At 64.0% G+C, this 57671-nt stretch carries 46 protein-coding genes (2 of these 46 cut by a window edge); 15 read left to right on the forward strand and 31 right to left on the reverse strand.

Annotated features, from left to right (window positions below):
- From QM797_RS20475 to QM797_RS20485, 3 genes are all read right to left on the reverse strand, one after another.
- Positions 1-8536: the beginning of a non-ribosomal peptide synthase/polyketide synthase gene (locus QM797_RS20475; protein WP_283277499.1), read on the reverse strand. It extends 12371 nt beyond the left edge of the window; only the first 8536 of its 20907 coding nucleotides appear in the window; it begins with the start codon at positions 8534-8536; its stop codon lies beyond the left edge, outside the window.
- A gap of 284 nt (positions 8537-8820) precedes the next feature.
- Positions 8821-9246: a PPOX class F420-dependent oxidoreductase gene (locus tag QM797_RS20480; protein ID WP_283277500.1), complete on the reverse strand. Its 426-nt coding sequence runs from the start codon at positions 9244-9246 to the stop codon at positions 8821-8823.
- A gap of 86 nt (positions 9247-9332) precedes the next feature.
- Positions 9333-10790: an amidohydrolase gene (locus QM797_RS20485; RefSeq protein ID WP_283277501.1), complete on the reverse strand. Its 1458-nt coding sequence runs from the start codon at positions 10788-10790 to the stop codon at positions 9333-9335.
- Positions 10791-10863: 73 nt separating this feature from the next.
- Between QM797_RS20485 and QM797_RS20490 the strand changes: the two genes are divergently transcribed.
- Positions 10864-11298, forward strand: a complete 435-nt coding sequence (locus tag QM797_RS20490) for an acyl-CoA thioesterase (protein WP_283277502.1) — start codon at positions 10864-10866, stop codon at positions 11296-11298.
- On the opposite strand, the gene QM797_RS20495 is transcribed toward QM797_RS20490, so the two are convergent.
- The 15 genes from QM797_RS20495 to mftE all read right to left on the reverse strand — a co-directional run bounded on the left by QM797_RS20495 (position 11274) and on the right by mftE (position 28592).
- Complete coding sequence (locus QM797_RS20495; protein WP_283277503.1) at positions 11274-13220, reverse strand: acetoacetate--CoA ligase; 1947 nt, start codon at positions 13218-13220, stop codon at positions 11274-11276. The genes QM797_RS20490 and QM797_RS20495 overlap by 25 nt on opposite strands.
- 31 nt (positions 13221-13251) lie before the next feature.
- Complete coding sequence (locus QM797_RS20500) at positions 13252-14868, reverse strand: AMP-binding protein (protein ID WP_283277504.1); 1617 nt, start codon at positions 14866-14868, stop codon at positions 13252-13254.
- 53 nt (positions 14869-14921) lie between these two features.
- Positions 14922-15698 carry an ethanolamine ammonia-lyase subunit EutC gene (gene eutC, locus QM797_RS20505; protein ID WP_283277505.1) on the reverse strand — a complete coding sequence of 259 codons (777 nt, stop codon included), beginning with the start codon at positions 15696-15698 and terminating at the stop codon, positions 14922-14924.
- Positions 15695-17107, reverse strand: a complete 1413-nt coding sequence (locus tag QM797_RS20510) for an ethanolamine ammonia-lyase subunit EutB (protein ID WP_283277506.1) — start codon at positions 17105-17107, stop codon at positions 15695-15697. The genes eutC and QM797_RS20510 overlap by 4 nt, the downstream gene beginning before the upstream one ends.
- Entirely contained in the window at positions 17104-18558 is a 1455-nt protein-coding gene (eat, locus tag QM797_RS20515; protein WP_283277508.1) for an ethanolamine permease, read from the reverse strand. Before eat ends, QM797_RS20510 begins: the two co-directional genes overlap by 4 nt.
- Before the next feature lie 135 nt (positions 18559-18693).
- Entirely contained in the window at positions 18694-19677 is a 984-nt protein-coding gene (locus tag QM797_RS20520) for a cation diffusion facilitator family transporter (protein ID WP_283277509.1), read from the reverse strand.
- A 34-nt stretch (positions 19678-19711) separates the two neighbouring features.
- Complete coding sequence (locus QM797_RS26270) at positions 19712-19876, reverse strand: GMC oxidoreductase (RefSeq protein ID WP_349307214.1); 165 nt, start codon at positions 19874-19876, stop codon at positions 19712-19714.
- Positions 19804-20952, reverse strand: coding sequence for an NAD(P)-binding protein (locus QM797_RS20525; protein WP_349307213.1), 1149 nt, complete (start codon positions 20950-20952; stop codon positions 19804-19806). The genes QM797_RS26270 and QM797_RS20525 overlap by 73 nt, the downstream gene beginning before the upstream one ends.
- A gap of 126 nt (positions 20953-21078) precedes the next feature.
- Complete coding sequence (locus QM797_RS20530; protein WP_283277510.1) at positions 21079-21618, reverse strand: DUF779 domain-containing protein; 540 nt, start codon at positions 21616-21618, stop codon at positions 21079-21081.
- Positions 21618-23141, reverse strand: a complete 1524-nt coding sequence (gene exaC, locus QM797_RS20535) for an acetaldehyde dehydrogenase ExaC (protein ID WP_121870459.1) — start codon at positions 23139-23141, stop codon at positions 21618-21620. The genes QM797_RS20530 and exaC overlap by 1 nt, the downstream gene beginning before the upstream one ends.
- Before the next feature lie 122 nt (positions 23142-23263).
- Positions 23264-24559, reverse strand: a complete 1296-nt coding sequence (locus tag QM797_RS20540) for a sigma-54-dependent transcriptional regulator family protein (RefSeq protein ID WP_283277511.1) — start codon at positions 24557-24559, stop codon at positions 23264-23266.
- A gap of 108 nt (positions 24560-24667) precedes the next feature.
- Complete coding sequence (locus tag QM797_RS20545) at positions 24668-24805, reverse strand: hypothetical protein (protein ID WP_165712752.1); 138 nt, start codon at positions 24803-24805, stop codon at positions 24668-24670.
- 80 nt (positions 24806-24885) lie between these two features.
- A complete protein-coding gene (gene mftG, locus QM797_RS20550) occupies positions 24886-26355 on the reverse strand; it encodes a mycofactocin dehydrogenase MftG (RefSeq protein ID WP_283277512.1) in 1470 nt (489 codons plus the stop codon).
- Positions 26356-26382: 27 nt separating this feature from the next.
- Positions 26383-27780, reverse strand: a complete 1398-nt coding sequence (gene mftF, locus QM797_RS20555) for a mycofactocin biosynthesis glycosyltransferase MftF (RefSeq protein WP_283277513.1) — start codon at positions 27778-27780, stop codon at positions 26383-26385.
- 125 nt (positions 27781-27905) lie between these two features.
- Entirely contained in the window at positions 27906-28592 is a 687-nt protein-coding gene (gene mftE / locus QM797_RS20560; protein WP_283277514.1) for a mycofactocin biosynthesis peptidyl-dipeptidase MftE, read from the reverse strand.
- Positions 28593-28663: 71 nt separating this feature from the next.
- On the opposite strand from mftE, the gene QM797_RS20565 reads away from it, so the two are divergent.
- The 3 genes from QM797_RS20565 to QM797_RS20575 all read left to right on the forward strand — a co-directional run bounded on the left by QM797_RS20565 (position 28664) and on the right by QM797_RS20575 (position 31797).
- A complete protein-coding gene (locus QM797_RS20565; protein ID WP_283277515.1) occupies positions 28664-29389 on the forward strand; it encodes a GntR family transcriptional regulator in 726 nt (241 codons plus the stop codon).
- A gap of 112 nt (positions 29390-29501) precedes the next feature.
- Positions 29502-31055, forward strand: coding sequence for an NCS1 family nucleobase:cation symporter-1 (locus tag QM797_RS20570; RefSeq protein WP_283277516.1), 1554 nt, complete (start codon positions 29502-29504; stop codon positions 31053-31055).
- A 10-nt stretch (positions 31056-31065) separates the two neighbouring features.
- Positions 31066-31797 (forward strand): aspartate/glutamate racemase family protein, encoded by a 732-nt coding sequence (locus QM797_RS20575; RefSeq protein ID WP_283277517.1) that lies wholly within the window; start codon positions 31066-31068, stop codon positions 31795-31797.
- 3 nt (positions 31798-31800) lie between these two features.
- Here the strand turns inward: QM797_RS20575 and QM797_RS20580 are convergent, their stop codons facing one another.
- Positions 31801-31968, reverse strand: a complete 168-nt coding sequence (locus QM797_RS20580; RefSeq protein WP_283277518.1) for a hypothetical protein — start codon at positions 31966-31968, stop codon at positions 31801-31803.
- A gap of 53 nt (positions 31969-32021) precedes the next feature.
- On the reverse strand, positions 32022-35795 hold the full coding sequence (locus tag QM797_RS20585) for an nSTAND1 domain-containing NTPase (protein WP_283277519.1): 3774 nt from the start codon (positions 35793-35795) through the stop codon (positions 32022-32024).
- 222 nt (positions 35796-36017) lie between these two features.
- On the opposite strand from QM797_RS20585, the gene QM797_RS20590 reads away from it, so the two are divergent.
- Positions 36018-36344, forward strand: coding sequence for a LuxR C-terminal-related transcriptional regulator (locus tag QM797_RS20590; RefSeq protein ID WP_283277520.1), 327 nt, complete (start codon positions 36018-36020; stop codon positions 36342-36344).
- A 13-nt stretch (positions 36345-36357) separates the two neighbouring features.
- On the opposite strand, the gene mftD (QM797_RS20595) is transcribed toward QM797_RS20590, so the two are convergent.
- Genes mftD (QM797_RS20595) through mftA form a run of 5 tightly spaced genes read right to left on the reverse strand, consistent with a single transcriptional unit; the run spans position 36358 to position 40410 of the window.
- Positions 36358-37539: a pre-mycofactocin synthase MftD gene (gene mftD / locus QM797_RS20595; protein WP_283277521.1), complete on the reverse strand. Its 1182-nt coding sequence runs from the start codon at positions 37537-37539 to the stop codon at positions 36358-36360.
- On the reverse strand, positions 37536-38714 hold the full coding sequence (gene mftD, locus QM797_RS20600; protein WP_283277522.1) for a pre-mycofactocin synthase MftD: 1179 nt from the start codon (positions 38712-38714) through the stop codon (positions 37536-37538). Before mftD (QM797_RS20600) ends, mftD (QM797_RS20595) begins: the two co-directional genes overlap by 4 nt.
- 16 nt (positions 38715-38730) lie before the next feature.
- Positions 38731-39966 carry a mycofactocin radical SAM maturase gene (gene mftC / locus QM797_RS20605; protein WP_283277523.1) on the reverse strand — a complete coding sequence of 412 codons (1236 nt, stop codon included), beginning with the start codon at positions 39964-39966 and terminating at the stop codon, positions 38731-38733.
- A 43-nt stretch (positions 39967-40009) separates the two neighbouring features.
- Positions 40010-40294: a mycofactocin biosynthesis chaperone MftB gene (gene mftB / locus QM797_RS20610; RefSeq protein WP_283277524.1), complete on the reverse strand. Its 285-nt coding sequence runs from the start codon at positions 40292-40294 to the stop codon at positions 40010-40012.
- Between the two features lie 2 nt (positions 40295-40296).
- On the reverse strand, positions 40297-40410 hold the full coding sequence (gene mftA, locus QM797_RS20615; RefSeq protein ID WP_080739146.1) for a mycofactocin precursor MftA: 114 nt from the start codon (positions 40408-40410) through the stop codon (positions 40297-40299).
- Between the two features lie 106 nt (positions 40411-40516).
- On the opposite strand from mftA, the gene mftR reads away from it, so the two are divergent.
- Together mftR and mftM are read left to right on the forward strand one after the other, a co-directional pair.
- Positions 40517-41122, forward strand: coding sequence for a mycofactocin system transcriptional regulator MftR (mftR, locus tag QM797_RS20620; protein ID WP_283277525.1), 606 nt, complete (start codon positions 40517-40519; stop codon positions 41120-41122).
- Between the two features lie 27 nt (positions 41123-41149).
- Positions 41150-41977 carry a mycofactocin oligosaccharide methyltransferase MftM gene (mftM, locus tag QM797_RS20625; protein ID WP_283277526.1) on the forward strand — a complete coding sequence of 276 codons (828 nt, stop codon included), beginning with the start codon at positions 41150-41152 and terminating at the stop codon, positions 41975-41977.
- A 36-nt stretch (positions 41978-42013) separates the two neighbouring features.
- On the opposite strand, the gene QM797_RS20630 is transcribed toward mftM, so the two are convergent.
- The 5 genes from QM797_RS20630 to QM797_RS20650 form a co-directional block, all read right to left on the reverse strand.
- Complete coding sequence (locus QM797_RS20630; RefSeq protein WP_283277527.1) at positions 42014-44212, reverse strand: HNH endonuclease; 2199 nt, start codon at positions 44210-44212, stop codon at positions 42014-42016.
- A 194-nt stretch (positions 44213-44406) separates the two neighbouring features.
- Positions 44407-45447 (reverse strand): tryptophan--tRNA ligase, encoded by a 1041-nt coding sequence (gene trpS / locus QM797_RS20635; RefSeq protein WP_283277528.1) that lies wholly within the window; start codon positions 45445-45447, stop codon positions 44407-44409.
- Between the two features lie 163 nt (positions 45448-45610).
- Positions 45611-46291 carry a MadR family response regulator transcription factor gene (locus tag QM797_RS20640; protein ID WP_283277529.1) on the reverse strand — a complete coding sequence of 227 codons (681 nt, stop codon included), beginning with the start codon at positions 46289-46291 and terminating at the stop codon, positions 45611-45613.
- Positions 46288-47661, reverse strand: coding sequence for a MadS family sensor histidine kinase (locus tag QM797_RS20645; protein ID WP_283277530.1), 1374 nt, complete (start codon positions 47659-47661; stop codon positions 46288-46290). The genes QM797_RS20640 and QM797_RS20645 overlap by 4 nt, the downstream gene beginning before the upstream one ends.
- On the reverse strand, positions 47658-48845 hold the full coding sequence (locus QM797_RS20650) for an iron-containing alcohol dehydrogenase (RefSeq protein ID WP_283277552.1): 1188 nt from the start codon (positions 48843-48845) through the stop codon (positions 47658-47660). Before QM797_RS20650 ends, QM797_RS20645 begins: the two co-directional genes overlap by 4 nt.
- Positions 48846-49194: 349 nt before the next feature.
- Here QM797_RS20650 and QM797_RS20655 point away from each other — a divergent pair, with 349 nt between their 5' ends.
- Together QM797_RS20655 and QM797_RS20660 are read left to right on the forward strand one after the other, a co-directional pair.
- Positions 49195-49968 carry an SDR family oxidoreductase gene (locus tag QM797_RS20655; RefSeq protein ID WP_283277531.1) on the forward strand — a complete coding sequence of 258 codons (774 nt, stop codon included), beginning with the start codon at positions 49195-49197 and terminating at the stop codon, positions 49966-49968.
- Between the two features lie 17 nt (positions 49969-49985).
- Positions 49986-50897 carry a D-isomer specific 2-hydroxyacid dehydrogenase family protein gene (locus QM797_RS20660; protein ID WP_283277532.1) on the forward strand — a complete coding sequence of 304 codons (912 nt, stop codon included), beginning with the start codon at positions 49986-49988 and terminating at the stop codon, positions 50895-50897.
- 8 nt (positions 50898-50905) lie between these two features.
- Here QM797_RS20660 and nac read toward each other — a convergent pair whose 3' ends face one another.
- Positions 50906-51829, reverse strand: a complete 924-nt coding sequence (gene nac, locus QM797_RS20665) for a nitrogen assimilation transcriptional regulator NAC (protein WP_283277533.1) — start codon at positions 51827-51829, stop codon at positions 50906-50908.
- A 265-nt stretch (positions 51830-52094) separates the two neighbouring features.
- Here nac and QM797_RS20670 point away from each other — a divergent pair, with 265 nt between their 5' ends.
- The 6 genes in view from QM797_RS20670 to QM797_RS20695 are tightly spaced (at most 9 nt apart) and all read left to right on the forward strand, a layout consistent with a single transcriptional unit that may run on beyond the window.
- Positions 52095-52880 carry a LamB/YcsF family protein gene (locus QM797_RS20670; protein ID WP_283277534.1) on the forward strand — a complete coding sequence of 262 codons (786 nt, stop codon included), beginning with the start codon at positions 52095-52097 and terminating at the stop codon, positions 52878-52880.
- On the forward strand, positions 52877-53554 hold the full coding sequence (locus QM797_RS20675) for a 5-oxoprolinase subunit B family protein (protein ID WP_283277535.1): 678 nt from the start codon (positions 52877-52879) through the stop codon (positions 53552-53554). The genes QM797_RS20670 and QM797_RS20675 overlap by 4 nt, the downstream gene beginning before the upstream one ends.
- The gene (locus tag QM797_RS20680) at positions 53547-54614 is read left to right on the forward strand and encodes a 5-oxoprolinase subunit C family protein (protein ID WP_283277536.1); all 1068 of its coding nucleotides are present in this window, start codon (positions 53547-53549) and stop codon (positions 54612-54614) included. The genes QM797_RS20675 and QM797_RS20680 overlap by 8 nt, the downstream gene beginning before the upstream one ends.
- Positions 54611-55957: an MFS transporter gene (locus tag QM797_RS20685; RefSeq protein WP_283277537.1), complete on the forward strand. Its 1347-nt coding sequence runs from the start codon at positions 54611-54613 to the stop codon at positions 55955-55957. The genes QM797_RS20680 and QM797_RS20685 overlap by 4 nt, the downstream gene beginning before the upstream one ends.
- A 9-nt stretch (positions 55958-55966) precedes the next feature.
- A complete protein-coding gene (locus QM797_RS20690; RefSeq protein ID WP_283277538.1) occupies positions 55967-56722 on the forward strand; it encodes an SDR family oxidoreductase in 756 nt (251 codons plus the stop codon).
- Positions 56715-57671, forward strand: partial view of an L-idonate 5-dehydrogenase gene (locus tag QM797_RS20695; protein WP_283277539.1) — the 5' portion only. It continues 81 nt past the right edge of the window; the window shows 957 of its 1038 coding nt (coding positions 1-957); its start codon is at positions 56715-56717; its stop codon lies beyond the right edge, outside the window. The genes QM797_RS20690 and QM797_RS20695 overlap by 8 nt, the downstream gene beginning before the upstream one ends.

Genomic DNA, 57671 nt, shown 5'->3' on the forward strand with positions numbered 1-57671 from the left:
CGCGCGCAATGACATCGAGTAGGTACATTGCGTCTCGGTGACCGTCGGGGACGGCGATGGCCACCGACGCGCCGTTCTGCAGGGCCCAGAAGAACTCCCACACCGATACGTCGAAGGTCGAGGGCGTCTTCTGCAGCACCACGTCGTCGGCGTTCAACTCGTACTCGTGCTGCATCCACAGCAGGCGATTGACGATTGCCTCGTGGGAGACCGCGACGCCCTTGGGCCGACCTGTCGATCCCGATGTGAAGATCACATAGGCAGTGTTGGACGGCCGCAGCGGGGCGAGTCGATCGGCATCGGTCAGGGGAGCCGACGACAGCGTCGACACGTCGAGCGTGTCGATGTCGATCGTTTCGACTCCGGCGAAGTCCACGTGATCGCGCGTGATGGACAGCACTCGGATCGGTGCAGCCGTGGCCACGATGTACTCGTTGCGGTCGGCCGGTTGCTTCGGGTCGATCGGAACGTAGCCCGCCCCCGCCTTGACGATCGCATACATGCCGACGAACAGGTCGAGGCTTCGACCGACAGCGAGTCCGACGAGGGAGTCGGGCTCGACCCCGATCGATACCAGATGGCGCGCAAGGCGATTGGCTCTCGCCGCGAACTCCGCATACGTCAGCCGCTCCCCCTCGAACACCAGCGCCGGTGCATCGGGAGTCTGGGCGACCTGACGGTCGAACAGGTCGACGAGCGTCATCTGCTTCGGCACGTCGTGTTCGGTGTGGTTCCACGCCGTCACGACTCGCGCGCGCTCGCCGTCGTCGAGAAGATCGATGTCTCCCACCGACACCGACGGATCGGCCACCACCGCGGTGAGCATCCGCACGAAACGATCGGCGAAGCCGCGCACCGTCTCGGCATCGAACAGGTCGGTCGCGTACGTCAACTCGGCGGCCATGCCCTGTCCGCGCCCGTCCACTCCGATCGACTCGGTGACGGTCAGCTGGAGATCGAACTTCGCCACCTCGGCGTCGAGCGCGACGCTGTCCACCGACAAACCTGGCAGGTCCACGTGCGTACGAGTGAGGTTCTCGAACGAGAGCATCACCTGAAAGAGCGGATGCCGTGCCTGCGAACGCGACGGATTCAGCACCTCGACCAGGCGCTCGAACGGAAGATCGGCGTGCCCGAACGCACCGAGCGCCACTTCCCTCGCGCGCCCGATCTGCTCCGAGAACGTGCGACCCGCTTCGATATCGGTACGCAGTACGAGCGTGTTGACGAACATACCGACCACGTCGTCCAGGGCTGCGTCGCCGCGACCGGCGACCGGAGTGCCGATCGCAATGTCCTCGGTGCCCGAGAGGCGCGCGAGCAACACTGCCAGTGCCGCGTGGACGACCATGAACAGTGACGAGTTGTGCGTGTGGGCCAGCACGGACAGGCCGCGATGGACCTCGGCCGGCACCTCGAAGCGGATCGACGAACCCTGGTAGGACTGGCGATTCGGGCGAGGCCGGTCGGTCGGCAGATCGAGCTGATCCGGCAATCCGGCCAGCATCTGGGCCCAGTAGTCGACCTGGCCGGAGATCAGCGACTGCGGATCATCCTCGGATCCGAGGACCGAGCGCTGCCACAGGCTGTAGTCGGCGTACTGGACCTCCAACGGCATCCATGCCGGGTTCTCCCAGGCAGTACGCGAGGCGTAGGCGATCATGATGTCTCGGGCCAGCGGTCCCATCGACCAGCCGTCGGCCGAGATGTGGTGCACCACCATGGCGATCACGTGTTCGCGTGGACCGATCTCGAACAGTCGGGCCTGGATCGGAACGTTGACGGTCACATCGAACGTCGTCGACGCGAGCGCGAAGACCTGCCGCTGAATGTCGGCCGCCGAGGTCGGAATCGGCATCAGGTTCGGCACCGTCTGAGCGGCGTCGAGAATGGACTGCTGCGGTCCGTGCGCGGTGTCGGGGTAGACGGTGCGCAGAGACTCGTGCCGGTCGATCACATCCATGATGGCGACCTGCAGTGCGGCGACATCCAAGTCGCCGGTCAGCTTCAACGCGAACGGAATGTTGTATGCGGCGGAGTCGACATCGAACCGGTTGAGGAACCACATGCGTTGCTGCGCCAGCGACAGCGGAATCCGCTCCGGTCGAACGGTCGCGACCAGCGCGGTGCGTCCACCCTCGCCCGCGGCTTGCTCGACCCGCACCGCAAGCAGCGCGACGGTCGAGGCCTCGAACAACATGCGCACCGGAACAGTTGCATCGAGCGCCACTCCCAACCGTGAGACCACCTGGGTGGCGATCAACGAGTTGCCGCCGAGCTCGAAGAAGTCGTCGTCGAGCCCCACCCGCTCGACCCCGAGCACGCTTGCGAAGACGTCGGCGACGATCTCCTCGATCGGGGTGGTCGGAGCGCGGAACTCGCGTACCTCGAACACCGGTGCCGGCAGCGCCCGGCGATCGAGCTTGCCATTGACCGTCAACGGAATGGCCTCCAGCACAACGAAGGCGGACGGCACCATGTATTCCGGAAGAGCTGCGCCGATACCGGCCCTGAGGTCCTCGATGTCGACGATCGGGCGGCCCTCGACCGCCGCGGAGACCACGTACGCAACCAGACGGGCCGCACCCGGCGAATCCTCACGAACGACGACGGCAGCCTGGGTGACCGTCGGCTGCGCGGTCACCGCAGCCTCGACTTCGCCCAGCTCGATGCGGAATCCGCGCACCTTGACCTGATCGTCCGAGCGTCCGAGGTATTCGAGCTCACCGCCGGCGTTCCATTGCGCGAGGTCACCTGTTCGGTACAGCAGCGACCCATCCTCGGACCCCGAGGCGAACGGGTTCGCCACGAAGCGGGTCGACGTCAGCGCTCGGCGACCCAGGTAACCGCGGGCGAGTTGTCCACCGCCGACGTACATTTCGCCGGGAACACCCACCGGAACCGGATGCAGTCGGGTATCGAGCACGAAGACGCGCAGACCGGCGATGGGCTTGCCGACCACCGACGCGCTGGTCCCGACGGACGCAGAACCGAGCTGTCGGTAGGAGACGTGGACGGTGGTCTCGGTGATGCCGTACATGTTGATCAGCCGCGGCGCGGTGTCCCCGTGCCGCTCGAACCACCCGGTGAGCCTGCGCTGTTCGAGTGCTTCACCGCCGAAGATCACGTACCGCAGCGACAGCTCACCGCCGTCGGTCACCGCGACGCGATCGGCCTCGGAGAGCTGATAGAACGCCGATGGCGTCTGGTTGAGCACGGTCACTCGCTCGTCGACGAGCAATCGGTGGAATGCCTCCGGCGATCGGGAGGTGAAGTAGTCCACGACCACCAGCGTGCCGCCGTTGAGCAACGGGCCCCACAGCTCCCACACCGAGAAATCGAAGGCGTAGGAGTGGAACATGGTCCAGACGTCGTCGGCACCGAAGCCATAGACCGAATCGGTGTTGGCAAGCAGCCGAACGACGTTGCGATGCGGAATCAGCACGCCCTTGGGGCGACCGGTCGAACCCGAGGTGTAGATGACGTAGGCGACGTTGTCCGGACGTAGGGGACGCGTCCGATCGTCGTCGGTGACGACAGCACCCGACATCGACGCCAAATCTACGGTGTCCATGTCGAGCAGCGTTGCGCCGGTGCGTGATTCGACATCCACCGGCAGCTCGACGCGGTCGGCACCGGAGTACAGCACGGTGGTGGGCCGAGCATCGTCGAGCATGTACTCGACGCGGTCGAGCGGGTAGCTCGGATCCACCGGAAGATAACCGCCGCCGGCCTTGACGACCGCGACGAGGGCGACGATGAGCTCTGCCGACCTCGGCAGGGCGACGGCAACCAGGCTTTCGGGGCCGACACCGCTGGAGATCAGCACCCGGGCAAGACGATTGGTGCGTGCATCGAACTCGGCGTACGTCATCGACGTGCCGTCGAAGCGCACCGCGACGGCGTCCGGATTCTCGGACGCCGCTGCGCCCAGGAGGTCGACCAGTGTGACCTCTCGAGAGACGTCGACTCCCGACGCGTTCCATCGCGATGCCACGCACTCGTATTCCGCGGCATCGACGATATCGACGTCACCGACCGGAACCGTCGGGTCGATGGTGACAGCGTCCAGAATGTCGAGGAATCGACGGGCGAAACTCTCGACCAGTTCTGCATCGAACAGATCTGTGGCGTACTCGAACACCGCGTCGATGCCTGCGGGCACTCCGGCGTCGAGATGCTCGGTCAGCCAAAGCTGGACGTCGAATTTGGCGATGGGAACGTCGAATTCGGCGGCCACCGCTCGGAGTCCACCGACCGTGAGCTCGCGCGACATCGCAGATTCCAACGAGATCGCAACCTGGAACAAGGGATGCCTCGACGTCGAGCGCACCGGATTGAGCACCTCGACGAGTCGCTCGAACGGCACGTCCGCATGGGCGAAAGCGGACAGGTCGGTGTCGCGGACTCGTTCGAGGAGTTCTTCGAACGTCAACGCGGGATCGACGTCGGTGCGCAACACCAGAGTGTTGACGAACATGCCGACCAGGTCGTCGAGTGCGGGCTCGCCGCGGCCCGCCACCGGTGCTCCGATGGCGATATCGGTGGTGCCGCTCAGTCGGGCGAGCAGCAGCGCGTACGCCGCCTGCATCACCATGAACAGCGAAGCGTTGTTCGCACGCGCCAGCTGTGCCAGCGAGGCATGCAGTTCCGCCGGAACGTCGACGCGCAGCTTGCTACCCGAATTCGAGGACACCGCGGGACGCGGCCTGCTCGACGGCAGGGCCAGCTGATCCGGCAGATCCTCGAGAGTCGCGTTCCAGTAAGCGATTTCGCGGGATGCCATCGACAGCGGGTCGGTCTCGGGACCGAGTACAGCCCGCTGCCACAACGCATAGTCCGCGTACTGGACCTCGAGGGGTGTCCATTCCGGTGCGCGCCCGTTGATCCGGCTCGCGTAGGCCACGAGCACGTCCCGGGCAAGCGGACCGAACGACGCCCCGTCGGCGGCGATGTGGTGCAGCACCATGGCGAGTTCGTGCTCGGTCGGTGAGATCTCGAAGAGTGCGATTCGGAAGGGTGTGTCGACCGTGACGTCGAATCCCTTCCCGACCAATTCGTGCAGGCGGCCGCCCAGGTCGCGGCGTTCGATGCGCACCGGCTGAATGGTCGCCGGGGTTCGTGCCGCCTCGAGCACGACCTGCTCGGGTGAGCCGTCCACCTCGGGGTACACGGTCCGCAACGTCTCGTGTCGATCGACGACGTCGGCGAATGCAGCCGACAGGGCGACCACGTCGAGGGGACCGGTGAGATGGACGGAGAAGGGCAGGTTGTACACCGCGGTGGTGGGATCGAATCGGTTGAGGAACCACATACGCTGCTGCGCAGGCGAGAGCGGGATGCGCTCGGGCCGTTCTTTGGCCTCCAACACCGGGACGTCCGCGCCGAGACGGGCCGCCGATTCTGCCCTGGCCGCGAGCGCACCGACGGTGGGTGCCTCGAACAGCTCCCGAACGCCGAGCCGCACTCCCAGTGCACTGCCCACTCGGGTCACCAACTGAGTAGCGATCAGCGAGTTGCCACCGAGCTCGAAGAAGTCCTCGTCCAGACCGACCTTGGAGGCCCCGAGCAGATCCTCGTAGATGCCCGCCACCACGTAGTCCGCACGGCTCTTCGGTGCCCGATACTTCTTCGCGCTGCTGAACACGGGTTCCGGCAACGCTTTTCGATCCAGCTTTCCGCTGGTGTTCAGCGGCAGAGAGTCGAGGACGACCACCGCCGCCGGCACCATGTACGACGGCAATGCGTGTCCTGCGAATTCGATTGCCGCCGCGGATTCGATGGATCGTCCCGGAGCCGCGACGACGTACGCCACCAACTGGTCACCGGTGACCGTCTGTGCCACCAGGGTCACTGCCTGCGAGATGGACTCGTGAGAGAGCAGAACCGTCTCGATCTCGCCGAGCTCGATGCGCTGGCCGCGGAACTTGACCTGGAAATCGGTCCGTCCTATGTAATCCAGCACTCCGTCGCTGCGCCAGCGCACGAGGTCGCCGGTGCGGTACATCCGGTCGCCGCCGATGCCGAACGGGTTGGCCACGAAGCGATCCGAGCTCAGATCCGGCCGGCCCACGTACCCGCGCGCGAGCTGCACTCCGGCGAGGTAGAGCTCACCCGACTCGCCGATCGGGGTTGGGCGCAAGCGACTGTCGAGTACGAACGCCTTCGTGTTCCATTCGGGCACACCGATCGGAACTGTACGACTGTCCTGCGGGCCGCTGGGGTAGTACGTCACCGAGACAGCAGCCTCGGTGGGGCCGTAGAGATTGTGCAGTCCCGCCCGGCACATGGCACGGAACGACGCAGCGGTCTCGACCGGCAGCGCCTCACCGATCACGAACACGTGTCGCAACGAACTGCACGTGTTCACCGGCGCATTGGCGACGAACACCGTCAACATGGACGGCACGAAGTCGGTGACGGTGACCCGGTGTTCGGCAATCTTGTTGGCCACGTACACCGAATCGCGATGCCCGTCGGGCGTCGCGAGCACCATCGTCGCGCCGACCCGCAGCGGAAGGAAGAACCCCCAGAGCGAGACGTCGAAAGTGGTGGCCGTCTTCTGCAGATAGACGTCGGAGGCGTCCATCGGGTACTCCGCGAGCATCCACTCCATCTGGTTGTGGATGGCCCGATGCTCGACCGCGACGCCCTTCGGCCTTCCGGTCGATCCGGACGTGTAGATCACGTAGGCGGTGTTCGAAAGTCGCAGTGGCGCAGTGCGTTCGGTGTCGCGGATCGGCGCGGCGGACCGCGAGGTGTAGTCGAGGAGATCGACCGCCACCGTCTCGGTTCCCTCGGGCAGGGCAACGTCGTCGGACGAGGAGATCAGCACGCAGCGCGGCTGCGCGGAGTCCAGGATGTAGGCAGTGCGCTCGGCGGGGTGGTCGGGATCGATCGGCACCCAGGCACCCCCGGCCGCCACGACGGCGTACATGCCGACGACGAGGTCGAACGAACGACGGATCGAGAGTCCCACGAGCGTCTCGGGGCCCACTCCCATGTCGATCAGGTGTCGAGCGAGCACATTCACCCGGGCCGAGAGATCGCCGTAGGTCAGCGCCTCGCCCTCGTACACCAGGGCTGTCGCATCCGGGTTCGCGGCCGAGGCGGCCTCGAAAGCGGACAGCAGCGTCCGCGGTTCGGTCTCGTGCTCGGTGGCGTTCCACTCGGCCACGACCTGTTCGAGTTCGACACCGTCGGTCAGCGCCAGATCCCACACCGCATCCTTGGGTCCCGACGCCACGAAGCGGGCGAAGAACTCGACGAATCGTTCGTGGTTCCGCCCGGCCTGGTCCGGTCCGTACAGATTGGGGTTGGACTCGAAGTCGATGTGGGTGGTGGACCCGACGACGCTGGTGTAGAGGTTGAGCCCGAAATCCTCGATGAGGCCGGTCGAGAGGATGTTGATGCCGCCGACCATCGAGCCGAGGCGCACCTCGCCGAAGAACAGCATGATGTTGACCCACGGGCCGAAGAACGACGCCTGACCGCTGGCCGCTCCGGCATCGCGCCGAATGTCCTCGTGCCGGTATCGCTGATGACGCAGGGCCCCGGAGACCTCGGCGTTGACGCGCGCGAGCAGCGTCTCGACGGTGGTGTCACCCGACACGTCGAGCCGTAGGGGAACGACGTTGGAGACCATGCCGCCGGAGCGGCGCAACACTGCGGTGGTGCGCGCGGTGACGGGGAGCGAGAGCACGACGTCCTCGCGGCCGGTCATCTGCGCGAGGTAGGCGGCGAAGCCTGCGATGACGATGGTTGCCATCGTCGTGTCGGTCTCGCTTCGCAGGGCCTCGAGCCGTTCCATTGTCTCGGGCGACAGAGCTGTGCTGTCGATCTGACTTTTCGCCGCGGGTGCAGCGGTGTGACCGGCGAGCGTGGTGACTCCGTCGATACCGTCGATTCGCGACGCCCAGTACTCGCGGTCAGCCTCGAAACGGGTCGAGTCGCGGTAGGCCACGTCGATGTCGTAGACCTTGGTCAGGTCCGATGCCAGGTTCTTACTCGGTTCGGTGCCATCCACCGTCGCGGTGTACAGCTCCGCCGCGCGGTTCATGAACGTGACGGCACCGAAACCGTCGAGCACCACGTGATGCACGCGCTCGTACCAGAACCAGACGTCGTCCTCGAGGCGCAAGACGGTCGCGGCGATCAGTCGGTCGCGGAGAACGTCGATCGGCGCGCTGTAGTCGCCGTGCATCCACGCCAGCGCCGCTGCCCGCGGATCGGCCTCGCCGCGTAGGTCCAGGTAGTTCAGAGAGTCGTCGAGGGTGGGATCGACGATCTGCCGGGGTTCGGCGTCGATCTCGACGATGCGCACGAATCCGGACTGCAGCTCCAAAGCCGCCTGTGAGGATGCTCGGCGGAGCAGCTCCACATCGAGATCACCGTGCAGTTCGATGTACTGGGCGATATTCGCAGGTACCGCCGGGTCCACGTGCTGCGCGAACCACATTCCCAATTGGGCCGGCGACAGGGGGAACGACGAATGCTCAGGACTGCCGACTCCGTCGTCGTGTCCAGCACCTTCCACACCTAGCGGGTCCAATCGAAGCCTCTCTTTCCCACAATCACACGCGCCCCCACCGGCTGCTGAACCAGCAGCGATCGGTGGGCACCGAACACGTCGAGCAAGTTGCTTACTTCGTTCTCTATTTTCTCACCGGCGACAACTCGAAGTTACCTTTCAGTACATATCCGTACGCACGTAACGAACCGTTACAAGTAGGTGCCCAATTCGGGTTCACCCGGCACACTCCCGACTCGATTCGGCACCCGGTCAATCTACAGTGCCGACCGCGGAGAGATCGTCGGTCGTCATGCGGTCATGTCGAAAGCGGCGATCACCTTGTTCGGCGTCACCCGAACGATCAATTCGCCCGGAACACCGTTCCTGGTGCCGAACTCCTCGGCGCGCTCGCGGCCCATGTAGCGGGCCCCGATCTCGGTTGCGGTGCGAACCAGTTCCGCCGGGTCCTCGTCGACCGACGCGATGCCCTGCACCTGGACGAAACCGTACGGTGCCTGCTCGAGATCGACGGTCAGGACCACGCGGGGGTCGCGGCGGATCGACTTGCCCTTGGCCGTGCCTGCTCCCGTGTTGAACACGATCTCGTCGCCCTCGACGAGGAACCAGATGGGTGCCACCAGGGGCCTACCGTCGGAGGCGAGGTACCCGAGCTTGCCGGTGCGGGTTCCCGCAGACAGAAACTCGCGTACGCGCGGATCGGTGATCGACGTCATCGCAGTTACGCTACGCGGCCACTCCGACAACATCGATCACCTCGTGCGCGTTTTGCGTCCCTCTGGGTGAGCACGACCGGATGCGTCTACCCCACCGCTGCGTGGGTGAGCGCGCCTGCACAGATCGTGGCCCTGATCTCTGTTTCTGCGAGATCGTGCACCGTGCGGTGCTCTGGATGCTCGACCAGCACGACGATGTCCGCCGCGTCCCCGACTCGGAGAGCCCGGCGACCGCCACACGCGGCGTGCAGTGCGGCGTCGAGGGGCATTGCTTCCTCGATGTGCCACGGCGGTCGGTCGTCGTCGGTTCGGAACACCGCAGCGGCGACTCCGGCCAGCGGTTCGGGTGGACTGACCGGGGCATCGGAGCCGAAGAGCAGTCTCGCCCCGCTGCGATGGAGCGTTCCGTAGCCGTAAGCCACCGAGCGCCGCCCGGACCACAGATTCTCGGCTATGTCGCGATCGGACATGGCGTGCTGCGGCTGCACCGATGCCGCGACACCCAGTGCGGCGAAACGTTCGATGTCCTCCGGCAGGATCTGCTGCGCATGTTCGATTCGACCCCCGCAGCCGGCCCGCTCGAAGGTATCGAGTGCGATGCTGTTGGCGCGGTCGCCGATCGCATGGATCGCCGGCACGATGCCAGTGCGCGACGCCCGCGAGACGAGCCCGAACAGACTCTCCTGGGTCTCGAGCAACAGACCGAACGCGTCGTCGCCGTCGATTCCCGGGTACCTGTCGTGGCAGCACGCCGTTCTGGTGTTGAGCGAACCGTCGAGCATCACCTTGAGCGGTCCGCGCCTGATCAGTTCCGAGAGCGCCGAGACGTCGCCGGTGCGCTCGCCGCGCTCGATTGCTTCGTCGAGCCACTGTGGCCATACCGTCGTGTCGACGCGTACCGCAGGAGAACCGGCCGACAGGCGTCGATCCCAGACCGTCCTGTTGTCCGCGAACTCGAAATCGACGACGCCGGTGACTCCGCGGACCGCCAGCGCTGCGGTGGCGTCGAGTACGGCCCGATCGAGTTCCGCCGGGTCCTCCTGTTCTTCGAGTGCCATGACCGCCTCGAGGCCGTCGACATCGCGCAGCACCCCGGTGGGGTGATCGATTCCCAGATCTGCGAGTAACGCCGGGCTCAGCCACAGCGTGTGCAGGTCCATGCTCGTCATCGCCACGCGGGCACCGGGCAGTGCACTCTCGAGCAGATCCTTGTGCGGTTCCTCCGGCCATTGCGCGTCGCGGAACCCGTTGGCGCGCACCACGGAATCGCCTGCTGTTCGCGCATAGGGGTAAACCAACGCGACGGCATCGGCCGCCGACGTGGCGGGCCCGACATCGATACGCCGACGCGCCGCTGCCCATTGAGTCAGATGTACGTGAGAGTCCACGAACCCGGGCAGGGCAACTCCACCTCCCCCGTCGATCACCTCGACGCCGGTACCTCGTGGACTACCGGCGGGCACGATCGACGAGATGACCGAGCCGACGAGTTCGATGTCGGAGAGTACGCCGGAACCATCCAGTGCGACGTTGGCGATAATCACCCCTGGGACTCTAGAGCGTCGCCCTTGCAGGCGCGCATGACATCCTCTAGCAATGCAGACAGAGCCTGGTGCGATGCAGACAGAGCCGACCGGACCCGTCGGGTATCACGCGACCGTCACAGTGCGCTGGTCGGACATGGACGCATTTGCGCACATCAATCACGCCCGGATGGTCACCTTGCTCGAAGAGGCGCGGATCGAATGGCTGCTCAGTGAGGGCGAGGCGAACGAGAGCTTGATCAAGAGTGCGTTGATCGCCAATGTGGCCATCGCATACAAGAAACCGCTCCGGCACTCGGACGGTCCGCTCGACGTCACACTCTGGTTCGAGAAGGTGCGAGCCGTCGACTTCACGATCGGGTACGAGGTGCGGGCAGCAGGCGCGGCACCGGATTCGCCGCCGGCGGTAGTGGCGACCACGCGGATGGCGATGGTCGACGTCGGTGCCGAGACCTTGCGCCGCATCGCGCCGGAGGAGAAGGCCTACCTCGCCCGCTGGACTCGCTGATACTCGGCCGCCCGGTCGACGAACCACGCCAATGCAGCCGGATCGTCGACGGCGCTGGATTCGAGAGTGCTTGTCGCCGCGGCACCTTGGAAGAGTCGCTTGAGTGGCACCTCGAGCTTCTTCCCGGTTCGCGTGTGCGGGATTGCCGGCACCGCGATGACGTCGTCGGGAACGTGTCGCGGCGACGCCTGCGTTCTGATGGCCGATTCGATGCGTGCGCGCAGTTCGTCGGTGAGACCATCCGGAGCCACCACGAACAACGGCATCCAGTAACCACCTTCCGCCAGTTCGATGCCCAGAACGAGCGCCTCGGTGACCTGGTCCAGTGACTCCACGGCCTGGTAGATATCGGCGCTCCCCATTCGAATACCGTTGCGGTTCAGCGTCGAATCGGATCGACCGTGCACGAATACGCTCCCGCGATCGGTGATGGTGATCCAGTCGCCGTGACGCCAGATTCCCGGGTATGTGTCGAAATAGGCGTCGCGGTAGCGAGTACCGTCGGCGTCGTTCCAGAAGTACAGCGGCATCGACGGCATGGGCTCGGTGACGACCAGTTCGCCTACCGTTCCCCGCACCGAGTTGCCGGCTTCGTCGAAGGCGTCGAGCGCAACGCCGAGAATCGGCACCGACAGCTCTCCGGCCCATACCGGGGCGGTTCGCACTCCCCCGGCGAAGGCAGACACGACGTCGGTACCGCCCGAGATGGAGAACACCGGTGTCTGCGCACCGATGTTCTCCGACAACCAGATCGACGAGGATGCGGGCATCGCGGACCCGGTGATCCCGACAGCTCGCAGGGCCGCCAGGTCGTGATCGGTACCGGGATGCGTGTCGGCCTTGATGCACGAGAGCACGTAGCCGGGGCTGGTACCGAGGTAGGTCACACCAAGCCTCGCTGCGATGTCCCACAGCGCATCCGGCGTCGGGAACGACGGATTCCCGTCGGCACACACGATGGTGGCACCGGTCAACAGGCCGGATATTTGGAAGTTCCACATCATCCAACTCGGGCTGGTGTACCAGAAGAAGACATCATCGGGTCCCAGATCGGAGTGCAGGGCAACAGATTTGAGGTGCTCGAGCACCACACCACCGTGACCGTGCACGATTCCCTTGGGTAGACCTGTGGTGCCCGACGAGAACACGACCCACAGTGGATGATCGAACGCGACGGCCACCGGTTCCAGTTGCCGGCTCTCGGCGGTGGCGTCGGACCAACTCTGCGCCGTTCCCGACGGTTCGCCGATCATCACCACGGCCCGCAGTGTCGGAAGGCCTTCGACGAGAGCATCGACGTCGGCAGCCTTGTCTCGGAACTTCCCTCCGTAGGCGTACCCGTCGGCAGTGATCAGTGCCGTGGGTTCGAGCTGGCCCAGACGGTCGAGTGCTGCCGAGGCCGAGTAGTCCTGCCCGCACGCGGACCACACCGCACCCAGACTCGCGGTCGCCAGGAATGCGATCACCGCCTCGGGAACGTTCGGCAGATAGCCGACGACGCGATCGCCGCGCCGAACTCCCTTGTCTGCGAGCGTCCCCGCGAGCGCGCCCGCCTGCTCGATCATCCTCGCCCATGTCACTGTCTGCGCCGAACCGTCCTCGCGGGCATGGACGATCGCGGCGCGACCGGGTCGAGCGTGCCTGATCACCTGGTCCACGTAGTTCAGCTCGGTTCCCGGAAACCACTGCGCGCCCGGCATTCCGCGTTCACTCAGTACGACGGTCGGCTCGTCGGCCGAGCGGATCTCGAAGAAATCCCACACTGCTCGCCAGAACAGTTCCAGCTCGTTCGTCGACCATCGCCACAGCGCCGGGTAGTCCGGTAGAAGCACATCGTGGCGTTGCTCGACGAATCGAGCGAACTCGGTCACCCGAGCCTCGGCGAAATCGGAATCCGTCGGCGTCCACAGCGCACTGTCCATGCATGCGAGTATGTCAGCCGAGCGATCGCCGTCAGATCAATCCTAGCGACCGTTCGCGCATTTCCACCTTTCGTACCTTGCCGGTGACCGTCATCGGAAACTCGTCGACGACATGCACGTACCGCGGAATCTTGTAGTGCGCGAGCCGGCCATCACAGAACGCGCGCACCGTATCCGAATCGAGCGGCGCGGCATCGTCTCTCATCCTGATCCACACCATGAGCTCCTCGCCGTACTTCTGATCGGGAACACCGATCACTTGAGCGTCGAGGATGTCGGGATGGGTGTAGAGAAACTCCTCGACTTCGCGGGGATAGATGTTCTCACCGCCGCGAATCACCATGTCCTTGATCCGTCCGGTGATGGCCACGTAGCCGCCGGAGTCCATCACCCCGATGTCGCCGGTGTGCATCCATCCCTCGGCGTCGACGGCCTCGGCAGTCTTCTCCGGCTGCTCCCAGTAGCCCAACATCACCGAATAGCCGCGCGTGCACAGTTCGCCCGCCTCGCCTCGGGGCAGCATTTCACCGAGGACGGGGTCGACGATCTTCACTTCGAGATGCGGACCCACACGACCGACGGTGGACACTCGCTGTTCGATGGAGTCGTCGCTTCGAGTCTGCAGCGACACCGGGGACGTTTCGGTCATGCCGTAGCAAATCGACACCTCCGTCATCCCCATGCGCTCGATCACCTGCTTCATCACCTCGGTGGGGCACGGTGATCCGGCCATGATTCCGGTACGCAGACTGCTCAGATCGAAGTCGTCGAAGTTCTCGAGAGCGAGTTCGGCGATGAACATCGTCGGCACGCCGTAGAGCGACGTGCATTTCTCCGATTCCACGGCGGTGAGTGTCGTGACCGGATCGAAGGAGGGTCCGGGAATCACCATCGCCGAGCCGTGCGAGGTACACGCCAGATTGCCCATCACCATGCCGAAACAGTGATAGAACGGCACCGGAATACACACCCGGTCCTCGGCGGTGTAGTGGCAGAGCTCGCCGACGAAGAAACCGTTGTTGAGGATGTTCCGGTGACTGAGCGTCGCACCCTTCGGGAAACCCGTAGTCCCCGAGGTGTATTGGATATTGATCGCGTCATCGGCACGGAGCTGTTCGGACACGTCGGTGATCATCTGCGGAGTCTTCGCCAATGCTCGATGCCCACGATCGGTCATCGCTTCCCACGCGATGCTGCCGATGAACAGAACCTCACGCAGCGACGGCACCTCGGGTCGCGCGTTCTCGATCATCGCTGCATAGTCAGAGCCCTTGAACTCCTTGGCCGACAACAACACCGAGACCCCGGCCTGCTTCAGGACGAATTGCAGCTCGTGTGACCGATACGCCGGGTTGATGTTGACCAGCACCGCCCCGATCTTCGCTGTCGCATACTGCGCCAGAACCCATTCGGGACAGTTGGGTGCCCACATCCCCACTCGGTCACCCACCGCGACACCGGCCACCAGTAGTCCGGCCGCCAACAGATCGACGTCCGCGACGAACTCCGAATAGGTCCACCGTCGCCCGGTGGGCACGTCGATCAACGCGTCACGCTCGGAGAACTCCGCCGCGGTTCGATCCAGATTCGCGCCGATGGTCTCGCTGCGAACCGCGGTGTCCGACGAACCGGAAGAATAACTGTCCATGCATCCACGGTAGTGACCGCCGTCACGCGCAGCCACCCCCGAATAGGGGGATGTCACTCCAGCGTGAGGACCTCGGTCGCCTCGAGCACATCGGCCCGTGAGGTGTCCTTGAGCGCCACTCCGGACCGCCCGAGCTTTCTTGCCCCGGCCAGGAGGCCCGCTACTATTCGCGCCGACTGGGCATACCCCTGCCCCTCGGGCGGGTGGATGTTCGAGATGCAATTGCGATCGGCATCGGTGCAGCCGGGCTTCGGTAGATGCGTCAGGTAGATGCCGAGACTGTCCGCGACCGACAAGCCCGGGCGCTCCCCGATCAGCACCAGTACCGTCCGAACACCCATCGCCGCGGCGATGTGATCACCCAGCGCCACCCGCGCCTCGGTCGCGATCACCGGAGCCGCAATCGAATACCGATCGGACAGCTCGGCTTTCAATGCCTCCAACATCGGCACACCGTGATCGGCGAGTGCGCGGGGGGACAACCCGTCGCCCAACACGATTCCGATCTCGTCCTCGGAATTCACCACCGCCGACAGATCCTTCGGTTGCCGACCGAGATCGGGCCGTCGTAGATACTCCGCACGACTGGTCGCCAACGACGTCACCACGGCCGGCGCACCGAGCCCCACCTGCTCCACCCGGCTCACGAACTCGTCGACATCGAGCGGCATGTGCACCGCATCCCTCGCGGCAGCGTGCGCCGAGCGAAACTCCAGCACCCGGGTGGTCGGCAACGAATCACCGATACGTCCTAGCCCGATTCGGGCCTGAGTCATCGCCCGCAGCTCGCCCCAGAACTCTGTGTCTGCTCGCTGCGCAGGCGTGCTCATCGCGCACTCATCAAGGCCCGCAACGGTGATCCCGCAGCATCGACGTCCAGGACTCGACCGTCGGCGTCCACCATGCCCAGACGCGAGAGCCACGACTCGAACTCCGGTGCAGGCCGCAGGCCGAGGACCTGTCGGACATAGAGCACATCGTGAAAGCTCAGAGACTGATATCCGAGCATGACGTCGTCGGCTCCCGGCACTGCGATGACGAAGGCAACTCCGGCCGCACCCAGCAGTGTCAGCAACGTGTCCATGTCGTCCTGGTCGGCCTCGGCATGGTTGGTATAGCAGACGTCCACTCCCATCGGCAGTCCCAGCAGCTTGCCGCAGAAGTGATCCTCCAGGCCGGCCCTGATGATCTGCTTGCCGTCGTACAGATACTCGGGTCCGATGAATCCGACGACCGTGTTGATCAGCAGCGGCTCCAGATCGCGGGCCACTGCGTACGCCCTCGTTTCCAAGGTCTGTTGATCGACCGGTCGGTCACCGGTGCCGATGTGTGCGCCCGCCGACAACGCCGAGCCCTGACCCGTTTCGAGATACATGACGTTGTTCCCGACGGTTCCGCGGTGCAGCGATCGGCCGGCCTCGTTGGCCTGCCGAAGCAGCGGAATATTCACGCCGAAGCTCGAATTGGCTCCTTCGGTGCCAGCGATGGACTGGAACACCAGATCGACGGGAACTCCCTTGTCGATCAGTTCCATCGTCGTCGTCACGTGCGAGAGCACGCACGATTGCGTGGGAATCTCGAAGCGCTGCCGAATTTCGTCGAGCAGATGCAGCAGGTCGGCTGTGGCCTGAGGTGAGTCGGTCGCGGGATTGATCCCGATGACCGCATCGCCCGATCCGAGCAGCAATCCGTCGAGCGTGGCCGCCGCGATTCCACGCGGATCGTCCGTCGGGTGATTGGGTTGCAAACGCGTGGTGAGGGTTCCTGGTAGACCTATCGTCGTACGGAACGCCGACGTCACCTGTACCGCCCGAGATACTGCGATCAGATCCTGATTTCGCATGATCTTGCTGACGGCAGCAACCATCTCGGGTGTCAGTCCGGCCGCGACCGAACGCAGTGTCGCTGCCGAGTCGGGCCCTGCGGTCACCTGCAGCAGCCAATCCCGTAGACCTCCTACGGTCAGATGCGAGACGGCACCGAACGCGATGCGATCGTGAGAATCGATGATGAGCCGGGTGACCTCGTCGCTCTCGTACGGAACAAGTAGGTCATGCAGGAACACATCGAGTGAAACCTCCGACAGTGCCCACTGCGCAGCGGCGCGCTCGGCATCCGATTCGGCTGCGCAACCGGCCAGTTCGTCGCCCGATCGCAGCGGGGTCGCCTTGGCCATCAGATCCACCAGACCGTCGAACGTGTAGGTGGTGCCCGAGACTTGCTGCGTGTAGATCGTCATTCCAGTTCGGCCTCGGCCTGGGCCAGTGCGGCGAACTCCTCGTCCGGCGAATTCGCGACGAGGTGATGTCTGCTGTAGATGCCGAAGTAGGCCATGAACGCCACGAACACGGCCAGGCACCACAGTGCCGCAGTGGAATCGACGACGAACGTGGCGACGACGGCGAGTGCCGCGATGATCAACGCGAATCCGGTGGTCACGACGCCCCCGGGGGTTCGGTACGGGCGGTCCATGTTCGGCTCGTTGCGACGGAGCACGATGTGGCTGACCATCATCAGAACGTAGCTCAGTGCCGCACCGAACACGGCCATGTTGAGCAACATTCCGCCCTGACCGGTCAGTGAGAGCAGGAAGCCGATGACGCCGGGCACGATCAGTGCAAGCGTCGGCGCCTTGCGAGAATTGGTGATGGACAATGTCTTCGGCAGGTACCCCGCGCGAGAGAGCGCAAAGAGCTGGCGCGAGTACGCGTACATGATGGAGAAGAAGGACGCGACCAATCCGGCCAGGCCGATGTAGTTGACGATCTTGCTCGCCGTGCCGTCACCGAGCGCTTCCACCAACGGGTTTCCCGATTCCTTGACGGCGTCGGCCCCGCCTGCTCCGGTCACCAGGAACAGGACGACGGCACCGGTGACGAGCAGAACACCCATGGCCGCGATGATGCCGCGCGGGACGTTCTTGGTCGGATCCTTGGCCTCCTCCGCGGCCAGCGGCACACCCTCGATGGCGAGGAAGAACCAGATGGCGAACGGCACGGCCGCCCAGATGCCGAGGTAGCCGAACGGGAGGAATCCCGAGGCCCCCGCGGCGTCGGTGGGTGCGATGTCGGTCAGGTTGCTTGCGTCGAACTGACCGATGGCGGCGATGGCGAACACGACGAGTCCGACCAAGGCGATGCCGGTGATGACGAACATGATCTTGAGTGCTTCGCCCGCGCCGGAGAGGTGTATTCCGATGAACACCGCATAGACCACCAGGTAGACCCACCACCCATCGGTGATCCCGAACAGGCCGAGCGATTCGACGTAGGCACCGATGAACGTCGCGATCGCGGCCGGAGCGATGGCGTACTCGATGAGAATCGCTGTGCCGGTGGCGAATCCGCCCCACGGTCCCATGGCGCGACGGGCGAAGGTGTAGCCGCCGCCTGCCGCGGGAAGCGCAGAAGACATCTCCGCCATGCCGAGGACCATGGCGAGGTACATACCCGCGATGATGATTGCCGCGATCAGAAGGCCACCGAAGCCGCCCTCGGCGAGACCGAGGTTCCACCCCGAGTAGTCGCCGGAGATGACGTAGCTGACTCCGAGGCCGGCCAGCAGTACCCAGCCCGCAGTCCCCTTCTTCAGGGTGCGTTTGGCCAGGTAGTCACCGCCCTCGACGTGCGATTGCGTGCTCTCGTGCGAGCCCGATTTCGGAGGAGACGACTGGGGATCTACTACGGACATTGCAGGCCTCTCGTAGCCGTTGCGCTCGGAGCGGGTTCACGCCCGAGGGGACGATTCACAACACGTGTGGCGCGCGAATCGGTTCACGATAGGCCCGTGATGTAAGCGCCGCGTCATCGATGAATGACGGGCGAATTACGACTGGTGCCCCACGGCGTTGATGTCACCGATATCGCCCTCGTCCGGTTCTGCGACTGTCAGTACCGCGTCCACCACAGCTCTGTTGGTTTCCAACTCACGCTCCAGCCGCCGGAGCGTGTGTGCGATGCGTGATTCTGCGAAATCACCGACGAGATCGACACTCGCCACCACATAGATCTGTTTGGGACCGACGAACTCGATGCGAACGAACAGGACCGACGCCACCTCGGGGAGTTGCTCGATTCGCTGCACTACCGCGTTCCATAATGCTCTCGATCCCGGTTCACCGGTGAGGAATCGGCGGTTTCGATCGATCAGTACGAACGCGACGATTCCGAGCAGAACTCCCACCAGAATGGACCCGATGGCATCGAATGCGGCGTTACCGGTCAGTTGGTGCAATCCGATACCGGCACCGGCGATCACGATGCCGATCAACGCGGCACTGTCCTCTGCGAACACTGCGCGGAGCGTCGGGTCAGAGGTCTCGAGTGCGTAATCGAGAAAGTCCTTGTCGTATTCGGCCGCTTCACCGCGAATCTGCCGAACCGATTGCAGGAACGAGACTCCCTCGAGCAGAAATGCGATGGCGAGCACCACGTACGCGACGAGGTAGTTCTCACTGCTCGATTCGCCGGCGAGCAACGAGGTGATGCCGTGCCACACCGACACTGCCGCACCGGCGACGAAGAGTCCGACCGCTGCGAGGGTCGACCAGAAATAGGTCTCCCGCCCGTACCCGAGAGGCCGTCGATCATCGGGCCCGCGCGATCCCCGGCGATTGGCGACGAGCAGGAAGATCTCGTTTCCGGTATCCGCCCACGAGTGCGCAGCTTCGGCGACCATGGACGCCGATCCGGTGAATACGGCCGCGAACGTCTTCGCTATCGCGACGCCGAGATTGGCAACGAAAGCGATGATCACGGTGCGAAGGCTCTCGCCGCCCTCGACGTCGTCGGACTTCGGTGCGCTCTTCATCTTTCGCACTGTAAGCGCTACCCGCGGCCCCACTTCACCGTCCCGCGGAAATGATCTCCTCGATGTTCCGTTCCGCAAGAGCGGCGATGGTCAGTGAAGGATTGACGGCACCGGTGCTTCCGGGGATCAGCGCGCCGTCGACGACGTAGAGGCCGTCGTATCCGGCCACTCGCCCATACCCGTCCGTTGCCTTGCCCAGGACCGCGCCACCGAGCGGGTGTGCAGTGAACGATGCGTTGACGTCGGGGACTCGTAGGAGCGGGAAGCCGGTTCCGATGCCGGAGGTGTGAGCGATGCGATCGTGCACGGCGCGCAGCGCCTCTTCGACGTACGTGTTGCCCTGCTCGGGCCAGCGCAGCTGGGTCTTTCCTGCCGCGCGATCGTAGACGAACTCACCGCGGTGACCTCGTGCCGCGCATGGATTTTCGCGCGAGTGGTGCGCTGCGCGTCGGCGAGGTAGTTCTGGGTCAGGTCGAACTTGGCACCGTTGGAGTTTCCGAGATTCGATTCGCCGATGGTCGCCGACGGCCGTGCCGCGCCGGACAATTCCGCGCGCACCACATCCCAGTTCCAGATGCCGTCGATGCGCTTCGGCAAATATCCGGCTCGGCGCGCCTGCGCATCCCAGATTCGCGAATGTGTGAAGGGGACGTAGGCATAGACGTCGTCGGGCATGGGCGAAAGCCGCAATGCCGAACGCACTCGCGGGTAATAGACCGAATCCATCTCGTCGTACGAGACCGTGGAGCCGAAGAGCAAGTCGAAGAATCGACGTTCGGGGGCGATCATGACGCCGGTGAACACCAGCGAGCCACCGCCGACGGCCGCGGCACGCCAGACGTCGATCGAGCCGTGCTCGGTCACGTCGAAAATCCCACCGAACCGATCGGTCGGCACCATCGGCAGACCGGTCAACGGGGCCAGGCCACCGCGCCGCCAGAAGGCACGGCCGTCCGGCGCGACATCGTTGGCGAATATCTGCCGTCGCGCGTCGAGCGGCCACTGCGATCCGCGTTCGAGGATGGTGACCGAGGACCCGGATTCGGTCAGTCGACGCGCGGCGACTGCAGCACCGAACCCCGAGCCGATGATGATCGACTCGGAGTGCTCGGGCGCGCGCAGAGGCTCGTTCCACAGTTCGGGCACGAAGGCTCGGTAGGCGGATTCGAGAATCGGCGCTGCGCTGGCGGGGCGTGCCCCGGAGAGAAACGCCGATGCACCGCTTACGCCCAGTAGTGCTGCGGCTTGCAGCGCGCGTCTGCGGGTTGTATCCATGGTGGCCCTCTCGCTGATCGCCTGTACAGGCGGTACAAGAATCAACGAGAGGGCCCTTACTGTCTACGTGGAGTCACAGTAAGAAGGACTTGTCACACCGACTGCATCATGTGGCGTGTGCCGCACTCAGCCCTGGAGTATCCCCGGGACGGGACATGCGTCGACAGCCTCGGCGACCACCAGAGGATCGTCGGAAACCTCGGGCCGTCGACCTTCTTCCCAGTCGACGCCGACGAGCGGCGGGTGCTCGGCCAGGATGTCGTTCTCCTCGGCGGTGTACGCGCGACCTCGGCTCAGGAAGCGAACCCCTTCCGGTGATTCGAGCGAGAACCCACCACCGCGGCCGGGCACCACGTCGAGCACAAGCTGGGTGTGTTTCCATGCTTGGAATTGCGACCCCGATATCCAGACCGCAACCCCGTCGGGACCCTCGGGCAGGGTCTTCGCAACCTCACCCACGCCGAGCCTGAGGTCGATGTACCCGAGCAGGACGTCGCGATCGCCGACGATGAATTCGCCTGCGGGATAACACATCGGCGACGAGCCGTCGCAACATCCACCGGACTGATGCATCATCAGTTCCCCGTGGATACCGCCGAGGCGACGGAGCAAGTCCATCGCCTCGACGGTTGTCTTCAGCCGCGCAGGCGGCCGAGCGTCCAGCATCAGAAGAAGCCCTGTGCCTTCTGCGCGTAACTGACCAACAGGTTCTTCGTCTGCTGGTAGTGATCGAGCATCATCTTGTGGTTCTCGCGGCCGATACCGGACTGCTTGTAGCCACCGAACGCGGCGTGCGCGGGGTACTGGTGGTACGTGTTGGTCCACACGCGACCGGCCTGAATATCACGGCCGGCACGGTAAGCGATTCCACCGTCGCGAGACCAGACGCCTGCGCCGAGACCGTACAGGGTGTCGTTGGCGATCTCGATGGCGTTGTCGTAGTCGGTGAACGACGTGACCGAGACGACCGGCCCGAAGATCTCTTCCTGGAAGATTCGCATGTTGTTCTTGCCGGTGAAAATAGTGGGCTGCATGTAGTAGCCGCCGTTCAGGTCGCCGCCGAGCTGTGCGCGCTCGCCGCCGGTGACGACCTGTGCGCCTTCACCCTTGCCGATCTCGATGTAGGAGAGAATCTTCTCGAGCTGATCGTTCGATGCCTGCGCGCCGATCATGGTGTCGGTGTCGAGCGGATCTCCCTGTCGCACAGCCTTGGTGCGGATGGCGGCCAGGGCGAGGAACTCGTCGAAGATGTCCGCCTGGATCAGCGAGCGCGACGGGCAGGTGCACACTTCACCCTGATTGAGGGCGAACATCGTGAAGCCCTCGAGCGCCTTGTCCTGGTAGTCGTCGTTGGCTTGGAGCACGTCGGAGAAGAAGACGTTGGGGCTCTTGCCGCCGAGTTCCAGCGTCACCGGAATCAGGTTCTGCGACGCGTACTGCATGATCAGGCGGCCGGTGGTGGTCTCGCCGGTGAACGCGATCTTGGAAATACGCGGGCTCGATGCCAGCGGCTTGCCTGCCTCGACACCGAATCCGTTGACGATGTTCAGCACGCCGGCGGGCAGCAGGTCGCCGATGATCGAGATCAGGTGCAGGATCGACGCGGGAGTCTGCTCGGCGGGCTTGAGCACCACGGCATTACCGGCGGCAAGTGCGGGAGCGAGCTTCCACACGGCCATGAGGATCGGGAAGTTCCACGGGATGATCTGTCCGACGACGCCGAGCGGCTCGTGGAAGTGATAAGCGACTGTGTCGCTGTCGATTTCGGAGAGCGATCCCTCCTGCGCGCGGATGCAGCCGGCAAAGTAGCGGAAGTGATCGATCGCCAGCGGAATGTCGGCGTTGAGGGTTTCGCGAATCGGCTTGCCGTTGTCCCAGGATTCTGCCAGCGCGATGGACTCGAGATTATCGGCGATGCGGTCGGCGATCTTGTTGAGGATCACCGCGCGCTCGGCGGCAGACGTCTTGCCCCACGCGGGAGCTGCGGCGTGTGCCGCGTCGAGTGCGAGTTCGATGTCCTCGGACGTCGAGCGGGCGACCTCGCAGAAGTTCTCACCGGTGACGGGAGTCGGGTTCTCGAAGTACTGGCCCTTGACCGGCGGTACCCACTCGCCGCCGATCCAGTTGTCGTAGCGCGACTGGAACGACATGACGGAATCGGCGGTACCTGGACGGGCGTAGACGGACATTGAAAATCCTCCTGATCGACACGTGCTTCACAGTTGATGCGGTGTGTGATTCAGGACACTAGGCCGTGCAACGTTGCAAGTAGGTTGCCGATAATCCGAACAGGCTGGAGGCGACCGATGCGTCAGATTCCGAGTTCGCGATCGAGCAGATCGATGCGCGCACTGACCTGGCCGTAGAGCGCGGAATCCCTGCTCAGAGTGGCCCGGTAGGCCTCCCACGCGATGACGTCCGTGCGCCCATGGATGGACGAAGTCCACTGGGCGAGCAGCACCGGATCTCCGAGCCGCAGCAGCGCGGCCTGCATACGAGACCGAAGTTCCTCACGGATGCTCTCGATGCCGGGCGCGGAGGACCCCGGGAGCACTGGGCCGGAGTAGATCCGTAGAGCGGCATCGACGTCGCCGCGGTCCAAGGCTCGCCTGATGTCGCCGACATCGGAGGTCAGTTCGCCGACCAAACGGTAGGGCCGCGATGCCAGGCCTGCGGTACCGAAGGTCTTGCGCAGTCTCGACATCTCGGCGCGGATGGTGACGGAGTCGAGTTCCTGCTCGTCGAGGAGCACCGCGAGGTGGTCCGAGCTCAGCCCTTCCGGATGCTCACCCAACAGCAGCAAGATCTCGGCATGTCGCTGGGAGAGCGGTACCCGGCCGGATCCGCGAACCACTCCCGGCCGGCCGGATCCGAGAACTTCGAGACGAGGAGCTGTGTCGCCCAACGACTTCGGCGAATTCATCAGGTGCAGACGCAACTCGGATTCGGCCGCGGCGACGGTGGCACGCACCAGCGAGAGCACCTCGGGCACCGCCACCCGCGGCCCACCGGTGATGTCGATGGCTCCCAGAATGTGACCGCTGGTGGGGTGGTGCACCGGTGCCGCCGAGCAGCTCCACTCGTGCACCGACCGAGAGAAGTGCTCGGACGCGAAGATCTGCACACTGTGGTCGACCGCGAGCGCGGTACCGGGAGCATTGGTGCCCTTGCTCTCCTCGCTCCAGTCGACGCCTTCGGCGAAGTCCATCGTGAGCGCCCGATCCTTCGCCGCGGAATCACCCTCGACCCACAGCAGGCGTCCCTCCGCATCCGAGATAGCGACGAGCAATCCCGTATCGGATGCGTCCTCGACCAACAGTTTGCGAATGACGGGGCGGATGATGGCCATCGGATGACCGTTGCGGTAGCGCTCGAGATCCTGCCCGGTCAGAATCGGAGTTTCGTTTCCACCGTCGGGATCGACACCCTTGGTGCGACTGCGCATCCACGAATCGAGTACGACGGACCGAACCGTCGAACCGTGGGTACGGATGTCGTCGACGAAAGACTGATGGGCACTGGACATTTGGCGCGCCAGAACAGCGACGTCCTCACCCGGGCGCACTGCGACCCAGGGGTTGCCACCACTGTCCGATCGGCTTGCCATTCGACGCTTCCTCCGTGACCTGTCCACATTGCTGTAACCCAGCTCACAAGCAAGGATACAGCCGTGGCCGACGCGAGCGGTGGTCCCGGTCACGTCGACCGCGAGTGCCTACTTCTTCTTGACGGCCGAGGTGATGATGTCGTTGCTGGTGTCACCACTGGACTTCGCCCGCTTGTCTGCGCGCTTGTCCTTGAGAGATTTGCCGGTTTTTTTGGTCATCGTGTTGCGGGGCGATTTGTCCGACATGGCAGTAACCCATCTATTGGGGAACCTGAACGGTCCCCAGACCACGAACGCTACGCCCCCGCAGTCCGGGAGGGTTCCATTCAGAAGAGGAGCGCTGCGGCACGTTCGGCGAACATGATGGCCGTCGCGTGTGGCCCACGGCTGGGCACTACCGGGAATGCCGAGGTATCGACGACGAAGAGTCCGTCGACGCCGCGCACCCGGCAGTGATCGTCGAGTACCGAACTCGGATCCGACTCGGGCCCCATCCTGGCACTACCGGACAGGTGCAGTGATGTGCCGAGCGCTGCGAGAGGATTCTCGATCGTGGGCACGGTCACGGTCTCCGACATGATCGGCGACGCCAGCAGATCGCGCGCGAGTTCGACGCCCTCGTGCATCGCGCGCCGGTCGACCTCCGATTCGAGATAGTGGTATCGCACGTCCGGAGCCTCGAACGGGTCCGTACTGCGCAGCGCAATGCTCCCGCGACTCGTCGATCGCATGAGGCCGACGCCCACTACCTGCGGCCCGGGCTCGAGACCGGAGATCAGCCGGTCGAACCTTCTGGTGTACGGCCTTATCTCCACCGCGTCGGCATGCAGAACTGCCTCCAGCGCAGGCGATTTCGTTGGAACTTCGTTCTTCGCGACGACGGGAACGGCCACCTCGGGATGGTCACTGAAACCTCGACCCACACCCGGACTGTCGACCTCGACCGAAATTCCCAGCGCGACAAGATCATCGGCGGGTCCGATGCCTGATCGAAGCAACAGTGCCGGGGTGTGCACAGCACCGGCCGACAGAATCACGGTGTCGGACCTCACGATACTGTGAACACCGTCGACGAGCATTTCGACGCCGATCACCTTGCTACCGTCGAAGATCAACGACGTCACCGTCGCATGTCCTTGCACGCGTATGTTCTGCCGCTCCAGGATCGGCAAAAGGTATGCGAGAGCTGCACTTACGCGGGTGCCGTTGCGGATGTTCAACGGCACGGCACCGACTCCCCCGGCGGACGCCCCGGGAGCGTTCAGGTCCTGGTGCATCGAAAATCCTGCATTCACTGCAGAATCGACGAATGCCGTCGTGATCGGATGTCGAGCGCGTACCGGGGTGCGCGCGACCGGCATGGGTCCGCGAGATCCGTGCCACTGCCTCTGCGTCCCGGCATCGAGATCTGTTTCGGAGCCGAGGTAGAACGGCAGCACCTGCTCGAAAGACCACAGCGACTGCGGCCAGGCGTCGAAGTCCGTGGGCGTGGCACGAACGAAGTAGCCACCGTTCACTGCGCCCGAGCCGCCCAGAACCCGGCCTCGAGCAATCGTTCGGCCGACGCCGGAGGTGAGTTCGGCCGAATACGTTCCCACCCATTCGCTGCCGGGTCCGATGGGAAGCATCGATGCGTCGGTCAGGTCGGCCGGGACTTCGGCGATGGCAGAGAACGTGGGTCCGGCTTCGAGCAACAGCACCGATCGATCGGGATTCTCGCTCAGCCGGGAGGCGACGACACAGCCACAGGAGCCACCGCCGACGACGATGACGTCTGCGTACTCGATCCGGTTCACACCATCTCGGGCCGGCCTCGCACCGCGTCAGCCGTCCAAGCGTGGCTTGAGTGCGTCGATACTTCGTGCGGCCAGAGCGCCTTTCCACAACCCCGCACCGTAGGCAATATCGTCGGCTCGTTTGAAGAAGGCATAGCGCACCGGATCGAGACCGCCGAGTTCGCGGTGCTTACTCCAATCCGAGAATGCCTCTGCCACAGCTAATCCGAGTGCAATCTTTCGAATTCGACTGGACAGCAATACAGCGAGGAGAGTGATCGGCCAATAATGTCGGCACAAGGCCGACGCCAGTTGCCACAGCCCCGCCACGAAACCTTCCGCGGCAAGAATCGCCGCGATGCGAGTGGGCTGATCCAAGCCGACGAACATCTTGCGAAGTCGAACAACCGTCACGCCGAGTGTCGCCGCTGCGCCGACGAGTCCGATCCGCGTCAGACTCGCAGCGAGCAGGCACGCGATGAGCGTCCACGGAGACATCGCAATCGGCGGCACCATTCCCGGGTGACGAGCGGACAACGGTGTGGCACCGGTTCCGTAGAACAACTTGCGAGCAAACCATTCGACGAAGGTGACGCGGTGCTCGTGTGCAACATGGGCGACGGGCTCGTAGCGCAACCGCCACCCTGCCTCCTGCAACCGCCAGCACAGGTCCACGTCCTCGGCCACGTGCATCGACTCGTCGAATCCCTCGCAGTCCATCGCCACGGACCGGCGCAGCAACATCGCGGCGCTGGGCACGTAGGACACCGAACTCCCGGCCCGCACTGCAGCTTCTCTGCGACCGAGATCGAGCGACGAGCGTGCGTGCTCGTATCGGGCCAGCGCACTACCTTCGGGCTCGAGCGCGACGATGCGGGGTGCCACCAATGCCACAGCCGGATCCGAGAAATGACCGAGCATCACCTCGAGCCAACCCTTGCGCGGCACGACGTCGGAATCCAAAAATGCAACAAAATCGGTTGTAGCGCAGCGCATTCCAGTGTTTCGCGCGGCAGCCGGTCCGCGTGAGCGCTCGTGCCGGAGCACCGTCACACTGCCCACGCTGCACGCCATCCGCGGCACCGCGACCGGGGTGTCGGACCCGTCGTCGACGATGATGACATGCAGCCCGTGCAAGGCCGTGATCAGACGCTCGAGCCCGGCCTCGTTGTTCTTGAGCGGCACGACGACGGTGACATCGGACGGCGACGGGATCGACATCGGACGCGGGTTGCCGACTCCCGAGTCGAGAAGTTTGCGTGCGACGAGCGCGGACTGCGAGTCGGTCACTTCGATGAAACCGTCGCCGATCATCGCGGCCGCCGTCGGTGCGAGTGTGAGCATCCGTGTCGGCGAACCACCGATCAGGACGCGTCCTTCGGAGAATGTGCGTACGCGTGGATCGACTCTCACCCCGAAGCCGTCAGGCAACCGACCTTCACCCATCAGGAGATCGTAAGCGGACAAGCCTCCGGTGTGTCGGCCACCCGCAAAATCGGACGGAACATACCTGCTGCCCGTTTCTCCGGAATCGATCGGGGGACGCTGAACAGGCGATTCACCAAGGTCGGTCACGCGATCACCCCGTGCTCGGAGGGACTCCATCTCCGCACCGCACCGCCGGCGCGAGCACAAAGTAGCTCGAACAACCGACGCCCCTCTTCCGGATCCGCTCCGGAGGGATCGCCGAGCACACCGTTTGCAGCGATCGATGCGACGCCATCGGCGCGCAGCGCAGGAAGTAGGGCAGCAATGTCGGTCACATTGCCCACCTCCGCTTTGCTCATGTCGACTACCTCGGGCGAAAGGTGCAGCAGCATCGACGTTTCGGTGCGCCCAGCGTGAGCATCTGCTCCGGGCACCGCGCACGGGAACCAGACGACATCACGCCCCTCGTAGCGCAGCAAGAGCACGGCAGATCGCAAGGTGGGCCCGTTGCCGCCGTGCCCGTTGACGAACACCACCCGCTCGGCCCAGCGGCACGCGGAGCGCCCGTATTCCACCAGCAGCGTCTCGAGTGCTGCAGCGCCGATCGACACGGTGCCGGGAAATCCCTCGTGCTCGCCGCTGGACCCGTACGCGATCGCGGGAGCCACGATTGCGTTGTCGATGGTGTGTGCAACGGCGGTGGCGATACGGGTGTCGGTATCGAGCGGCAGGTGCGGTCCGTGCTGTTCGATCGAGCCGACCGGCACCACGAGGGTCCTGGACCCATCGACGTCCGGCCAGTACTGCGTACCGAGGGGGTCCGTGGCCATAGGTGCCGATGCTATCGGTACGGAACGAGAACGTCACGCCGTCGAAACACTGCGCCGCTAACGTTCGGTTCGTGCCACCCCGTCGCCGGTCGATATTTCTCTCGCAATTGTCGATAACGACACCGGGTGGTCCACAGCCGACAATTCTTCGCGAGTTACGCCGAGTAATTCTCGCCGGTGATGCGCCACCGAATACGCCGATTCCACTCAACGAGGTAGCGGAACTTTTCGGGGTGAGCAGAATCCCGGTGCGCGAATCCCTCAAGACCCTCATCGGTGAGGGATTGGTCGATCATCGACCGAACCTCGGTTACACGGTCGCTCAGTTGACCGCGGCCGAGCTTCGCGAAATGTACATCGTACGAGAGGTTCTGGAGACCGCCGCCCTTCCGGTGGCGGTGGATCTCGCCACCGAGGACGACCGCGCCCATCTCATCGAGGTCAATCGCCTGCTCGAGGCCTCGCTCACGCAGGACGACTCGCGTGAATACCACCGGCTCTCACGTGAATTCCACCTGTCCCTGACCCGTCCGTGCCGCATGCATCGGTTGCTTCACATGCTCGAATCTGCCTGGAACATAACCGAACCCATTCAGCCGATGGTTCATGTTGCCGGATCGGACAGGGCATCACTGCACAGCGATCACGCAGATATGCTCACGGCCTTTCTCGCCGGCGATTCCGCGGGTCTGCTGCGCGCCGCGCAGCATCATCACACGCGTCTCAATTCGGTCATTTCGACATTGTCGAACGACCACGGATTGTTCGCCGATCCGTCGCCCGACCAGACGCGATAAAAATTCCGCCAAAGATATATCGCTTTCGTCACGAGCGCGCAACACTTCGCCGCTAACTTTTCATCGTTCACCTCCTTCGTTCACCTCATACGCCATGCCGTCAGGAGCATCGATGACAGATACAGCGCACGGTCCCGCCCAAACGGGAGATCTTGTGGAAGCCGCGGGCCACCCCGTCGGTGGTGGACTGATCAAGGACAGCTACGACCCGCGGCTGACCAACGAGGATCTGGCTCCGCTGAAGAAGCAGACCTGGACCTCGTACAACCTGTTCGCCTTCTGGATGTCGGATGTGCACTCGGTCGGGGGCTACGTGACCGCGGGCAGCCTGTTCGCACTCGGGTTGGCCAGCTGGCAGGTACTGATCGCACTTCTCGTCGGCATCACGATCGTCTACTTCTTCTGCAACCTCGTCGCCAAGCCCAGCCAGGTGTCGGGGGTTCCGTATCCGGTCATCTGCCGCAGCGTCTTCGGCGTCCTCGGTGCCAATATTCCGGCCATCATCCGCGGTCTGATCGCGGTGGCCTGGTACGGCATCCAAACGTTCCTGGCTTCGGCCGCACTCGATATCGTGCTGATCAAGTTGTTCCCGTCGCTGGCTCCGTACGCTGTGACCGCGGATTACGGTTTCGTCGGACTCTCCCTGCTCGGCTGGGCGAGCTTCTTGTTCCTCTGGGTCGTCCAGGCGGCGGTGTTCTGGCGCGGTATGGAGTCCATTCGTAAGTTCATCGACTTCTGCGGCCCTGCGGTGTACGTCGTGATGTTCATGCTGTGCGGCTACCTGATCTGGAAAGCCGGCTGGGGCGCGATCGATCTCAACCTCGGCGAGGTCGAGCACACGGGTCTGAGCTCGATCCCGGTGATGCTCGGTGCCATCGCGCTGGTGGTCTCGTACTTCTCCGGTCCGATGCTCAACTTCGGCGACTTCTCGCGCTACGGCAAATCCTATGCCGCAGTGAAGAAGGGCAACTTCCTCGGCCTGCCGGTGAACTTCCTGGTGTTCTCGATTCTCGTCGTCGTCACCGCCTCTTTGACGCTGCCGGTGTTCGGTGAGCTGATCACCGACCCGGTCGCGACCGTTGCCCGGATCGACAGCACATTCGCGATCGTCCTCGGTGCCCTGACTTTCACGATCGCCACCATCGGCATCAACATCGTCGCCAACTTCATCTCGCCGGCATTCGACTTCTCCAACGTCAGCCCCCAGAAGATCAGCTGGCGTGCCGGCGGCATGATCGCCGCCATCGGCTCGGTGCTCATCACCCCGTGGAATCTGTACAACAATCCCGAGGTCATTCACCTGACGCTGGAAACTCTCGGCGCATTCATCGGACCGTTGTTCGGCATCCTGATCGCCGACTACTACCTGGTCCGCAAGCAGAAAGTCGTTGTCGACGAGCTGTTCTCGATGTCGCCGACCGGATTATACTGGTACGCAAAGGGATACAACCCGGCAGCGGTGTACTCCACCGTCGTCGGCGCGCTCGTGGCCATGTTCACCGTGCTCTTCAACGGAGCAATCGACGGCATGGAGATCGCCGGTATGTCGACGGCCTCGAAGTACAGTTGGTTCATCGGCTGCGGCATCGGCTTCGTGATGTACTTCTATCTGGCGACGAAGACCAAGCTCGCTGTCACCAACTTCGACGTTCCAGCCAAGGCATAGGATTTCGTACGTGCTCATCAAGGTCATCAATCCGAACACCACCGGTTCGATGACCGCAACGATCGGTGATTGTGCCCGGGCCGTAGCAGGCCCGGGCACGGTCGTCGACGCGGTCAGTCCCTCGATGGGGCCGGTATCCATCGAAAGTCACGTCGACGAAGCTCTTAGTGTCCCCGGTATTCTCGCCGAAATCGCCAGTGGCGAAGCCGCGGGGGTCGACGGCTACGTCATTGCCTGCTTCGGCGATCCCGGCATCGACGCGGCCCGCGAAGCTGCGTCCGGACCGGTCATCGGTATCGCGGAAGCGGCAATGCACGCCGCAAGTTTCCTGGGCCGCGGATTCAGTGTCGTCACCACCCTCGGCCGCACCGTCGGCCGGGCACAGGATCTGGCGCATCACTACGGCTTCGGCCGCCACTGCCTCGGTATCCATGCGTGCGACATGCCGGTCCTCGATCTCGAGACCGACCCCGACGCCCGCAAGATCGTGACCGAGGCGTGTCGCGTCGCCGTCGAGATGGACGGCAGCGATGCCGTGGTACTCGGTTGCGCAGGTATGGCCGATCTCTGCCAACACATTTCGGCCGAGATCGGTGTACCCGTCGTCGACGGTGTGGCCGCGGGAACACTGTTCGTGCAGTCCCTGGTGACCCTCGGACTGCGCACCGGAAAGCGCGGCGAATTCGCCGCCCCACCGCCCAAGCTCTACACGGGGATGCTCGCAGGATTCAGCAGGCCCTGAGCATTACCTGGACCGACCGAGCTTGGCTACGGTGTAACCGATTGCTGCGCCGGCAACCAGTACGCCGACGAGCAGCAGCACAACCTGCAGGGTCGTGGACATCGAGTCGTCGAACAACCCGACGTAGATCACGACGCAGGACGCCACGAGCGCGACGAGAGCAGACGTCATAATGGTCCTCGGAAACTTGTCGGTCATTGCGCAAGTACACCATCCCCACTCTGTCAGCTGCCACACAACTCTCGGTAAGGAACGCCAGGGAGGTACTGGGCCCATTCGGCCTCTGTGACCACCGATCCTCCGGATCCGCACAGGCGACTGCGCACCTCCTCCGGCTCGGTGCGCCAGATGCGAACATCACGGGCCGTACCACCGCCGAACACCACCCGGCCGTCTGCGGCGAAAACCGCATCGTTGACGCGCTGACCGTACGCGGACAGGGCGGCGTAATGCTCGGGTGCGGTGCGGTCCGCCACGTTCCACAGCCACAGCGTCGAGCCCCCGTCGCCGGCGGCCAACCGCATGCCGGACCGATCGAATGCCAGCGACGAGATCGGGCTGGACGGCCCGACGATACGAGACAAGTGGTGTGGCGCGAAGGGAGTGCTCATGTCCCACAGTCGAACCGAACGATCTGTGCTTCCGGCGGCGAGAGTTCTCCCGTCCGGTGAGATGGCTACGGCCTGCACGCTACTTTCGAAACCGTCGAGCGTCGCCGTTCGGCGTGGCTCGGTGGGGTCGTCGATATCCCACAGCTCGACCACACCACCGACACTGGCAACGGCAAGCACGGACGCTTCGGGCGACAACGCCATTCCTGCGGGATAGTTTCCCGCAATCACAGTCGACAACAGACGCGGGGTGGAGGGGTCGGCCAACGACCACAACGACACGTCGTTCGAGCTCTGACCGGACACGACGAGCACAGTCCCCGTGCGATCGAAGGCCAGCACTCCAGTCAGGCTCGAGGTTGCCTTCCGGATGACCCCCAGGGCCACCGGATCATCGAGATCGGTTGTGTCCCAAACCTGAAATCCCCCGGTTGTCGTGCCGACAGCGGCCCGGTTGCCGTCGGCCGTGAGCGCCACCGCACCTGTCTGGTCCATATCGTCACCGATGACCAACGGCTTGGACGCCACCGGATGGTCCAGATCCGAGACGTCCCAGACAATCGTGGCGGAGGCTCGGGTGCCCGCACCGACGAGCAGGCGCGTGCCCGACGCACCGATGGGGTTCTGATAGATGGTGTCGCCGGCATCGGCGAGGGCCGGCCCGGGAAGCGGCCAGATCCGGGTGATGCCATCGCCACTGGCGGTCACGATCGACGACCGATTCGGGGCGAACACGAGTGAACTCACCACGGAAGGACCCGGCAGCGTCAGCAGCGCAGTGCCCGAGGCCGCATCCCACACCTTCGAGAAATTGTCCGAACTCGCCGCAGCGATCAGAGTCCCGTCCCCGTTGAACGCCACATCGTTGACATAGCTGGTGAATCCCGTCAATGCAGGTAGAGGAGACAACCGGCCGGCGTCGAGCGCCCACCGCAGAACCTCGCGACCGGTAGTACCCGCGATCAGCGTGGTGCCGTCGGGAGAGAAGGCCAGCTGTTGCGCAGTGTAGGTCGATCCGTCCGAGGGGACGTCGATCAGCGGAACGGTGGGGGCCTCGGGAGATGCGGTCAGTCTGCTCGCGTCCCACAACCGCATCGCGCGCCCAGGGCCGACCGTCACCAGGTACCGACCATCGGGACTGAATTCGGTCGCTGTCGGCGAACCGGGTTGAGTCACTTCGGCCGCCGCGGTCGGCCGGGCGGGATCGGCGACGTCGAGGAGCGGCAACGACTCGGACCCGGTACCGACGAGAAGCAAGCGACCATCAGGAGAGTAGGACAGGCTCCGCACCTCGTTGATGTCGTTGTGCGACAACATTATCGGCGCTGCGGAGTCCGACACATCCCAGAGTTCGACTCCATAGAACCCTCCGACGGCGAGGACGCCACCCCTCGGATCGAACGACAGCGCCGATGCGTCACGGGAGACGATTTCGCCGAGCTGCGCGTGCCCGTCCGTGAGTGACCACATTCGCACGTGTCCATCGGAACCGGCTGTTGCCACGATGCTTCCGCGCGAATCGACCGCGGTGACGGCCTCGCCCTCCACTCCGAGCAACCGCACAGGGGTGTGAATCGCGGACGAGTCGAGCAACGCTGATTGCGCCTCCGTCGTTCGGTCCACCTCGTACGACGCCAACGCGAAGTATGCGGCCAGACCGGGATCTCGGTCTCTCAATTGCACTGCGACACCGGCAATCTGACGAGACACTGCCTCTGCCTCCGCATTCTCGGCATCGACCCGACGGCTGGTCGCCTCCGATCGGGCCACGAACGCAGTCACCGCCAGTGTCACGGCCAGCACGGTCAGAAGCGCAAGGGCCGCGACGAGCGTTTCGAGGATGCGTCGTCGACGGCGATCGTTTCGGGTCTGTTGTTCGACCCGGTCGGTACTCGCTTCGAGGTAGAGCCTCTCGATGGAATTGAGATCTCGCCGGCGTACCGGTCCGATGGATTCCTGCACCAGTAGCAGCCTCGACGCAGACAGCAGCGAACCGTCGTCTCGGTCGTTGTTCTTCCACAGTTCAGCCGCCTGGGTGAGTCGACGGTGTTCGACGAGCCACTGGCGATCGTCGTCGAGCCACTCACCGAGCCGCGGCCACGCCGTGAGCAACGCCTCGTGGGTCACCTGGACCGTCTCTTCTTCGACGGTCAGCAGTCTGCGCGCGGCAAACCGCTCGACCACGACATCGACGTCGGTGACGGCGTCTGGGTTCTCGTTTCCGTAGAACAGCCCGACACGATCGACGCGACGACGAGTCACCACATCGTCGTCGAGGTTGACCAGACGCATGAAGATGCGTCGTGCTTCGCGTTGCTGTTCGGCGGTCAGAGCCAAGAACACTTCCTCCGCGCTCTGCCCCACCGCACCTCCGATCCCGCCGGTCGCGAGATAGTCCGCGACTGTCAGCGTCCTGCCTCTCGACACCTGCCACGTCGTCAGCAGCGCATGCGAGAGCAACGGCAGGGCACCCGAGTCGTGGGCGAATTGTGATCCACGCGGACCCAATTCGCCGACCAACACCTGCACGAGGGCCTCGTCGACGGTGACGCCGGCCTTCGCGGCAGGCGAGACGATGACTTCACGCAGTTGCGTTTCGGTGAGACGTCCGACGACGACCGGGTTGCCCGAAAGTCCGGCAAGCAGCGCATCCTCCGACACTGCGTTCTGATAGAAGTCGGCCCGCAGGCCGACCACGAGGACCGACTCGGAGTTCGGCAGCGCCGATGCCGCTCGGAGAAAGCTCTCGCGCTCACCCGCTGAGGCCAGCGTCCACAACTCCTCGGCTTGATCCAGAACGAGAACAGAACCCGGCGCGAACAGTCCCATTCGCTCGGGGAATGCCCGAATAGCACCGATGCCGGAATGGACTTCCGTGCCAGGGAACCTCGATGCCAGTCCAGCGCGCAGGAGCGAGGACTTACCCGAGCCCGAAGCACCGACGACGAAGACGATGCCTCCGCCGGAGTCGAGAGCGTCACGGACGCGCACGCCGAGTCGCTCGATCACATCGTCTCGTCCGAAAAACCACTCTGCGTCGGCGGACTCGAACGCTTCCAGGCCCTTGTAGGGAGGGTCGCCCTTCACTGGATCGACAGTCCGCCTGCCCGGGATGGACCGCACCCTCGACACCGCGTCCCACCACGATGCGCGCTCGTCCTCTTCGTCGACGCCGCACGCGGCGAGGACAGCCGAGAACATCTCGGCGCTGGCTTTGGTCGGAACATGGTGACCGGAGAACCAGCCGCTGATGGTGCCGTGCAGGCCACCGGAACGCTCGACGATTTCACGGACTGTTGCACCCGCCTCGGTCCTGATCGCACGCAGTGCCGCCGCGAATTCGGTGCGGTCCGAGATCGACGAGGGATCCGGGCGATCAGTGGTCATGAGCGCACTATAGAGCCGGTCAATCGCGTACAGACGCGTGCGAACGCTTCGCTGACCAGCAGAAACAGCAGATTACTGCGTTTGAATGACGATCTCACCGAATACGAAGTCGTTCGTATTGACCCTGTATGGACTTTCTTGCTCCGCTGGATCCGTGGCGAATCTTCTTCCACGATGGACGCTGCTGTACAAGAGATCAGTAGATAGTCGAGGGGGACATTCATGCTCGAACAGGTGCTGACGTCGGCGGCGCATCACTCGTTCCGGACGGCAGTACAGCCGACACTCGTTACGCGCCCGACGCGGCTCGACCTTCGTCACCGCAAGCCTGCGCTGAGTGCACGCGAGATCGAGGTCATGCTCGCCTGGTTCGCCTCGGACTCGAAGACGGTTGCAGCTCGATCCGTCTATATCTCGGTCGGCACGATCAACACGCACATCACCCGTATCCGGCAGAAATACGCGGCGGTCGGGCGCAACGCCCCGACGAAGGCCGCTCTGTTCGCACGTGCGCTCCAGGACGGTCACACTCACCTGTCCGAATGGTGACTGTCGGTTCGTATCAAGTGCGCCGGGCGGGCTGAGTCGAGCGAGCGAAGCCTGGCGGTAGGACGACGTCGGTGGGTCCGAGGGTGTGCACCGATGCATGCCCGAGGCCGAGCACCGCGGAGTCCAAGCCGCCGCGCAGAATGTCGAGGACGTTCTCCACCCCGGCTTGACCGTTCGCCGCCAAACCCCACAGATACGCCCGCCCGATCAACACCGCCCGCGCACCCAGAGCAAGCGCCTTCGCCACGTCGCTTCCCCGCCTGATGCCACCATCGAGGGTGATCTCCACCTGATCCCCCACCGCCTCGACAATCGCCGGCAACACCCGAATCGACGCCGGGGAACCGTCGAGATTGTTCCCACCGTGATTGGACACCGAGATCGCCGTGACGCCGGCATCCACGGCCCGCAACGCGTCGTCGACCCGCGAGATTCCCTTGAGCATGAACGGCCCGCCCCATTGCTCACGTAGCCAGGCGATGTCCTCCCACGTCGGTAGCGGGGTGGACTTCCATTCCCGGTACGCCGCGAAGAACGTCGGCGCAGGCCCATCGGGCGGAGCGAGATTCGGTGCCGTCAGGTCGGGGAACGTGCCCGAGCGAGCCCACCGGGCGAGCCACCGCGGCCGCGCCAGCACTTCCGGCGCCAACCGCACCATCGCCCTGGCATCGAGGCGTTCGGGAATCACCGGACTCCCCCAGTCGCGGCCCTCCGAGAACGACCAATCCATCGTGAGAATCAACCCGACTGCGCCCGCGGCACGTGCACGATGAAGCATGTGCAGCAACAACTCCCGCGAACCCAGCCAATGGAGCTGAAAGAATGTCTCCGGGTTCGCCGCGACGACCTCTTCGATGGGTTTGCTCGCGAACAGCGACAATCCCATCGAAATCCCCCGCGCCGCAGCAGCCCTCGCCACCGCGACCTCACCGCCGGGGTGCACCGCCTGCACACCCGTCGGGGAAATCATGACCGGGAACGCCAGCGGTTGCCCCATCAGTGTCGTCGACAACTCACGCTCGTTCGACAGCCCCGCCGCGTGCGGAGCGAATCCGAGTTCAGCGAACGCAGCCGTGTTGTCCGAAGCGGTGATTCCCCGTTCCGAGCCGGCCACCAGAGCCGAATACACCGACCTGGGAAGCCGCTTGCTCGCGCGCCGCTCCGCCTCAGCAACAGTCTCGAACCAGTCGGTCACACACCCAGCCTGCGGTCGAACCCGGCCGGCATCACCACATCCGAAGGTGACAGATCATGCACCGAGGTGTGCCCGAGACCGAGGACAGCGGAATCGACTCCGCCGCGCAGAATGTCGAGCACGTTCTCCACACCCGCCTGACCACCGGCAGACAGACCCCACAGGTACGCCCGCCCGATCAACACCGCCCGCGCACCGAGCGCGAGGGCCTTCACCACGTCGCTGCCGCGTCGGATACCACCGTCGAGGGTGATCTCGACCTGATCGCCCACGGCCTCGGCGATCGCAGGCAGAGCCCGGATCGGTGCCGGGGTGCCATCGAGATTGTTACCACCATGATTGGACACCGAAATAGCGGTGCACCCGGCATCGACAGCACGTTTCGCATCATCGACCCGCATCACACCCTTGAGCATGAACGGCCCACCCCACTGCTCCCGCAGCCACGCCACGTCCTCCCACGTCGGCAACGGAGTACCCATCCATTCTCCGTACGCACCGAAGAACGTCGGCGCAGGACCGCCGGTCGGTGGCGTCAGGTTCGGAGTCGTCAAATCCGGGATCTTGCCGGTCTTCGCGAACTCCCACAACCACTTCGGACGCATGATGCCCTCCGGAGCAAACTGCACCATCGCCTTGAGGTCCATCTTCTCCGGAATCGACGGGCTGCCCCAATCGCGGCCGTTGGAGAACGACCAATCCAACGTCATGATCAACCCGACCGCCCCCGCCGCGCGGGCCCGCTCCATCCGCTGCAGCAAGATCTCACGCGAGCCCACCCAATACATCTGGAAGAACGTCTGCGGGTTGGCCGCCGCGACCTCTTCGACGGACTTGCTCGCGAACGAGGACAAGCCGATCGGAATCCCCCGCGCCGCAGCAGCTCTCGCCACCGCGACCTCACCGTCCGGGTGAACGGCCTGGACACCCGTCGGAGAAATCATCACCGGGAACGACAACGACTGCCCCATCACCGTCGTCGACAGATCACGCTTGTCCGACAATCCCGCCACATGCGGTGCGAAGCCGAGCTCGCCGAACGCCGCCATGTTGTCGTCGATCGTCAACCCGCGCTCGGAGCCGGCCACCAGCGCGGCGTACACCGACTTCGGTAGACGTTTCTTCGCACGCCGCTGCGCTTCGGCAACGGTCTCGAACCACTCACTCTTCGCCATTACTGTGCCTTCTGTTTCATGACTGTTCCTGTTCCATTCCTGCGAGCGGGTTCTCGTCGCAGATCTTCGCCGGCGGACGCATCATCAACGTGAGCGGCACCGACTTACGAGGTGTCTTGCGCTGCCCGGTCCGCGAATGATCGACACTGGACTTCGGGATCTCCCCCGCCGATGCCAACGCCATTTCGCCGTTACCGATGACGCATTCGGGATCCGGGCCATCCATGGGCAGGCCGGTGAAGAATTTCGCCGCCATGCACCCACCGCGGCACGAATCGAAATGGGCACACTTGGTGCAGGCACCCGAGGTCTGCGGAGAACGCAACTCCTGGAACAACTCCGATGTCTGCCACACCGATTGAAACCCGCCCATACCGTCTTTCGCGTCTCGCACGATGTTGCCGGCGAGGAAGTTCTCGTGAATCGCGAACGGGCACGCATACACATCACCGATCGGATCGATCAAGCACACCACCCGCCCCGCACCGCACAGGTTAAGCCCCGGCAGAGCATCACCGAAAGCCGACAGGTGGAAGAACGAATCCCCCGTCAACACACCCTCACCGTTCGCGACGAGCCAGTTGTACAGCTCGCGCTGCTGCCCCGCCGTCGGATGCAGATCGTCCCACACATCCGCACCACGTCCCGACGGCCGCAACCGGGTGATCCGCAGTGTCGCAGCGTATTTGTCGGCCAACGCCTTGAAGTCGTCGAGCTGGCTCACGTTGTGTCGGGTGACGACGACCGAGATCTTCGCGTCCCGGAAACCGGCCTCTTTCAAGTTCTCCAGAGCCCGGCAGGCCATGTCGAACGAACCCGGACCGCGGACCGCATCGTTGACCTCCGCAGTCGCGCCATCGATGGAAATCTGCACGTCGACGTAATCCGACGCCGCCAACCGCGCGGCGACCTTCTTGTCGATCTTGACCCCGTTGGTGGAGAACTTCACCCCCACCTGGTGCGCAGTCGCGTAATCGACGAGCTCCCAGAAGTCCGACCGCACCGTCGGCTCACCGCCGCCGATGTTGACGTAGAACACCTGCATCTTCTGCAACTCGTCGATGATCGACTTGCACTGCTCGGTACTGAGCTCACGTGGATCACGGCGACCCGACGAGGACAGGCAATGCACACACGACAGATTGCACGCGTAGGTCAGCTCCCACGTCAAACAGATCGGTGCGTCGAGCCCGAGCTCGAATTGGTCGACGAGTTTTCCTACCGGAGCGGGTCTTTCGAGGGTGGAGGTCATGTGGGGCGGTCCTGTCCAGAAAGGTGTCGAGGGTCAATGGTCCTTAGCGGGGCGTGATCATCTTCGAGTCGGCCAACGTCGCGAGTGCCTTCACATACGGAGCCGATCCGGACTCGGTGATCCCCGCGGCCGCGATCGCGGCGCGCATATCAGGATGATCGGGGAACGACTCGATGATCGCTACGATCGTGCGGTTCTTCAGAAAGGAGAGCTTGCGAGTTCCGAAGTGGTAGAGCAGCGCCCCGAACGACTCGGGACGCAGCGCCACCTGCGGATGCAATGCCCACGGCACATCCACATCGAGTGCGCCCTGCACTGCAGCAGTCATGATCAGTACACGCCGCACATGCCGTCGATGGATACTTCCTCTACCAGCGACTCTTCGACCAGATCGGATTCGACGACGGCGGTGCCGACCACAGGGTTCTCGTTGTTCTTCGACATCTGAAACCTCCGAAAGATGTTGGGGACCACAATCGCGATCGACAGTGGCTTGGATCACCACCATAATGGCACTGGGTGCAGAAAAACCAGTAGATCGAAGGGAAATATGGCCAGGAGTGCGAAACCGTCCAGTCGGGTAGGTCGGCGCCCGTCCACGACACGGGGCGAACTGAGCGATCTCGGGATCGAACTGTTCGCCTCCCGAGGTTTCGAGGAGACCAGCGTCGACGACATAGCCGACGCGGCAGGCATCGCTCGACGCACGTTCTTCCGTTACTTCCCGTCCAAGAATGCGGTTCCCTGGGGTGACTTCGACACTCAACTCGCAGCGCTGAGGGCACATCTGAACGGCCTACCCGCGGACATCGAGCTCGCCGACGGATTACACTCCGCGTTGTTGCAGTTCAACACTTTTCCAGAGGAAGAAGCCGCGGTTCACCGGCAACGGATGTCGTTGATACTGAGCAATCCTGCACTGCAGAGCTATTCGATGGTCATGTACGAGGGCTGGCGAGCCGTCATCGCCGAATACGTTGCCGCACGAACCGCTTCCGATCCGACAGACCACTTTCCGCGAACTGTTGGCTGGATGGTCCTCGGTGTGGCAATCTCGGCATACGAGCAGTGGCTGACCGATGACCGATCGAATCTGGTCGAGCTACTCACTGCCGGAATCGCACCGCTGCAGTCCGGCTTGACCCCACCGCCTTAGTGCACACGAACACAGAAGGCTTTCGAGATGACCGAACTGGATGCACTCGCACCGAGTCCCGACGACGTGTGGGCTCACGAGAACGTCGTGGTCCGTCGTATCCCCGGACTCGAGTTGGACGCAGCCCGAACAGGATCCACCGTGCAGGTCGGCCATGGACTCACCTCGGCCGACATAGGTGAGCGCCTCGTTCCGATAGTCACCGCCCAGGCCCGCCATGTCGGCCTTTCTCAGCGTGAATTCGAGCTGGTCATGGTCGGAATCGTCCGCACCACCGTCTCGAATCCGATCGACGCCTGGGCCACCTACTACCGGAATTCCCTGGACGAACTGCTCTCCGGCGCTGCCGAATTCGCTCCCATCCATGCGCGCGCCGAGGCTTTGGTCGTCGGATCAGTGCTCGACATGGGATCGTGCTTCGGCTTCTTTCCGCTACGACTGGCGATGAAGGGTCACTCGGTGACTGCGACCGACCTCTCCGCCGGCACCATGCGTCTGCTCGCCACCGTTGCCCCGCATCTCGGGATCACGCTCGACACCGTGGTGTGTGATGCTGCAGATGTTCCGGTCGCAGACAACAGTGTCGACACCGTGACCGCACTGCATCTCCTCGAGCACGTCGACGCTGCGACAGGCGCTCGCATCGTGGCCGAGGCGCTCCGCATCGCGCGCAGGCGTGTCGTCGTTGCCGTGCCCTTCGAGGACGAGACCACTGCCTGCCACGGGCATGTCCGCACATTCGACGACGCTGCGTTGATCGAGCTCGGCCGATCGTCCGGTGGGCAGTTCGAGACATCGGAGCACCACGGCGGATGGCTCGTGATCGACAAGGCCTCGACACCCCAGTTCGCCTGAACAGGTTTCGCGCCCGAGGGTCGCTCCCCAGCGCACCTAGAACGGCGGTGCTGCCGTTTCGTCCGTCTTGGGTTGTTCGTTGTCGGGTGGGTCGGGGTAGGCGATGATGCCGGATCGTCTGGGTTTGGTGGGGATGTGCGGCCGGAGGTCGTTGCCGAGGATGGGTACGGATGTGCCGTTGGCGGGCATGGTGATTCGGGTGGTCTTCGAGATGGAGGTCCACAGGATCGCGCCGCCGGGGAGCATGACTGCTGTCCAGTAGCCCGACGTTTTGACGGTGTGGTGGAACTCGCACAGGCATTGCAGGTTGTTGACGGTGGTCCAGCCGCCGCCGAGGGGGTTGGTGTGGTCGAAGGGGATCACGTGGTCGAGTTGGCAGCGGTCGGCGGGGCGGTGGCAGCCGGGGAATCGGCAGTGCCGGTCCCGGAGGCGGACTGCGGCGGTGGTCAGGGCGTCGGGCCGGTAGATCAGGGCCCGGTCGGTGAGCGGGTCGCGTGCGACGGACTTTCCGAGGGTCGGGACGGCGGCGATGGCCGCTTCGAGTGCCGCGGCGAGGGATGCATTACCGAGGTAGATGCCTGAGTGTGTGCGGCCGGAGGGTGTGTGAGCTGAGGGTGTGTGGGCTGCTGTGGGGATCGTCCGGTTGGTGCGCCGGATTGCGGAGGGCAGGTCGAGGGCAGAGCTGTGCCGTGGGCCCCTGCCTACGGGTGTGTGGGTGCAGAACAGGGCTGCAGCGCAGGTCAGTGATCCCAGGCGACGCTGACGTTGGTCGTTGCCGGCAGCAGCGGCAGCGGGGCCTGTTCCTGGCGCTGGGCCTTCGACTGACGTCGGGCCGGATGCTGCAGAGCCGGATGCTGTGGAGCCGGATGGTGTTGCGGACGAGCGTGATTCCGAACAGCTCGGTGCGATATCAGGTGCCGGCGATGCCTGCTCCGCAGGAAATGGTGAAGCTGACGCGGGTTCAGGCGATGCAGCTGCCTCAGGGTCGGTGTGAGACGTTGTCTCCGCTAGCGGGTCGGTTACCGGTGTCCCTGCGCGTGTTGCTGCGTACTTGTGTACAGGATCGGCGGCACCTGGGTCAGGAGTTGACGACGGGTCGGCTGCAGGTATGGATGCGGACTCGTCGGCATCGCCTGTCTCGTCGACCTCGTCCGCCGGTGAACTGGCCGACCCCATTCCCTCATCAGCAGCAGCAGCAGCAGCAGCCGAGTCCGCGTCTTCGTTTGTGTCTGCGTCCGCATCTGTGTCCGTCACTGTTCCCGTCTCGGGTCCGGTTGTAGCCCCGGCTTTCTCGCCGTCCGAGCGTCGTTCCCATTCCCCCGTCTCCGGGTTCTGCACAGCCAGTCCGAGTTTCTCCGCCAGTGTCACCGCCTCGGTGAGCAGGATCTGCCACTGACTGTTGCGCGCCAACTCCCGCGCGAGATCGGGGTCGATGGAACCGTGCCCGGCCAGGTACGCCGGGTTCGCGATTAGTGCGATGAGGGTGGCGATGTCGACGGTGATCATCGTCAACGGCACCCGGCGATCCGGCAGCTTTGCATCTGTTTTAGGGCAGTTCTCTCGTTGGCACAGGCATGTCAGGCGGGGTTCTCCGTGCATGCGGGCCATGAATGCATCGCACAGGCGTTCTTTCTTACCGCGGGGGTCTTTCGGGCAGAGCGTGTCGGCCATCTCTTCGAGGAGCTGCCATGCGGCGGCGGCTTCGGGTGCTGTCAGCTCTGCTCGGATGCGGGCCAGTTCCCCGGCGGGGCTGTAGGTGACGGTGCGGAATCTCTTCGCGAATTCCCGAAGTGCTGCTGCTTCTTCCGGGGCGACCCGCAGCAGGATGTCCCAGATCTCCTTCTCCAGCGGACCCGGTGACGACCGGCGGGCAGCCTCGACGATCTCATCCTCGACCAATGTGACGATCTCGTCGGAGAGGTTGTCGAGGATCCGGCACACCGTCCGTACGCGAGGGAGGTCGAGCTCCCCGGCCTCGAACGCGGTCTTCACCAACGGAAGCCGGGTATGCAAAGCAACGCCGACGGACACATACGATTCAGCGACGGTGGCAGAACAACCCAACGCGACTGCCATTTCGGTGCGTCCGTATCGGCTGTAGTGCTTGTGCTTGACATCGCTTTCGATCCAGTCGCAGTGCACGCGGTAGCAGGCGGAAATCTTGCGAGACGCGAGACGATTTTCTGCCTGTGCGGCAGCGGTCAACGCCTCCAACGACACGATCGGTACTGCCATCCCCATTCACCCCCCGGTGACCCGAAACTAGAACGCATGTTCGAACAAGAAGAACAGTAACCCGAGCCACCGACAGAAACGGAGGCGCAGGCTCCGCAGTTCGTGTTCACCTCTCCGAGCAGGACGAATTGGCCTCCGGACGTCGTGACCTGAACCTCTATCGATCGCATCGACGACCGCTCGAGCAGGCGGGCCTAATACGCGGTACCCATCGCCGCGCGCACCTCGCTCAACGTCTGCTCAGCGATCTCGTTGGCCCGCTCGTTTCCACGACGCACCACCGACCGCACGTAGTCGGGGTCGGTAGCCACGTCGGCACGCCGACGACGATGTTCTGCGAGCAACGAGTTGACCGACTCGGCCACACAGTCTTTCAATGATCCTGCTCCCCCACCACCTATGTCGGCGGCGATCGCCCCGGGGTCCCGCCCCGTACACAAGCCGGCGATGGTGAGCAGTGCCGATACTCCCGGCCTTGCAGCTGGGTCGTAGGAAATGTACCGATCCGAATCGGTAGGAGCTCGTCGCACCACTGCTACTGCCTCGTCCGGTGTCATGGACAGCGAGATCGCATTGCCGAAACTCTTGGACATCTTGCGGCCGTCGAGTCCCGGCACTGCAGGGCTCGATGTCAGCAGCGCCTGCGGTTCCTCGAATACGGCACCGTAACGGTCACGGAATCGCCGCGCAATCACCCTCGATAATTCGATGTGTGGCAGTTGGTCCTTACCGACAGGCACCACAGTGGCCTTGCAGAACAAGATGTCGGCCACTTGGTGCACCGGATACGTCAGCAAGAGTCCGCTCAGAGCGCGGCCACTGGCGGCCAGTTCTGCTTTGACAGTGGGGTTTCGGTGAAGTTCCGCCTCGGTCACCAGGCTCAAAAACGGTAGCATCAGCTGGTTGAGGGCGGGTACTGCAGAGTGGGTGAAGATCATTGACTTCTCGGGGTCGATACCCGCGGCCACATTGTCCAACGCCGCGTCGTACACGTGTTGTCGTACGTGCCCGATTGCGTCACGATCGGTGATCACCTGATAGTCGGCCAAGACGACCATTGTCCGGACCCCTAGGTCCTGTAGCCGAACTCGCTCTCGAATCGTTCCGAAGAGATGACCGAGATGCAGTGGACCTGTTGGTCGTTCACCGGTCAAAGTTGTGTAGCTACCTGGATCGGCAGCGATCTCGGAGGCGAGCGCCTCGCTGCGGCCGATGCTGGACAAGTAGGTGTCCATCGAATTCCTCCTGAAAGAACGAAGGGCTGTACCGACCGCGCTTCGATCCGAATTCAGGACATAGGCGGGCTGAGTACAGCCCGCGGGACATGATCGACCGGGCTGCTAGTGCAGCCACCACCAAGCCTGTCGAGTGTCGATCACTTCGACAGGTTAGCAAACGTCAAATCAGCCCCTGCTTACTTGCCGCGTACACGGCCTCGGCTCGTCTGGAGACCGACAGTTTGCGCATGATGTTGCTGACGTGGAACTTCACCGTCGTGGCCGAGATGAACAGTCGAGTTCCGATCATGTTGTTGGACAGACCCGTTGCCAGTAGACGGAGCACTTCGAGCTCACGCTCGGTGAGGCGCTCGATGCTGCTCGGCGTGCCGTTCAGTGATCGAACGACAGCCGAGGCGCTGCGCGAATCGAAGGCGCTCTCCCCGCGCGAGACGGCACGGATGGCACGAACCAACTCTGTGGTGTCGACATCCTTGACCACGTATCCCCGAGCTCCCGCGTGCACGGCCTCCACCACGAGTCGGTCGTCGAGGAACGTCGTCAACACCAGCAGACCGATTCCGTGGTGCGCCTTGGCCAGCTGTGCACACAGAGCAAGCCCCTCGTAGTCCGAGCTGGCCGAAAGCTTGAGATCCATCAATACGATGTCTGGCTCGACCCGCGCGACGACGGCCAAACCCTCCTCCCGGGTGGAGGCCTCCCCCACGATCGTCAGATCCGACTCGCGTTCGAGCACCGAACGCAACCCGTCCCTGAGAATTGCGTGATCGTCGACCAGCACGATGCGGACCGTCGGTGCCGCCACCTGCCCTGTGTCCGTGCGAACCGTCGGAACGCTCACTGTGTTTCGCCCTTCTCGGATTGTTCCTGAAATGGAATGCGCACCGCTACACGCACTCCCCCGGTTCGGGCTCGGCGGATCTCGAACACTCCGCCGTGTTCGCGAGTGCGGGCCGCCATGTTCGCCAATCCGCGGTGCCGTCCGTCGACGTCGGTGGATTCGGCCATGTGCAGCATCATGCGCAAGTGGGCCGGGTCGCCGTCACCGTCGTCCGCAATCGACAACTGCACCTGATCGGAAGAATAGGTCAATCGCAGAATTGCCCGCGACGCGTGTGCGTGGACCGCGGTGTTGAACAGTGCTTCTCCGGCGATGCGAAGCAGTGCGTGCTCACGCTCGCTGCTCAACTCGACAGGAGTTCCCTCGACCCGCAACGAGACCTGCAGCTCGTCGGGCATATGGACCACGGAAAGCTGTTCGAGCATTTCGGGAAGCGACGTGCGATCGGCATCCTGCGGGTGATTGAGTGCGTAGATCGCCGACCGCAGTTGTTCCACCGCCCGACGCGTCAGGTCCTTGGCCAAATCCAGCCTGTCGCTACGTTCTTCGGCCGAGATCTCGCTCCGACACACTTCGATCTGCATACCCGCGGACAACACGGCTTGGGTCACGCTGTCGTGCAGTTCACGAGCGATGCGATGACGTTCGTCGTCGAGCACCTGATGTCGATGCGCGGCGCCCAGTTGCCGCTGCGTCAGCAACAGTTCGGCATTGCGGGCTGCGAGATCAGCCGCAGTTCGGTTCGCCTGATCATAGGCACTCTCGGTCCGTTCGAGCAATTGTCGTCGACTCTGAAAGAGGGCCGAATTCTGCAGTGCCACAGCAGTTTGGCTGGCGAGAATACTCAGCACAGCAGCGTCTGTGGCGTCGAGCACTCGTTGTTCGCCGGTCCACGCCGCGAACGCACCGACAACACCACCGTCGAACGCGATCGGTACGAATGCATGGTGAGCGGAGATGACCGGGGTCAGCCCTTCGCCGCAGGTGGACGTCCGGATCGACTCGAGGCAGTCGATGACGTCGTCGGGCAACGGGGGCCCTTCGACGTTGTCCACCAGAAACGGTGTGGCGTCGGGACCCAGTACCAGCCGACGAGGTCCTGCGTCCGGCAAGGCACCGTCGGCGAGAGCGAAGACGACCCAGCGTGCACTCAGATGGGCGCGTGCGGCCTCGGCCACAGCGCACACCAGTGTTTCCGGACCGTCGACCGTGCGCACCAGCGCCCGTGAGATGAGTTCCAGCGCATAGACAACCCGTTCCAAACGTTCTGCCGCGCCGCGATACTGGGGATAGAACGTGTTCTTTCCCGAGCGCAGCCCGGTCAACAGTGACAGATCCGGTCCGGAGGTCACGTCGGGTCCGGTTGTCACAGTGCCGTCCTGAACAGGTCGACCATCTCGCGGTGCGTGGCCGAGCGTGGATTGGTGGACATGCAGGCATCACGTAAAGCATTGGTGGCCAGCACATCCAGGTCCGATTCGCTCACACCTATCTGCGCGAGACCGGTAGGAACACCGACTTGACGCGCGAGGCGGTCGACGCGGTCTGCCACGGCCATGGCGGCCTCCTCCGGCCTTGCCCTGCCCTCGGGTAGTCCGAGGCTCGTGGCGATGGCCACGTACGGCAACGGATCCTCTGCAGCGTTGAAGCGAATGACGTGCGGCAGTAGTACGCCGTTGATGACCCCGTGTGGGAGGTCGAGCAGCCCTCCCACCTGATGGCTCATGGCATGCGTAGCACCGAGTATCGCGTTCGTGAATGCCAGGCCGGCCTCCAGGCTTGCCTGCGCCATCGACACGCGCGCCGCCATGTCGGTGGGCTCGTCGATGGTGCGAGCCAACTGCGACATCACCATGGTGATCGCTCGGAGGGCATGGTGGTCGGTGAGCTGGTTGTGACCCAGCGAGACGAATGCCTCGATTCCGTGCGTCAGAGCATCCAAACCGGTTGCAGCATTCAGCCATTCGGGCATCGTGGTCAGCAACATCGGATCGATCACGGTGATGTCCGGAACGAGGGCCCGACCGAGGATGGTGATCTTGGTCGAGCGTGCGGTATCGGTGACGATGCAGAACTGCGAGACGTCGGCTCCGGTACCGGATGTCGTCGGCACCATCACCAGCGGCGGGATCGGCCGAGTGGCCTGATCGACGCCCTCGTAGTCCAGGATTCTGCCGCCGTTGCCCGCAAGGATGGCAATCCCCTTGGCCGCATCCATGACCGACCCTCCGCCGATCGCTACCAACACGTCGCAGCCGAAGTCCGCGTAGTAGCCGTGTCCGGCCTCGATCTCGACATCTTTGGGATTAGGTGTCAACGCACTCCAGATCTGGGGCTGGAGTCCCTGCGCAACCAGTAAGTCGACCAGCTGCCCGGCCCAGCCACTGTCGATCAACCCCGAGTCCGTGACGAGCATCGGCCGTACCCCACCGAGGCGGCGCGTCGCATGCGCGACCTCGCCCAGCGAATCCGGACCGAACACGATCTCGGGCGCATGGAATTTGACGACTCGCGGTGTCTCGGCTCTGCTGCGCTGCGCATCGAGGTCATGCAGCGCCTTGCCGACGTTCGCCGTAGCTGCCTGGTCCACCGTTCACACCCTCGCCGCTCTGCGGTCCGAAAAGCCGGACCTGTGATTCAGGTTACAACCTTACGAGCGCAGCAGGTCCGATCCCACCAGCGCCGGACCAGGTTCCTACCTACCCGATCGGGTAGGTAGGTGCGCGGCGAAGCACGGGCCGTATGGCGTCACAAGAAATAGGTATAACGAAGGTCATTGCCAATCAGGTGGGCTCTGTGGAGGATTCGAGATACCCATCTCACCGACGTGGCCGCGGAGACACCCCCGACGTCCTCATCCAGCAAGTCCCACCCGGGCTCCCACGACCACGAAAGGTGCCGATGTGACCGGCCACCCCATTTTCGACATCGACGGCAAGATCGCAGTGGTCACCGGTTCGAGCCGCGGAATCGGCCTCGCTCTGGCCACTGGCCTGGCCGAGGCGGGCGCTGTCGTCGTCCTGAACGGTCGAGACGGCGATGCCCTCGAGCGCAGTCGTACTCGGATTGCCGAACAAACGGGCGCGAGAGTGCACGCCTACGCCTTCGATGTCACCGATTCAGCGGCTGTGGCTGACGCGGCACGCTCCATCGAAGCCGAGGTGGGTCCTATCGACATCGTCGTCAACAACACAGGAGTGCAGCATCGCGCACCATTGCTCGAGTTCGCCGACGACGACTTTCGGCGAGTCATCGACACAAACCTGACCAGCGCTTTCTATGTCGGACGTGAGTTCGCCCGCGCCATGGTGGTTCGCGGGCGCGGCAAGATCGTCAACATCTGCTCCGTACAGAGCGAACTCGGCCGAGCCGGCATCGCGCCCTACGCTGCCAGCAAGGGCGGTTTGAAGATGTTGACCCGAGGGATGTGCGCCGACCTCGGCCCACACGGTCTGCAGATCAACGCGCTCGCACCCGGCTACTTCGACACCGAACTCACCAGCGCCCTCGTGGACGACGTCGAGTTCACGGCCTGGCTGGCGGCCCGCACCCCTGCGGGACGGTGGGGGCGTACGGAGGAGTTGGTCGGTGCCCTGCTGTTCCTTGTCTCGCCAGGATCCGACTTCGTGAACGGCCAGATTCTGTATGTCGACGGCGGCATGACGGCCGTCGTCTAGCAACGAAACGAGAACTGATGACACGTATCCACCTCGGTCCCGACGATAACACCGACCTCGCGAGTGCGATCGCCGCAGCAGGTGGTGTCCTCGGACCACTCGACGACGCCGAGGCCCTCGTGTGGTCGGCCGGTCCTGACTCCTTCCCGACCCATCTCCCCGATTCTGTCCGATGGGTTCAGCTTCCCTCCGCCGGTGTCGAATCGTGGATCGAGCGTGGAATGATCGACGAGCGACGCCAATGGACCTCGGCCGCAGGCGCTTACGCCAGAACTGTCGCATCGCACACCATCATGCTGTTATTGGCCGGCGTTCGACACCTCCCCGAGCACCTCGACGCCACCTCGTGGCGTAAGGACGAGTTCGATCCTCGCGTCGGGACACTCCAAGGCTCCACTGTCGCAATCGTCGGTTGCGGCGGCATCGGACGCTCCTTGATCCCCTTCCTACACGCAGCGGGCGCGGACGTTCTGGCAGTCACCCGCTCCGGTATTCCTGTGGACGGTGCCATCGACACCCTGCCTGCGGACCGCACCGGAGAGGCGTGGGCGCGGGCCGACCACGTCGTCATCGCAGCCCCAGCCACGAGTGCCACCAGTCACCTGGTCGACGCCGCCGCACTGGCCCAGTTGGGACCTCAATCGTGGGTGATCAACGTCGCGCGCGGTTCGTTGATCGACACGAACGCACTCGTCGAAGCGTTGCGAGACAACGCTATCGGCGGAGCTGCCCTCGATGTCACCGATCCGGAGCCGCTGCCCGACGGGCATCCGCTGTGGACACTGCCCAATGCCATCATCACCCCGCACATCGCCAACCCGGCCTCCGGCATGTCGACGGCGCTGGCCGCACACGTCGGTGCCAACGTCCGCAGGTTCGTGGACGGAGAGGCACTGAAGGCCACCATCGACGTCACCCGCGGGTACTGAAGAATCGATCAGACAGCAGGCTTCGAGTTCGCGGAGACGTAGTCGGCGAGAACCGTGCGCAGCACCTCGCGTACGGCCTCGGCCGGCTTCGACAGCGGCTGATTCGCCGGCGTTCCCAAGGACACCTGAACTTCGATCGACGGTTCGATTCGTCGTAGCTCGAGCCCTTGTACGTTCATCATGCGCCGCGCCACCGACAACGGCAGAATCGTTGCACCCAAACCACTTCGAACGGCTTGCGCCATCAGAGTCACGGATTCGACTTCCCCGACGATCTTGGGCTGAGCCAAGACACTCTCGAACGCAATTTCCACCACCTTACGAATGGTGTGCATGCGGCCGGGCAACAGTAGCGGCACCTCGGCCAGGTCCAGAAGCGACACCACACTTCCTGTCCGACCCGGTAATCCGGTACCCGAGGGGGCGACCACCATCAGCTCCTCGGTCAGCAACCTCTCGAACGTCACACCCTTGATCGGCCCGGCGTCGTACAGCAGAGCCATGTCCATCCGGCCGGTCATCATGGCTTCACTGAGCACCCCTCCGAAGTTCTCGTTGATGTGCAGAAGAATGCTCGGATACCGCTCGCGCACGGCCGTCAACAACGGCAGCGCAATTGCTGTCACCGTGCTGTACGGAGCAAGCCCCACCGAGACTCCACCAGCCAATTCTCTTCCCACGACGCTGACTTCGGCCTGAGCGCTCTCCACCTGACGCAGAATCACCTGAGCGTGGCGATAGAGCGCCCGGCCGGCGGCCGTCGGTTCGACGCCCTGCTTGCTACGGATGAGCAATTGCTGCCCGAAATGCGATTCCAGTGCCGTCATCTGCTGACTCAGAGCCGGCTGAGCTGTGTGCAGAATGTCGGCAGCGCGGGTGATGCTGCCGGCATCGACAATTCGGACGAACGAAAACAATCGACGAGTGTCCATTTATGCACGGCATCCTTTCAGGTCTCACGACCATGTTTCCTCACCGTTTCGCAAAGGCAACGGCGATGTACCGAATTGGCCGACGCCGGTCGCGCCTCGACGGAAAAGGCCAGGTGAACGAGCATATGCCTTTCCTATTACATCACTGCGAACGGGTATTAACGCTGCTTCGACGATCCTGCGTAGCGTCCACGACACGAACACGACAGCCGATGTTCGGCAGCACGCCGCCTCTGGTTCACGATTTCCGAAAGGCACCGCAGACATGGCAATCACGATCGATCTCGTCGCAGATCTGGGCGAAAGCTTCGGCGCGTGGACGATGGGTGACGACGAGGCCTTACTCGATCTGCTCACCTCGGCCAACGTCGCCTGCGGTTTCCACGCCGGCGACCCACGCACGATGGACGCCACCGTTCGCCGCTGCGTCGAGCGCGGCATAGGTATCGGCGCACATCCATCCTTTCCCGATCTCGTCGGCTTCGGCCGTCGGACAATGGATTTGACAGCCCACGAGGTCCGTACCGATGTGCTCTATCAAATCGGTGCACTACAGGCGTTCGCGACTGCGCACGGCACCACCGTCTCGCACGTTGCCCCGCACGGACGTCTCGGCAATCTCGTCGCCACACGCCACGACTACGCAGAGGCCGTCATCGATGCCGTCGAATCCGTGGATCCGGCCATCGTCGTGCTGGCCCAGGACGGCCTGCTCGCCGACGAGGCTCGGGGTAGGAACATCGCCGTCGGGATCGTCGGTATCGCGGACCGCGCGTACCGACCGGACGGAACCCTGGTTCCGCGCAGCGAACCAGGGGCGATCATCGCCGACGTCGACGAACTCGTCGCACGTACCGTACGTATGGTCACCGAAGGCGTACTCGACGCCGTCGACGGCACCGAAATTCCGATCTCGGCCGATACCGTCCTACTGCACGGCGACAACCCCGGGGCCGTCGATACGGCTCGGGCCGTCCGAGCGGCGCTACACGACGCCGGTGTCCTGTTCGCCCCGCTGCGGTCCATCGTCGATGCGAGGTGTTCGAGGTGACCGCTCCGACCGTCACCGACTGCGGCGACTCCTCGATCCGCATCACCTCCGGTGCAGACACCGCCGAGGCCCGCTGGGTCGAGGTCCACCGCATCGCCGCCGCCCTCGACGGCATCGACTGCGCAGGAATTTACGGTGCGATCGCCACCTACGATGCCGTTCTGGTCGAATTCGACTGTGCCGTAATAGATCATGACCAGGTGCGATCGGTCCTCGACGGTCTCGACACGAGACGACCGGTTCTCGCGCGTGCACCCCGGGAGTTCGAGATCCCTGTGGTCTACGGCGGCGAATACGGACCCGATCTCGGTATCGTCGCCGATACGCTCGGGCTCACCGAAACCGAGGTCGTTGCGCTCCACTGCGCGGTCCCACTGACTATGCGCTGCTACGGATCTCCAGGGGGTGCCCCCATGCTCGACGGCCCGGCGTTCGGCATGTCGATTCCTCGCCGCAGCAGCCCGCGGCCCAGCGTGCCCTCAGGCGCCGTCGCGGTGGCCGGCCACCAGGCAGTCATCTCCGCCCGACCTGCGCCCGGCGGATGGCAAGTCCTCGGCCGCACTCCGATCACGTTGGTGGACATCGCATCCGATCCGATTTCCCCATACGCCCCCGGCGATTCCTTTCGCTTCCACCCCATTATCGCCTCCGAATGGGACGACCATCGTGGCTGAGACCATCACCGTCCTCACCCCCGGTCTGTCCGCGATTCAGGACCTGGGGCGACGCCGAGGCAGTCGTGTCGGACAGATGACGGGCGGCGCGCTCGATCAATACAGCGCCCGCGCCGCGAACATTCTCGTGGCCGCCGACACCGATTCGCCGCTGATCGAGCTGACTGCGCTCGATTTCGCAGCGGTCGCCGGCACGGACATGCTCGTCGCCGTCACCGGAGCACCTGCGCAGGTCCGCATCGACGGAGCCGTGGCCTGTCAATGGGACCCGCTCGTGTGGCCGGCGGGTAGCACCCTGACGGTGACGAACATCCGCGACGGTCTGCGCGTCTACCTGGCCGTACACGGAACCGTCCACACCAACCGTCTGGAGCAGAGTTGCGCACCCGACACCGTCCTCGGTTTCGGACGCACCCTCGCTCGTGGTGATCGGATCCAGGTCGATGTCGATTGCCCCCCGATACGGCACCCGCACTTCGATATTCCTGTCTTTCGCCTCGGAGTCAAGCGTCCGGATCGTGGTGATCGACGGTCGATACCGGTCACCGACGGGCCCGATGTTGCAGACTTCGGCGATTCCGCCGGTCGGCTGCTCGACACCGAGTTCACGGTGGGCAACGCTAGCAACCACATCGGGCTACGGCTCGCACCGACCGACGATGCACCGCTGCCTCACCGCGTCATCGCGTCGGAAATGCTCTCGCGCGGCGTGCCCATCGGAGCCGTCGAGGTTCCTGCCGGCAAGGAGCTCCTCGTCCTTCACCGGGGACGTGGGGTCACCGCCGGCTATCCGGTCCTGGCCGTCGTCACCACGATCGGACTCGATCGGCTCGGTCAGGCTCGTCCTGGCGACAGAATCCGATTCACTCGAGTGAGCGTCGCCGGTGCCGTCGACGCCCACCGAGCCCGGCAACGCAGTCTCGACCGATTACGCACCCGAGTCCGCACGGTCTTCGCCGAACTCGGCATCCCGAACCACACGCGCCCGGATCCCCCCACCCGGACGGACACCCGCCCTTTCCCAGCCCCCAGCTCTGCCCTCACACTGGAGTCAGCATGACCAATGCACTCACGCCGGACACGGCCGGATCTGCAGCTGCACCGCCCGAGACGACCAAGATCCGCAAGGTCGTCGCGGCCGGTTGCGTCGGGATCTTCGTCGAGCTCTACGACAACGGAATCTTCGCGTTCATGGCGACCGCGCTGGCCATCGTCTTCTTCGACGTCTCGAAGTCGTCGGATGCCTTGATGCTCGTGTTCGCCGGCTACGCCATTTCGTTCTTCATCAGGCCGCTCGGCGCTGTCGTCTGCGGCATCCTCGGTGACCGCATCGGCAGACAGAAGATGTTGGTCTTCGTGGTCATGCTGATCTCGGTGGCGACCGCAGGAATCGGCATGCTGCCGACCTATGCAGCCATCGGAGTCGCGGCACCTGCGCTCTTGATCTTCCTGCGCATGCTGCAGGGGTTCTCGGTCGGTGGCGAAGCCGCAGGCGCGATGACATTCCTGGCCGAACACGCCCCCGCTCACAAACGGGGCCTCATCACGAGCTACGCCCAAATCGCGTCGTTCCTGGCCTTGCTGACCGGCACCATGGTCGCTTTCGCCATGTCGCCGTGGTTGAACGAGGAAGCCATCAACGGTGGTGGACTCGCCAGCTGGGCCTGGCGCGTCCCGTTCCTCGTCGCCATCCCGATGGGCCTGATCGGTTGGTACATCCGACGGGCGATCAGCGACACCCCCAACTTCGAGAAGCTAAAAGCCGAGGGTGGACTCTCCCGGAACCCGCTGAAAGAAGCATTCTCGACGCCCGAGCACCGGCGAGCGATGATTCTGGCCCTGTTCATTCCCCTCATGAACGGCTCCGGCTATTACGTTCTGTTCTCCTACATGCCGACGTTCCTCAAGGGCGAGCGTCTCGGATTCTCAACCGGCACAGCCTTGCTCGTCACCGCCACATCGCTGGCCGCCATCTGTGTAGCCATCCCCTTCATGGGCGCATTATCCGATCGCATCGGGCGCAAGAGGGTCATCGCCGGTGCCGCCGCAGCCATGGCCGTGGCCGGGATCCCTTGCTACGCACTCATCGCGACGGGGAGTCTGCCGCTCGCCATCCTCGGTGCCTGCATCATGGCTGTCATCTTCGCCGGCCACACCGCGGTGATTCACATCCTCATCGTCGAACTCTTTCCCACCCGAGTTCGCTACTCGGCCTACGGACTCGGCTACAACATCTCCTCTGCACTGTTCGGTGGCACCGCTCCCCTGCTGATGACGTGGCTCATCCCTCAGTACGGCATCTACGTGCCCGCCTTCTACGCGGTCATCACCGCGCTCGGCACGCTCATCGCCGTCAGCACCATCACCGACCGTGCGCACGAACCCCTGCGCGACACTCTGTAAGGATCTCTCATGCCATTCAGCGACTACCGCACGGCACTCGTCACCGGCGCAAACACCGGAATGGGTGCAAGCGCAACCGAACTACTCACCAAACGCGGGCTCACCGTGTACGGGCTGGCACGGAACAAGGACAAGCTCGACGACGTCGCGAGCCGCACCGGAATGATTCCGTTGGCGGTCGACATCACGGACACAGGTGCACTCGCCGACGCCGTAGCCGGACTGGAGATCGACATTCTGATCAACAATGCGGGCGTTTCGGCAACGGGAAACATTCTCGACGCCTCCGAGGAATCGGTCGATGCGATGGTCGACGTCAACCTGCGGGCCGTCCTGCACCTGTGTCGACTTCTGCTCCCCGGCATGGTCGATCGCGACCTCGGACACGTCGTCAACATCAGTTCCATCGCTGGTCTCTACAACTTCTACGGTCACACCGCCTATCACGCGACCAAAGCTGCGGTGCACCAGATCTCACGCCAGTTGCGCAACGACACCAAGGGCAAGCGCATCCGCGTGACCGAGATCTGCCCGGGACGTGTCGAGACCGAGATATTCGGACGCAACCTCGGAGGCACGCCCGAGGCGATGCAGGAAGCCTGGGACACTTTCTACGAGGGTTTCGAGTCCATCACCACCAAGGACATCGCCGATGCCATCGAGTTCGCCATCGACGCTCCACGCCACGTCAACATGGGCATGATGGAGATCATGCCGACGTTCCAGGTCCCCGGGGGCCTCGACTTCGTACGTCGTAATGACTGATGTGACGATGACCTTGGGAGTGGTCGCCCACGCCGCCGGGGATCTGCGTGTCGAACAGGTGCCGGTTCGGGATCCGCGCGCCGACGAAGCAGTGGTGGAGGTCGCCTTCGGCGGGGTGTGCGGTTCGGACTTGCACTACTGGACACACGGTGCGGCCGGCGAGTCCATTCTGAAGGCCCCGATGTTGCTCGGACACGAGGTCGTCGGAACAGTACTGAACGCGGCCTCGGACGGGTCAGGACCGTTTGCCGGAACGCGCGTTGCGGTCCATCCCGCAACGCCTCGGGCCGGCGAGGTACGGTATCCGCTGGATCGGCCCAACCTGTCCCCCGGCTGCACGTATCTCGGTAGTGCAGCTCGGTTTCCACATACCGAGGGTGCATTCGCCAAGTACGCGGTACTGCCGTCGCGCATGCTCAGACCGCTCCCCGCAGGTCTGGACTTTCGCACGGCAGCGGTTGCCGAGCCCGCCGCGGTGGCCTGGCATGCGGTGTCTCGAGCGGGGGACGTCGCGAACAAGCGTGCATTGGTCATCGGGTGCGGCCCGATCGGCGCACTGGTGGTCGCAGTGCTCGAACGTGCGGGTGCGGCAAACATCACCGCCGTCGACGTTCACGAGTTCCCCCGAGCGATAGCGTCAGAACTAGGTGCGACAACAGTTCTCGACGCCGTCGATTCCGATGCGATCGCCGCGGCCGACGCCGACGTCGTGATCGAATGCTCGGGTAACCGGTTCGGTCTCGAATCCGCAATCCGCGGTGCCACCCGCGGCGGACGAATCGTCATGCTCGGCCTGTTGCCCACCGGAATGCAGCCGGCTCCGTTGTCGTTGGTCATCACCCGCGAGCTCGAGCTGGTCGGGTCCTTCCGATTCAACGACGAGATCGACGAGGTTCTCGAGGCTCTGACCGACGGTTCGCTCGACGCATCGGCCGTCGTCACCCACACC

The sequence above is a fragment of the Rhodococcus sp. IEGM 1381 genome (assembly GCF_030056795.1).
Classification (GTDB): Bacteria; Actinomycetota; Actinomycetes; order Mycobacteriales; family Mycobacteriaceae; genus Rhodococcoides.

Excerpts from the sequence above, each read along its gene's own strand:
- exaC (WP_121870459.1), bottom strand. The coding sequence starts at position 23,141 with ATGTCCGTCTACGCCCGTCCAGGTACCGCCGATTCCGTCATGTCGTTC.
- QM797_RS20570 (WP_283277516.1), top strand. The coding sequence starts at position 29,502 with ATGACAGATACAGCGCACGGTCCCGCCCAAACGGGAGATCTTGTGGAA.
- QM797_RS20585 (WP_283277519.1), bottom strand. The coding sequence starts at position 35,795 with ATGACCACTGATCGCCCGGATCCCTCGTCGATCTCGGACCGCACCGAA.
- QM797_RS20685 (WP_283277537.1), top strand. The coding sequence starts at position 54,611 with ATGACCAATGCACTCACGCCGGACACGGCCGGATCTGCAGCTGCACCG.
- eutC (WP_283277505.1), bottom strand. The coding sequence starts at position 15,698 with ATGAGCACGCCTGCGCAGCGAGCAGACACAGAGTTCTGGGGCGAGCTG.
- mftC (WP_283277523.1), bottom strand. The coding sequence starts at position 39,966 with ATGACCTCCACCCTCGAAAGACCCGCTCCGGTAGGAAAACTCGTCGAC.
- mftB (WP_283277524.1), bottom strand. The coding sequence starts at position 40,294 with ATGACTGCTGCAGTGCAGGGCGCACTCGATGTGGATGTGCCGTGGGCA.
- QM797_RS20670 (WP_283277534.1), top strand. The coding sequence starts at position 52,095 with ATGGCAATCACGATCGATCTCGTCGCAGATCTGGGCGAAAGCTTCGGC.
- QM797_RS20590 (WP_283277520.1), top strand. The coding sequence starts at position 36,018 with ATGCTCGAACAGGTGCTGACGTCGGCGGCGCATCACTCGTTCCGGACG.
- QM797_RS20490 (WP_283277502.1), top strand. The coding sequence starts at position 10,864 with ATGCAGACAGAGCCGACCGGACCCGTCGGGTATCACGCGACCGTCACA.
- QM797_RS20545 (WP_165712752.1), bottom strand. The coding sequence starts at position 24,805 with ATGTCGGACAAATCGCCCCGCAACACGATGACCAAAAAAACCGGCAAA.
- mftM (WP_283277526.1), top strand. The coding sequence starts at position 41,150 with ATGACCGAACTGGATGCACTCGCACCGAGTCCCGACGACGTGTGGGCT.
- QM797_RS20660 (WP_283277532.1), top strand. The coding sequence starts at position 49,986 with ATGACACGTATCCACCTCGGTCCCGACGATAACACCGACCTCGCGAGT.
- QM797_RS20580 (WP_283277518.1), bottom strand. The coding sequence starts at position 31,968 with ATGACGTCTGCTCTCGTCGCGCTCGTGGCGTCCTGCGTCGTGATCTAC.
- QM797_RS20520 (WP_283277509.1), bottom strand. The coding sequence starts at position 19,677 with ATGAAGAGCGCACCGAAGTCCGACGACGTCGAGGGCGGCGAGAGCCTT.
- QM797_RS20630 (WP_283277527.1), bottom strand. The coding sequence starts at position 44,212 with ATGGCAGTACCGATCGTGTCGTTGGAGGCGTTGACCGCTGCCGCACAG.
- QM797_RS20500 (WP_283277504.1), bottom strand. The coding sequence starts at position 14,868 with ATGGACAGTTATTCTTCCGGTTCGTCGGACACCGCGGTTCGCAGCGAG.
- mftR (WP_283277525.1), top strand. The coding sequence starts at position 40,517 with ATGGCCAGGAGTGCGAAACCGTCCAGTCGGGTAGGTCGGCGCCCGTCC.
- mftA (WP_080739146.1), bottom strand. The coding sequence starts at position 40,410 with ATGTCGAAGAACAACGAGAACCCTGTGGTCGGCACCGCCGTCGTCGAA.
- trpS (WP_283277528.1), bottom strand. The coding sequence starts at position 45,447 with ATGGACACCTACTTGTCCAGCATCGGCCGCAGCGAGGCGCTCGCCTCC.
- QM797_RS20525 (WP_349307213.1), bottom strand. The coding sequence starts at position 20,952 with ATGGATACAACCCGCAGACGCGCGCTGCAAGCCGCAGCACTACTGGGC.
- mftF (WP_283277513.1), bottom strand. The coding sequence starts at position 27,780 with ATGGGTGAAGGTCGGTTGCCTGACGGCTTCGGGGTGAGAGTCGATCCA.
- QM797_RS20510 (WP_283277506.1), bottom strand. The coding sequence starts at position 17,107 with ATGACGATCTACACGCAGCAAGTCTCGGGCACCACCTACACGTTCGAC.
- mftD (WP_283277522.1), bottom strand. The coding sequence starts at position 38,714 with ATGGCGAAGAGTGAGTGGTTCGAGACCGTTGCCGAAGCGCAGCGGCGT.
- QM797_RS20480 (WP_283277500.1), bottom strand. The coding sequence starts at position 9,246 with ATGACGTCGATCACCGATCCGCGCGTACGCGAGTTTCTGTCTGCGGGA.
- QM797_RS20690 (WP_283277538.1), top strand. The coding sequence starts at position 55,967 with ATGCCATTCAGCGACTACCGCACGGCACTCGTCACCGGCGCAAACACC.
- QM797_RS20495 (WP_283277503.1), bottom strand. The coding sequence starts at position 13,220 with ATGGACAGTGCGCTGTGGACGCCGACGGATTCCGATTTCGCCGAGGCT.
- QM797_RS20530 (WP_283277510.1), bottom strand. The coding sequence starts at position 21,618 with ATGCTGGACGCTCGGCCGCCTGCGCGGCTGAAGACAACCGTCGAGGCG.
- mftE (WP_283277514.1), bottom strand. The coding sequence starts at position 28,592 with ATGGCCACGGACCCCCTCGGTACGCAGTACTGGCCGGACGTCGATGGG.
- QM797_RS20540 (WP_283277511.1), bottom strand. The coding sequence starts at position 24,559 with ATGGCAAGCCGATCGGACAGTGGTGGCAACCCCTGGGTCGCAGTGCGC.
- eat (WP_283277508.1), bottom strand. The coding sequence starts at position 18,558 with ATGTCCGTAGTAGATCCCCAGTCGTCTCCTCCGAAATCGGGCTCGCAC.
- nac (WP_283277533.1), bottom strand. The coding sequence starts at position 51,829 with ATGGACACTCGTCGATTGTTTTCGTTCGTCCGAATTGTCGATGCCGGC.